Raw genomic sequence first — 57671 nt, 5'->3', positions numbered from 1 at the left:
GTCAACGGAGATGTGCCCGCGACCCTGACCGACCGCCGCGTCGTCGCCCTGGACGTGAGTTCGATGGTGGCGGGCAGCAAGTACCGTGGCGAATTCGAGGAGCGGCTCACCAAGGTGCTCGACGAGGTGCGCGCGCACTCCGACGAACTGGTGGTCTTCATCGACGAGCTGCACACCATCGTGGGCGCGGGCAGCGGTGGCGAGGGATCCATGGACGCGAGCAATATGCTCAAGCCCGCCCTGGCCCGCGGCGAACTGCACGCCATCGGCGCCACCACCATCGACGAGTACCGCAAGCACATCGAGAAGGACGCCGCCCTGGAGCGCCGCTTCCAGCCGGTCATGGTGTCCGAGCCGTCGGTGACCGACACCATCGAGATCCTGCGCGGGCTCTCGGACGTGTACGAGGAGCACCATCAGGTGCGCTATCTGGACGAGGCACTGATCGCGGCGGCCGAACTGTCCGACCGCTACATCACCGACCGCTTCATGCCGGACAAGGCCATCGACCTGGTGGACCAGGCGGGTGCGCGCGTTCGATTGCGCACGCGCACACCGGATCCCAAGGTGCGGGAGCTGGAAGAGAAACTGGCGCACCTTAATCGGGAGAAGGATGCCGCGGTGGCCGGCGAGGACTACGAGCGAGCCAACAAGATCAAGGCCGAGATCTCCAAGCTGGAGAAGAAGACCGCCTACGAGGTGGACCGCACCGAGATCCCGACCGTCGAGATCACCGATATCGCCGAGGTGGTCTCGCGCCAGACCGGCATCCCGGTCGCCGACCTCACCACCGAGGAGCGGGCGAAACTGCTGAAGCTGGAACATGATCTGCATCAGCGGGTGGTCGGCCAGGACGAGGCCATCGTCGCGGTGGCCGAGGCGGTGCGCCGAGCCCGGGCCGGGTTGAAGGACCCCAACCGGCCCATCGGCTCGTTCCTGTTCCTGGGACCCACCGGCGTCGGCAAGACCGAACTCGCGAAAGCCTTGGCGGAGGCCGTCTTCGGCGACGAGGACCGGCTCATCCGCTTCGACATGAGCGAGTTCCAGGAGAAGCACACGGTCTCTCGTCTGGTGGGCGCGCCGCCCGGATACGTGGGCTACGACGACGCCGCCCAGCTCACCGACAAGGTGCGCCGGCAGCCCTATTCGGTGATCCTGTTCGACGAGGTCGAGAAGGCGCACCCGGATGTGTTCAATGTGCTGCTGCAGCTGCTCGACGACGGCCGGGTCACCGACTCCAAGGGCCGCACGGTGGATTTCAAGAACACTATCGTCATCTTGACCAGCAATATCGGTTCCGACCTGATCCTGTCCGCCAAGGACGGCGACCTGGACTCCATCACGCCGCAGCTGGAAGAGCGGCTGCGCAGGCAGTTCCGGCCGGAGTTCCTCAACCGGCTCGACGAGCAGATCATCTTCCACCGGCTCGACAAGTCGCAGCTGCGTAATATCGTCGGCCTGGTGCTCGACGGCACCCGGCGGCGGCTGCACGCCCAGGACATCGCCCTGGATGTTTCGGACAAGGCGATGGATTGGCTGGCGGACAACGGCTATCAGCCCGAGTTCGGCGCCCGGCCGCTGCGCCGGACCGTGCAGAAGCAACTGGACAACGCGCTGTCGAAGAAGCTGCTCGAGGGTGCGCTGGCACCCGGGGACACGGTGCGCATCGATGCCGACGACAGCGGTCTGCAGATCGAGGGCGTCCACCACAGCGGCGGCAAGAAGACCGACGCCAAGACCACCGAGGAATCGGTCCTGACCGTCGGCAAGGGCGGTAAGGCCAAGGCGGCCGGCGGGAACGGCCGCAGCAAGAGCGGCGCCAAGGCGGCGAGTGGCAAGGCGTCTCCGGCAGAGGACTGAGCACCGTGGCACCGGAGAGCGCCGCGGCGGGTGGGTTGCGCGACAAATTTGAATCTGCGTTAATTTTCAGGCATGGAGCCTGATCGCGACGCCGTGCCACTGCCCCTGGGTGACCTGCTCGCCGAGGGGCCCTTCCCGCCGCATCACCCCGGCTGTTTCGGGTGCGGCCCGGCCAACCCGGCCTCGCCCCGAATCGCCTTCGAACGCCGAGGTGACACAGTGCGCGGCACCTTCACCATGGACGAACGGCACCAGGGCGCGCCCGGTGTGGCACACGGCGGCATCGTCGCCGCGGCGCTGGACGAGGCGTCGGGCTCGGTCCTGATGCCCCTGCGGCTGCCCGCCGTCACCGTAAAACTCGACGTAGATTTCGCGGCTCCTGCGCGGCTGAATCGCGAATTGGTGGTCACCTCGGTGCTCACCGGCCGCAAGGGCCGCAAGCTCTACATCGACACCACGCTCACCGATGGCGACACCGTCCTCGCCACCGGCCGTGCGATCTTCGTCGAGGTGACCGCCGAGCACTTCACCCGCCTGGGCGCGACGCCGGGCGAATTGTCCAGCGTCGGAGCCTGATCCGGTCCATCGCCGCGCGGTGATCCACTCGCGCGGCGTCGGACCGCCATGGGGTGATGCTCAGCCGACGGCGATCATGCGGGCCGCATTGGCCGACTCGTCGTCCTTCTCCTCGTTGGCCGCCAGCTCCGCGTGCACCCGGTCGAAATAGCGGTTGATCTCCGCATTGGTGCGTTCGTCGTCCCAGCCCAGGTGGGGGGCGATGAGGCGGGCGATCTCCGGCGCGGCCCGCAGGCCGCGGTCGGGCACCTCGATGGAGATGCGGGTGCGGCGGGTGAGCAGATCGTCCAGGTGCAGCGCGCCCTCGTGGGTGGCGGCGTAGACGGCCTCGGCGGCCAAGTACTCCGCGGCGCCCGGAATCGGTTCGCCCAGTGCGGGAACCGCGGCGACGAGGTCGAAGATCTCCGCGGCCAGCGAGCCGTAGCGGCCCAGCAGATGCGCCACGGTGTCGACCGGCAGCCCGGCCCGATCCGCGACCGCGGCGATGTCGTCGAGCATGTCCTGGTAGCCGACCGCGCCCAGGATGGGCAGGTTGGCGGTGACCGACGGCGCGACGTCGCTGCCCAGGCGCTCCGCGGCGGCGTCCACCACGTCGGCGGCCATCACCCGGTAGGTGGTGTACTTGCCGCCCGCGATGACGAACAGGCCGGGGGCCGGTTCGGCGACCGCGTGCTCGCGCGAGAGCTTGGAGGTCTCCTTGGACGCGCCGGTCATGAGCGGCCGCAGACCGGCGTAGGTGCCGACGATGTCGGCGCGCGTGAGCGGTTCGCGCAGTAGCGAATTGACGTGGTCGAGGATGTACTGCACATCCGCGGCGGTGGCGGTCGGGTGGTTCTTGTCCAGCGACCAATCGGTGTCGGTGGTGCCGATGATCCAGTGCTCGGCCCACGGGATGACGAACAGCACGGACTTTTCGGTCTTCATGGCGATGCCGGTGTCCATGTCCAGCTTCTCGCGCGGGACCATGATGTGCACGCCCTTGGACATGCGCACGTGGAACGGGAAGTCCACGCCGGTCATCTTGATCATGTCATCGGTCCACACGCCGGTCGCCGAGATCACGGTCCGGGCCCGGATGCTGTGCTCCAGACCGGTTTCCAGATCCACGACCTTCGCGCCCACGACCTTCTCGCCGTCGCGCAACAGCCCGGTGACCTTCGTGCGGGTCAGCACGGTCGCGCCGTGCTGGGCGGCGGTGCGGGCGATCGTCATGGTGTGGCGGGCATCGTCGACCTGGGCGTCGTAGTAGCGGATGGCGCCGGTCATGGCGTCCGCGCGCAGCGCCGGCGCCAATTCCAGTGCGCTGGAACGGCTCAGGTGCTTGTGCATGGGCACCGAGCGTGCGCCGCCCATGGTGTCGTAGAGGGCGATGCCGGCGCCGATGTAGAAGCGCTCGTAGTGCTTCTGCAGCGGGAACAGGAACGAGACCGGGTGCACCAGGTGCGGGGCCAGCTTGTTCAGCAGCAGACCCCGTTCCTTCAAAGCCTCACGGACCAGGGCGAAGTCGTACTGTTCCAGGTAGCGCAGGCCGCCGTGGATGAGTTTGGAGGACCGGCTCGAGGTGCCGGCGGCGAAATCGCGCGCCTCGACCAGGGTGACGGACAGGCCACGCGACGCGGCGTCCAGTGCGGCACCCGCTCCCGTCACTCCACCACCGATCACGAGAACGTCGATTTCGGTGTCGCCGAGCGAATCAATCGCCCGGTCGCGGTAGGCGGGATCCAGTTGTGCGGACACGAAATACTCCTTGTTATCGGTGTTTTCAGGCTTGTGGGGCAGTGCGCTCACCGGTGGTCAGTCCTCGTCCTCGAGGTCGACCCAGTCGAGGGTGCGGGAGACCGCTTTGCGCCAGCGGGTGTAGCCGCGCCGCCGCTGCTCCTCGGTCATGGCGGGCTGCCAGTTCCGGTCCTCGCGCCAATTGGCGACGAGTTCGTCTGTGCTGCGCCAGAATCCGACCGCGAGACCGGCGGCGTAGGCGGCGCCGAGCGCGGTGGTCTCCGCGACCACCGGCCGGGAGACCGGCACGCCGAGGAAGTCGGCCTGGATCTGCATGGCGAGTTCATTGGCGGTGACGCCGCCGTCGACGCGCAGGGTGCCGAGCCGCACCCCGGAGTCCTGCTGCATGGCCTCGACCACGTCGCGGGTCTGGTAGCAGATGGATTCCAGTGTGGCCCGGGCGATATGGGCATTGTTGCTGAAGCGGGACAGGCCCACGATCACGCCGCGGGCGTCCGCGCGCCAGTAGGGCGCGAACAGGCCGGAGAAGGCGGGCACGAAGTAGATGCCGCCATTGTCGGGGACCTGCCGGGCCAGGGTCTCGACCCCTGCCGCACCCGAGATGATGCCGAGCTGGTCGCGCAGCCACTGCACGGCCGAGCCGGTCACGGCGATCGAGCCCTCGAGCGCGTACACCGGCTTCTCGTCGCCGAACTGGTAGGCGACGGTGGTCAGCAGGCCGTGCTCGGAGCGCACGATCTCGGTGCCGGTGTTCAGCATCAGGAAATTGCCTGTGCCGTAAGTGTTCTTGGCCTCGCCCGGCTGGAAGCAGACCTGGCCGACCGTGGCGGCCTGCTGGTCGCCGAGCACGCCCGCGAGCGGTACCGAGCCCTTGAACGGGCCGCCCGGATAGGTGGTGCCGAAGCCCGCGGGATTCGACGAGGGCGCAATGCGCGGCAGCATGGCGCGCGGCACCCCGAACACGGCGAGCAATTCGTCGTCCCAGTCCAGGGTTTCGAGATCCATGAGCATGGTGCGCGAGGCATTGGTCGGGTCGGTCACGTGCACGCCGCCGTGGACGCCGCCGGTGATGTTCCAGATGATCCAGCTGTCGGGGGTGCCGAAGAGGGCGTCGCCGCGCTCCGCGTCCGCCCGCACGCCGGGGACATTGTCGAGGATCCACTTCAGCTTGCCGCCCGAGAAATACGGTGCGGGCGGCAGTCCGGCGCGTTCGCGAATGAGATCGCCGCGGCCGGCCTTCTCCACCTCGGCCACGATGCGGTCGGTGCGGGTGTCCTGCCAGACGATGGCGTTGTAGTAGGGGCGTCCGGTGCGGCGGTTCCACACGATGGTGGTCTCGCGCTGATTGGTGACGCCGACGGCGGCCAGATCGCTCGCCGTGAGTCCGGCTCCGGCCAGGGCGCTCTTGATGACGGTGCGGGTGCGCTCCCAGATCTCGTCCGGGTTGTGTTCCACCCAGCCGGCCTGCGGGAGGATCTGCTCGTGTTCGAGTTGATGGCGGGCAACCACGTTGCCGCCATGGTCGAACACCATGAATCGCGTGGAGGTCGTGCCTTGATCGATGGCTCCGACGTACTGCGTCATCGCGGTCCTTCCGGGAAGCTCGTCATTGAGTCCGTCTGCCTGGGTCCCCGGAGAGGCGGCGGGAGGTGAGGCTGCTGCCGGCCGGGCCCGAGGTCAACGTTACGAAGTGGAGCGTGGCCATGGCAGAGGGTGCGTTCGACAATGCCGAACGATTTGCTGGTAGATTACGAACGTGCCGGGTCCGATTCAGTCGATCGAGCGCGCTGCGGCGATGCTGCGGCTGCTCGCGCGCGGGTCCGGCCGCATGGCGGTGGGGGAGATCGCCTCGGCGCTCGGGCTGGCCAAACCGACCGCGCACGGCATTCTGCGAACGCTGCAGGGCGTCGGGTTCGTCGATCAGGATCCGGTGAGCGGCAGATATCACCTGAGCCCCGCGCTGCACGATCTCGGTTCGGGCCACCTGGACGCCAACGAATTACGGTCGCGGGCCATCAACCGGGCCGACGCACTGGCCGCGCGCAGCGGGGAATCGGTGCGGATCGCCGCGCCGGTGGACGGCGCGGTGGTGGTGATCCACCATGTCTTCCGGCCCGACAACACCGAGCAGGCGCTGGCGGTCGGCGAGGAACTGCCGCCGCACGCAACGGCTCTGGGCAAGGTACTGCTCGCTTACGACGGCCATCTCGCCGAGTCGATGCGCGACGGCGCGCTGCCCGCGCTCACCCATCGCACCCTCACCGATCCGGCGGCGCTGCGGCGGGCGATCTCCGAGGTGCGGCGCACCGGCTGGGCCGGGGATGTCGGCGAATACCGGTCCGGTGAGGCGAGCCTCGCCGCGCCGATACGCTCCCGGGGTGGTTTGGTGGTCGGTGCCATCGGCATCACCGGCCCGGTCGACCGGCTCTGCGACGGGCAGTTGAGGTTCCGGCCCGCGCCCATCACCCAGGTGTGCGACGCGGCCGCCGCCGTGTCCCGGGATCTCGGTGGCGCGCAATGACTTTCCCGGAGGGGAGCAGGTTCGGATGACGCAACGCTACGTGCTCGCCATCGACCAGGGCACCACCTCCACCCGGGCCATCCTGTTCGATCAGCGGGCCCGGCTCACCGGGGTGGCGCAGCGCGAGCACAAGCAGCACTACCCGCGGCCGGGCTGGATGGAGCAGGACGCGCTGGAGATCTGGCGCAATGTCGAGCGCGTCGTGCCCGCGGCACTGCGAGATTCGGGAATCACCCTGGACCAGGTCGCCGCGGTGGGGATCGCCAATCAGCGCGAGACCACGGTGGTGTGGGATCGGAACACCGGGACGCCGATCGGGCGAGCCATCGTGTGGCAGGACGTGCGTACCGAGCAGCTCGTCGAGCGCCTGCGGGAATCGGCTGGGGCGGAACGGATCCGGGAGCTGTGCGGCCTGCCGCTGGCCACCTACTTCGCCGCGCCCAGGCTGCGGTGGCTGCTGGATCGCACGCCGGGACTGCGGGAGCGGGCCGCACGCGGCGAGGTGCTGTTCGGGACCATGGAGACCTGGCTGGTCTGGAACCTCACCGGCGGAGCCGATCACGGCGGGCACGTCACCGACGTCACCAATGCAGGCCGGACGCTGCTGATGAACCTGTCCACGCTGGAATGGGACGAAGAACTGTTGCGGTTCTTCGATATTCCGCGGGCCATGCTGCCGGAGATCCAGCCCTCGACCGGTGAATTCGGCACCGCGCGCCGGGTGCTGCCGGGGGTGCGGATCGCGGCGGCGCTCGGTGATCAGCACGCGGCGTTGTTCGGGCAGACGTGTTTCGCGCCCGGTGAGACCGAATGCACTTACGGCACAGGCGGATTCCTGCTCATGAACACCGGGCGGGAACTGGTGCGGTCCGAGCACGGGCTGCTCACCACCATTGGCTACCAGGTCGGGCCGGAGCCGGTGTACGCGCTGGAGGGGCCGATCGCGGTGACCGGTTCGCTGGTGCAGTGGCTGCGGGACAACATCGGGCTCATCACGAGTGCGCCGGAGATCGAAACCCTCGCGGGCACAGTCGGAGACAATGGCGGCTGCTACCTGGTGCCCGCCTTCTCGGGGCTGTACGCCCCGCACTGGCGCAGTGACGCGCGCGGGCTGCTCATCGGGCTCACCTCGTATATCACCAAGGGGCACATCGCCCGAGCGGTGCTCGAGGCCACGGCTTGGCAGACCCGCGATGTGGTGGAGGCCATGAACGCCGACTCCGGACTCCAGGCCGGGGCACTACGGGTCGCCGGCGGGATGACCTCGGACAACCTGCTCATGCAGATCATCGCCGATGTGCTCGACATACCGGTCATGCGTCCGATCGTGGCGGAGACGGTATCGCTGGGCGCGGCCTACGCGGCGGGCCTGGCGGTCGGTTATTGGCCGGATCTCGAGGGCCTGCGCCACAATTGGCGCGTCGCGGCGCAGTGGCTGCCGCGCATGGACCCGGACCTGCGCGCCGAGGAGTACGACAACTGGAAGCGAGCGGTGGAGCTCACCTTCGGTTGGCTGCGCCCCGGCAAGTCGGTGACCTAACGTGGCAGGTATGCGGCTCTATGTCGGTTGCGCAATGTGGACACATCCGGATTGGCAGGAGAAGCCGCTACCGCCGGCCGAACGCCTGCGCACCTACTCCTCCTGGTGCAATGCGGTGGAGGGCAACACCACCTTCTACGCGGTCCCGCAGCGGCGCACCGTCGAATCCTGGGCCCGCCAAACCGATCCCGACTTCCGCTTCGTGATCAAGCTGCCCCGTACCGTCACCCACGACCGCCGCCTCACCGGCATCGACGACGAGATGGCGGCGTTCCTGGACGCCGTCGAACCGCTGGGCCGCCGCCTGCACTCGCTGTGGGTGCAGCTGCCGGGCTCCTTCACCGATCTGCGCGCCCTCGCCAACCTGCTCGACGGCCTGCCGTCCCACTACCGCTGCGCCGTCGAGGTGCGCCATCCCGCCTTCTTCGAAAACCCCCGCGCCACGGCGCAACTCGAACAGGTGTTGAGCGCCGCGGGCGCGGAGTGGATCCCGTTCGACACCACCGTCCTGTTCGAGGGCCCGCCGGGCAGCCCGGCCGAGTTCGAGGCCCGGTCCAAAAAGCCCAGCAATCCGCGACGCACCCGGGCCCTCACCGAATTCCCCATCGTGCGGTATCACGGTCGCGACGATGTGGCGACGACGGTCGCGGGCTGGCAGCCCTGGATCGACACCACCGTCGCCTGGCTGCGCGAGGGCCGCTCCCCGACGGTGTTCATCCACACCCCCGACAATGCCTCGGCTCGGACCCTCGCCCGTCGCTTCCATGCCGAGGTCCGCGCCCGGCTCCCCGGCCTGGAACCCCTTCCGGACCCCATCACCACCGATCCCATGACCCTGTTCTGAATCTTTCCGCAGGCCGGGGCCTCCCGGCCGGACGCTTCGGCGCGGGCCGAAGCATGGCGGCGGGACACTGGACCCATGGAACCGATCAGAGACGGCGATGTGGACATCTCCGGAGCGGCCCGCCTGCTGGCCGACCCGGCCCGGGCCCGCATGCTCACCGTCCTGGCCGACGGCCGCGCCCAACCGGCCGGTGAGCTGGCCCGGGCGGCGGGCGTCACGGCCGCCACCGCCAGCGAGCACCTGGGAAAGCTGGTCGAGCATGGCTGGCTGGCCGTCGAGAAGACGGGCCGCCACCGCTACTACCGGATCGCTCTCCCCGAAGTGGTCCAGGTCCTGGAATCGATGGCCCTGCTCTCCCCGATCCAACCGGTCCGTTCGCTGCGCGGCGCCCGCGCCAACCGCGACCTGAAGATCGCCCGCACCTGCTACGACCACCTCGCCGGAGCCGTCGGCGTCGCGGTCTTCGACGCCCTCCACGACGCCGCCCTGCTGAACGTCATCGGCGGCCACTGGACCGCCGCCGACCGCACCCACCCCCTCCTCGACGAATTGGCCATCACCCCAACCGATCTCCGCCACTTCGTCCGCCGCCCACTCGTCAAGGTCTGCCTCGACTGGTCCGAACGCCGCCACCACCTGGCCGGCGGCCTCGGCGCCCTGATCCTCCGCCGCATGCGGGACCACCACTGGTGCGCCCCCGGAACCACCCCGCGCGCAATGATATTCACCCCCAGCGGCTGGCAAGCCCTCCACCGCACGATCGGCATCGACAAATCCGCGCTCACCGCCGAACTCGCCGCGACTACCCCGCGAACCCCCACCGCGGTCGCCCGGCGCGGCGCATGAAGAACGGGCCTCGCTCCTGAACGACGTGGCAATTTCGGCATGGCCTACTCCATGCCCGCGGCCACCAATGTCACCGACTCCGCCGCGGGCGCCGCGAATGCCGGTCTGGCTGCCGCCGCGTTCAATGCCGCCCGGCAGCTGGATTCGGCGCTCGGCGTGGCAGTGCTGGGCGCGCTGATTCCGATCGCCCCGGGATCACTTGCCCTTCCCCTGGCGACCGCCGCCGCCGTCTATCTGCTCGCCGCTGTCCCGGCCCGGTCGTTCCTGCCGGCGCCGGGTCGTCTCTGAATCGGGTACTCGAAGGCGAATGGCACACGGTGGAGGCGGGACTCGCCCCGTCTCACCGTGTGCCACAGGCTGATTCAGCTGATCAGGACGGGAGGCTCGCCCGTGCGCTCGGCCTCGCGGGCGAGGGAGCGATCGCGCTGTTCCTCGAAACGCACCACATCCTTGCGGAGCTTGTCGAGGAATTCGCCGACCTCGTTGCGGCGCCGGTCGCCCGCGGGCCCGAAGTCGGTGCGCTCGAAGATGTTCCACTTCTTGAGGTTCGGAACCAGGACCTCGTCCAGGTGCTGGCGCAGGTCGTAGATGCCGTGCTTGGCCATCAGCACGCCGTTGCGGCGGAAATTGGGCATGCCCAGGCCGGGCATCTGGAAGGCGAGCACGACATTGGCGATGGCGTCCATGGCCTGGTCGGGCGAGAGGTCCAGGGCCGCAGCGCACATGTTGCGGTAGAAGATCATGTGCAGGTTCTCGTCGGCGGCGATGCGCTGCAGCATGCGGTCCGCGACAGGGTCGTCGCACACTTTGCCGGTATTGCGGTGGGACACCCGGGTCGCCAATTCCTGGAACGTCACATAGGCGACCGAATGCATGAATCCGGCATCGGCAGGGACGAACTCGGTGTCCGAGTGCTCCTTGATCAGCTTCGCGGGATTGTACCCGTTGGTCATGTGAATCATCCGCGCCTGCTCCAGCGCCACCGGATCCACACCCCGGGTGACCACCAGATAGTCGCGAATCACGATGCCGTGCCGGTTCTCCTCGGCCGTCCAGCGGCCCACCCAGGTGCCCCAGGGGCCGTCCTGGGAGAAATTCTCGGCGATCTCCCGGTGATAGCTGGGCAGATTGTCCTCAGTGAGAAGATTGGTGACCATGGCCGCTTTGGCGACCTCACTGAGTGCCGACTGTGCCGGGTCCCAGTCCACGCCGTCCATTGCTGCGAAGTTGCGACCGAGATTCCAAGGCACGTAGTCATGCGGGTGCCAGTCCTTGGCCATCGACAGATGGCGGTTCACGTTCTGCTCGGCAACGGGCTCCAGCTCGATGAGCAGTTCCAACTGCGTGAGACTCCTGACCACGATCCTGTGCCCTCCCTAGAAATCGCTCGGCGCTGGGGAAATGATGTAGGACAGAACGCTGGTGATCCGGCGATCGCCGCGGCGGCGAGGATTGTCCCGGAGATTGAACCGGGTTGCCCGCGTGTCACCTATTGAGCGTGGTCGGCTTCGCCTCGGATAATCTAGCCCAGTTCGCCGAAGATTGGCTTCATCCCCCGCCGATGCGTTGATGGCCGGGCTCGCTCGCTGGTTCCACCTCAGTCCCTGTCAGCCCACGCGGATCGCACGTGATTCGCCGAAGCATTGCTACGGAGCGTGAACATGCAGACGCCCAACCGGCGGCAGTACCCCAGTGTCGTTGTCACCGCCCTCGCGGCGACCACCTCGATCGCGGGAGACGTCGACTCGACGTGGAAGGGACTACTCAACGGGGAGAGCGGGATCGACGTCCTCGAGGACAGCTTCCTCGACGACTTCGGCCTGCCGGTCCGCATCGGCGGGCACCTGAAGGTCTCGCCCGCCACGCATCTCGGCAAGGCCGAGGCGCGCCGCCTGTCCTACATCGAGCAGATGGCGTTGGTGCTGGGTCGCGAGGTCTGGGCCAATGCCGGTAGCCCGAAGGTGGATCAGGATCGCCTCGGCGTCTCCATCGGCACCGGACTCGGTGGCGCGGAAATGCTGATGTCCGCGCGCGACAAGCTGGTCAACGGCGGTTACCGCAAGGTGGTCCCGCACACCGTGCAGGCCGTGATGCCCAATGGCGCGGCCGCCTGCGTCGGTGTCGAATTGGGCGCGAGGGCCGGTGTGTCGACGCCTGTTTCGGCTTGTTCGTCCGGTTCCGAGGCGATCGCCAATGCCTGGCGCATGGTCGTCATGGGTGATGCCGACATGGTGGTCACCGGCGGCGTGGAGGGGTCCATCCAGGCGCTGCCCATCGCCGGGTTCTCCATGATGCGCGCCATGAGCACGCGCAACCACGACCCCAAGGGCGCCTCCCGGCCCTTCGACATGGACCGTGACGGTTTCGTTTTCGGTGAGGCGGGCGCGCTCATGGTCATCGAGACCGAGGAGCACGCCAGGGCCCGCGGCGCCACCATCCACGCCCGCATCATGGGCGCGGGCGTCACCTCCGACGGCTTCCACCTGGTCGCCCCCGATCCGGAGGGCACCGGCGCGGCCCGCGCCATGTCCCGCGCCATGGAGCACGCGGGCCTGGCCAAATCCGATATCTCGCATATCAATGCGCACGCCACCGCCACGCCGATCGGCGACACCGCGGAGGCGAACGCCATCGAGCAAGCTGTCGGCAATCACGCCGCGGTGTACGCGCCGAAGTCCGCCCTCGGGCATTCCATCGGTGCGGTCGGTGCGCTGGAGTCGGTCATCACCGTCCTCAGCGTGCGGGACGGAATCGTGCCGCCCACACTGAATTTGGAGAACCAGGATCCCGAGATCGACCTCGACGTGGTGAAAGGCCAGGCCAGGCCCGGCAACTACGAATACGCCCTGAACAACTCCTTCGGCTTCGGCGGGCACAACGTGGCCATCGCCTTCGGCCGCTACTGATCGCTTCGCCTTACGCAGTACATCCATCGGTCGTGGGCAGTGACGCGGTATTCCGGCACCTGCTAGAGTTCCCCAGCCCCCAGCTACATTCGGGCTTTCGTGTCGATCTTTGTTCGGTGTCACTGCACGGTTCTGGCGACTGTGAGTTGAAAAAGGATAGGGAATGATCGGCGAGACCTTCGATGACTATCTGGACGAGCACGGCAACATCACGATCCCTGACAACCAGACCATGGTCGACCTGGTCGACAAGCACGCGGCGGCCAACGGGGACGAGCTCGCCTACCGCTTTATCGACTATTCACGGGAACGTGACGGCGAGTACCACGACATCACGTGGAATCGCTTCGGCGTCCGCCTGCGCGCGGTAGCCGCTCGGCTGCAGCAGGTCACGCAGCCGGGCGACCGCGTCGCCATCCTCGCCCCGCAGGGCCTCGAGTACATCGTGGCGATGTACGCCTCGGTGTACGCGGGCAATATCGCGGTGCCGCTGTTCGATCCGGACGAGCAGGGCCACACCGACCGGCTCTACGCCGTGCTCGAGGACTGCAAGCCTGCGGCCGTCCTGACCGTCGGCTCGGCCGCCTCCGGGGTGCGCGAGATCTTCAAGCACCTACCCGCGACGCAGCGTCCGCGCATCATCGCGGTCGAGGCGATCCCGGACGGTGTGGGGGAGAGCTGGGTGCGGCCGAACCTGCGGATGGACGATGTCGCCTACCTGCAGTACACCTCCGGTTCCACCCGCACCCCGGCGGGTGTGGAGATCACGCACCGGGCCGTCGGCACCAACCTGCTGCAGATGATCGATGCCATCGGCATCACCGAGAAGGCCCGCGGCGTCACGTGGCTGCCGCTGTTCCACGACATGGGCCTGCTCACGGTCATCCTGCCCACCATCGGCGGCAAGTACATCACCATCATGTCGCCGAGCGCCTTCGTGCGCCGGCCCTACCGCTGGATCAAGGAGCTGGCCGCCCAGGAGGACGGCGCCGAGATCTTCGCGGCCGCACCGAATTTCGCCTTCGAGCACGCGGCGGCGCGCGGATTGCCCAAGCCCGGTGAGGAATTGGACCTGTCCAATGTCATCGGCCTGATCAACGGCAGCGAGCCGGTGTCGGTGACCTCGATGCAGAAGTTCAACGACGCCTTCTCCCCGTACGGCCTGCCCAAGACCGCCATCAAGCCCTGCTACGGCATGGCCGAGGCCACGCTGTTCGTCTCCGCCACCAAGCGCGAGGACGAGGCCCGTACGGTCTGGGTGGATCGCACCCAGCTCAATGCCGGCCGCATGGTCGAGGTGGACGAGCACGCGGAAAACGCCGTGGCCCAGGTGTCCTGCGGCTACGTCGCACTGTCCCAGTGGGCGGCCATCGTGGACCCCGAGACCGGCGCGGAACGCGCCGAAGGCGAGGTCGGTGAGATCTGGCTGCACGGGGCGAACATCGGCCGCGGCTACTGGGGCCACCCGGAGGAGAGCCTCGCCACCTTCCACAATCGCATCACCGCCCGGCAGCCCGCGAGCCGCGCGGACGGCACCCCGGAGGACGCGAAGTGGATGCGCACCGGTGATTACGGCGCGTACTACGACGGCGAACTGTTCATCACCGGCCGCGTCAAGGACCTGGTGATCGTGGACGGCCGCAACCACTACCCGCAGGATCTCGAGTACTCCGCCCAGGAGTCCAGCACCGCCCTGCGCCCGGGTTTCGTTGCGGCCTTCTCGGTCGCGGGAGATCAGCTCCCGGCCGAGCTGGACACGGTCACCGCCACCGAGCCCGCCTCCGGCGCGGAGCAGTTGGTGATCGTGGCCGAACGCGGTACCGGCGCGGCCAAACTCGACCCGGAGCCGATCGCCGAGACCGTGCGGGCGGCCATCGCCAAGCGCCACGGTGTCACCGTGCGGGATCTGCTGCTGGTTCCGGCCGGGTCGATTCCGCGCACGTCCAGCGGCAAGATCGCCCGCCGCGCCTGCAAGGCGGCCTATCTGGAGGGCACCCTCCGCGGTGGCCACCGCCAGCAGGCGTTCCCGGACGAGACGGACTGACCGGGTCTCTCGAACCGATCCGGTTCATCGAGTGGCACATCATCGAGGCTGCCTCGGAGATGTGCCACTCGGCGTTTCCGGACCGGCGGCGATGCGGGGAGGGACAGCGCGCTGGGCCCCGCCGATGCGTCAGTTGTCGAGCCTCACCGAGGTGAGGGGCTCCACGGGGTGGGCGGCATGCGCGGCCAGGGCGCGCGCGGCGGCGCTCAAGCGCGCGCGGGCATCCGTGTCGGCGACCAGGCCATCCGGTCCGATACCGCTCTGGAGCACGGTGATCCGCTCGCAGGCCGGCTCCACGATCTCGGCGCCGACATATCCGAGCACGGTGCGCAGGGTGGCGACCGCGGCCTCGCCGCGACCCTCGTAGGCGACGTTCACATATGCGACCGGTTTGTCGCTGAGATCGGCATTGCCGACCGTCCACTCGAGAAGGTTCTTGAGGCTGCCGGGGATCATGCCCGCGTATTCGGGGGTGCAGAACAGTACGGCGTCGGCCTCGGCGAGCTGCCGGTGCAGGGCCTCGACCACGGGCGGCTCGGGGTCGGTGCCCGGGACGAAGGCGGGCAGGTCGAGCAGGCCCTGGTAGCGAACGGCCTCGAACTCCGGCCCGGCGTCGGCGGCGATGGAGCGCAGCGCGGCGGTGTTCGTAGAGCCCTCACGGGTGCTGCCCGAAATCAGCAGGATGCGGGGAATGGTCACAACTGCGCCAACCGGGCTGGGCCCGGGAGTATTTCGAGGTCCCGGGGCCGTTGTCTCGTATGCGCCGTCCCACCGAGTGGGAGTTGTCGTGACAAGAGGTGTCTCCAACTTCCATAGTGGGTATGGTTTCGTTCAGCCGGACTGTCCGGGACAGCTGACGCCCGCCCCTGCGGATCCGGTTGCGTGACAACTGCATAACGCGAGTATGTGCAAGAAGGGCAGGCAACGATGACTGCGAACACCAACCGCTTCGACGAGGCGGCGGTCGGTGCCGGACATCCCGGTGTGTTCGAACCCGGCAGGCTGCTGGCCGCCGAACCGATGACCGCGCGCATGCTGCCCGGGGTGCGACTGCCTGCTCGCGCCTGGCGCGTCAAATACACCTCGACCACCGCCACCGGGGCTCCGACGCACGTCACCGGCACCGTGCTGGTGCCGAACACGCCGTGGCGCGGACCCGGTTCGCGGCCGCTGGTCGGCTACGCGGTCGGCACCCAGGGCCTGGCGGGCACGGTCGCCGCCGCGTCCTGGCAGCTGCGGTTCGGACTGGAATACGAATCGATCTTCCTCCACGCCGCCCTGCGCCGCGGCTGGGCGCTCGCGATCACCGACTATCCGGGGCTCGGCAATCCGGGCCTGCACCCCTACGTCATGGGGCGCGCCCTGGGCCCGGCTGTCCTGGACAGTATGCGGGCCGCGCGCCGGCTGCCCGGCGCGGAGCTGGATCCCGATGGCCCGCTGGGTATCTACGGCTACTCCGAGGGCGGCAATGCCGCGGGCTGGGCTCTGCAGTCGCAGCCCACCTACGCGCCCGACCTGCCGCTGACGGGTGGCGTGGTCGGGTCGGCCCCGGCCGACATGGTCGACATGGTGAAGTTCCTGGACGGCACGCCGTGGGCGTTCCTGCTCTTCTACGGTGTGCTGGGCATCGAGGCCGCCTACCCGGAACTGAATGTGCTGCAACACCTCAAGCCGCACGGCCGCGCCCTGGCCGCCATGTTCCGCCGCACCCACATCGCCGCCGCGGCGGTGCTCGGGATCGGTGCGGGCCTGGTCGTGCCCACCAAGGTCTCGACCTTCTGCCGCCGGCCGCCGTTCGAGGTGCCCGAGGTGAAAGCGCGGCTGCTGGAGAACCGGCTGGGCGGGATCGCGCCCGCCGCGCCGGTTCTGGTCGCGGGCGGCACCAGTGAGCAGGTCATCCCGTATCCGCAGGCCGTGCGCCTCGCGGAGGACTGGCAGGCCCTCGGCACCGACGTCACCATGCGCACCCTGCACGGGCGCGAACACATCGGCGGCGCCATGGCCTTCGCGGGACCGGCCATGCGGTTCCTTGGCGAGCGCTTCACCGAGCAGGCCGACGCCCCCATGCTGCGCCGCGGCGCGTAATCCGCGCCGGCTGATTCCAGTCCGGCCGTGCCGATTCCGGTTCAGACGCGGCGGTGTGCCCGCCGATGGGCCGCCGGTGTGGTGCCGGTCCAGCGTTTGAACGCGTGGATGAACGGGGTGGCCTCGGCGTAACCGAGCCGAATGGCGATGTCGTCCACCGACAGCGGCGTGGCGGTCAGCATCTCCTCGGCCAGGGTGCGGCGCACCTCGTCGAGCAGGGCGCGGTAGGAGGTGCCGGCGGCTTCGAGGTGGCGGCGCAGCGTGCGGGCGCTGACATTGAGATCGCGTGCGACCCCGTCGAGGGTGGGCGGGGCGGCGAAACCCGTTGTGCCGGAACCGGGCAGCAGCCGGTCGCGGACCTCGGCGGCGATACCGGTGCGGGCGCTGCGGTGGTGCAGGAGGTCGCGGCACTGTGCCACGCAGATGGCCCAGGTGGGCTGATTGGCCTGGGGGAGCGGCCGGGCCAGCAGATCGGGGTCGATGCCGAAGACGGTGTGCGGGCGATCGAACTGCGGCCGGACGCCGAACAGCCGTTCCAGGTGCTGCCCGGTATCGGTTGCCGGATAGCCGAATTCGGCGCGGGTGAAGTCGACGCGCGCGCCCAGCAGGTCGCTCATCACCCGGTGCATGGCCACGATGTCCCGCTCTACCAGGAAGCCCTGCACGTCGGCGGGCACGGTGTCGTGGTGGATCCAGGTCACCACCTCGTGCGCGTGCGACTCCACGATCGGTGTGCAGAAGGCGAATCCGAGCCGGTAGTAGCGCAGCGCCAGCGAAATGGCCTCGCGCAGTGTGGGACTGGTGACACAGGCGTAGCCGAAGATGCCGAAGGTGCTGATCCGGTAGCGGCGGCCCACCTCGACGCCGAGGGCGGGGATGTCACCGAGCTCGCGGACGAGAGTGCGCACCACGGCCAGTTCGGTCTCGGCGGGGATCTGGGTCTCGGCATCGGTGAGCTGCCGCTCGGTGAGGCCGGTGCCCGCCAGCACGCGCGCGGCCGGGACGCCGCGCTCACCGGCGAACTCGGTCATGACCGCGACGCTGGCCGTGCCGCGTGGGAAGTTCCAGGTCCGGACTTCCGGCTCCTCGACCGTGCTCATGCACCGATTATGGCCGAAAGTATGGATTTTGTGGCCGTCGCTCTTTCATGACCGGATATGCGCAGGTCGTAGCGTCGAGGACAGCACAACGAGGTGGAAGAGAGGGACGCATGACCACCAGCCCGTCGATCGTCATCATCGGCACCGGCTTCGGCGGCATCGGCATGGCGCTGGAGCTGACCCGCGCCGGGATCGACGATTTCATCCTCCTCGAGCGCGGCGGCGACGTCGGCGGGGTGTGGCGCGAGAACACCTATCCGGGCGCCGAGTGCGATGTGCCGTCCCCGCTGTACTCGTACTCCTTCGAGCCGAATCCGTCCTGGTCCAAGCGGTGCGCGCCGCAGGCGGAGATCCAGCGGTACCTGCGCGGGCTGGCCGGGAAGTACGGGCTGCTCGGCCGGATCCGGTTCGAATCCGAGGTGACCGCGGCCGAATTCGACGATGCGACCGGGACCTGGACGGTGCGGCTGGCCGACGGCGACGTGCTGCGTGCCGGCATCGTGGTCTCGGCGGTCGGCCAGCTCTCCCGCCCTGCCCTGCCCGAGCTGCCCGGCCTCGAGACCTTCACCGGCGCCGCCTTCCACTCCGCGGAGTGGGACCACGCCGTCGACCTGCGCGGCAAGAAGGTGGCCGTCATCGGAACCGGCGCCAGCGCAGTCCAATTCGTGCCCGCCATCCAGCCCGACGTGGCGGCGCTGACCGTGTTCCAGCGCTCGGCCACCTGGATCCTGCCCAAGCCCGACACCGACTACGGCCCGGTGCGCCGGGCCCTGTTCGAGCGGGTGCCGCCGGTGCTGCTCGCGGAGCGGCTGGCCTGGTGGACGCTGTGCGAGACGGTGTCGCTGAGCATCGTCGACATTCCGGCCATCCGCCCGATCGTCAGCCGGATCAGCACCCGGCATCTGGAGCGGCAGGTCGCCGATCCGGTGCTGCGCGCCAAGCTGACTCCCGACGCGCCGCCCGGGTGCAAGCGCGGCCTGTTCTCCAACGACTACTTCCCGGCGCTCGCCCGGCCCAATGTGCACCTGGAGACCACCGGCATCGCCGAGATCACCCCGACCGGCGTGCGCACCGCCGACGGCACGCTGCACGAGGCGGACGTGATCATCTACGGCACGGGGTTCAAGGGCACCGAATTCCTGTGGCCGATGAGCGTCACCGGCAGCGGCGGCCGCAAACTGCACGACGAATGGGCCGGTGGCGCCCGGGCTTTCAAGGGCATCACGGTCCCGGGCTTCCCGAATCTGTTTCTGTTGTACGGCCCCAACACCAATCTGGGCGCGGGGTCGATCGTGCACATCATCGAGTCGCAGACCCGTTACATCCGCCAGGCCGTCGAACTGCTGCGGCGCTGCCCCGGCCACGTGCTCGACGCCCGTCCCGAGGTCGAAGCCGCCTACGACGCGGAAATCCAAGGGCGCCTGGATCGTTCGGTGTGGAACTTCTGCACCAGCTGGTACCGCAATGCCGCCGGGCGCATCACCAACAACTGGCCGGGCACCGTCACCGGATACCGCCGGGTGACCCGCCGCCTGAACCTCGCCGACTACCGGCTCGCCCCCGCCGCCCGCGCAGAATCCCAGGAGTAGCAATGCGATTCGACTACGACGTCCTCGTCATCGGTTCCGGTTTCGGCGGCAGCGTGAGCGCCCTGCGACTGACCGAGAAGGGATACCGCGTCGGCGTGCTGGAGGCGGGCCGCCGCTTCGAGGACCACGAGTTCGCGAAGACCTCATGGCGGTTGCGCCAGTACCTGTGGGCACCGGCCCTGGGCTGCTTCGGCATTCAGCGGCTGGCACTGCTCAATGACACCTTCGTGATGGCGGGCGCAGGGGTCGGCGGCGGCTCGCTCGTCTACGCCAACACTCTTTACGAGCCGCCGGACAAGTTCTACGCCGATCGCCAGTGGGGTCACATCACGGACTGGAAGGACGAACTCGCCCCGCACTACGACCAGGCCAAGCGCATGCTGGGTGTGACGTCCAACCCGGCCACGACCCCCGCGGACCGCGTGCTGCGAACGGTAGCCGACACCATGGGAATCGGCGACACCTACCGGCCGACCCCGGTCGGCGTGTTCTTCGGCGGGCCCGGCCGCCGCCCGGGCGAGGACGTGCCGGACCCGTTCTTCGGCGGCGCCGGCCCGGATCGCCGCACCTGCACCCACTGCGGTGAATGCATGACCGGCTGCCGTCACAATGCCAAGAACACCCTGGTCAAGAACTACCTGTACCTGGCCGAGAAGGCCGGTGCCGCAGTGCATCCGCTCACCACGGTCACCGATGTGCGACCGCTCAGCGGCGGCGGCTACGCGGTGGAGACGGTCCGCACCGGGCGCGTGCTCCGGAAGCAGCGTCGCGAATTCACCGCTGAGCAGGTCATTTTCGCCGCCGCCTCGCTCGGGACCCAGCGCCTGCTGCACCGGCTGCGGGACCGGGGCTCGCTCACCGGGATCTCCGACCGCCTCGGCTATCTGTCCCGCACCAATTCCGAGGAGCTGCTCGGCGTCCGCAGCCGTGACGAGCACGCGGACTACACCAAGGGCGTGGCGATCACGTCGTCGATCCACCCCGATCACGACACCCATGTCGAGCCGGTCCGGTACGGCAAGGGCAGCAACGCGTTCGGCGTGATGAGCACGCTCATGGTCGACGACGAGGGCGACACCCCGCGCTGGCGGCTCTGGGCTCGAACGGCCCGCCGCCGGCCCCGTGACGCCGTCCGGGTGCACAATGCGCGGCACTGGTCCGAGCGCACCATCGGCCTGCTGGTCATGCAGTCGGTGGACAACTCCATCACCACCTACACCAAACGCGGACTGTTCGGCCGCCGCATGACCACCAAACAGGGTGAGGGCCAACCCAATCCGACCTGGGTGCCCGCCGGGCACGAGGTCGCCCGCCGGGTCGCCGACGCCGTCGACGGCATCCCGATCGGAGCCTCTTCCAGCATCTTGAAGATCCCCATGACCGGCCATTTCCTGGGCGGCTGCGCCATCGGGGACTCACCCGCGACGGGTGTGGTCGACGCCTACCACCGCCTCTACGGTCACCCCGGCCTGCACGTCATCGACGGCTCGACCATCTCCGCCAACCTCGGCGTCAACCCGTCGCTCACCATCACCGCCCAGGCCGAACGCGCGGTCTCGTTGTGGCCGAACAAGGGTGAGCCCGACCCGCGTCCGGAGCTGGGCGCGGCATACCGGCGCATCCAGCCCATCGCCCCCGGCAATCCGGTCGTGCCCGCCACCGCCCCCGCGGCCCTGCGGCTGCCGATCGTCGGCATCAACGAATCCCGCACCGAACCCGCGGGCAGGTAGCTCCGGATCGCGAGAGGATCCGGAAACTCGCAGGGCGGCGGCCACCCCGCCGCCCTGCGAGCGCATCAGAGCGCCAGCAGGCGCGCCTTGGCCTCGTCGTATTCGCGGATCAGGCGTTCGACGACATCACCGGCCGGGCGGATGGCGTCGATGGCGCCGATGCCCTGGCCCGAGCCCCAGATGTCCTTCCACGGCTTGGCACCGGGCGTATCCGATTCGCCGGTGCCGAAATCCATGGCGGACGGGTCGGATTCGGCCAGGTTGTCGGGGTCCATACCGGCGGCGGTGATGCTGCCGCGCAGGTAGTTGCCGTGCACGCCGGTGAAGAGGTTGGAGTAGACGATGTCGCCCGCGCCGGAGTCGACGATCATCTGCTTGTAGCCGGGCACCGCGTTGGCCTCGTCGGTGGCGATGAAGGCCGAGCCGATGTAGGCCAGGTCCGCGCCCGCGGCCTGCGCGGCCAGGATGGAGCGGCCGTGCGCGATCGAGCCCGACAGCAGCAGCGGGCCGTCGAACCAGGTCCGGATCTCCTGGACGAGAGCGAACGGGGACTGGGGTCCGGCGTGACCGCCCGCGCCCGCCGCCACCGCGATCAGACCGTCCGCGCCGCGCTCGACGGCCTTGTGCGCGAACACATTGTTGATGATGTCGTGCAGCACGATGCCACCGTAGGAGTGCACGGCCTCGTTCACGTCCGGCCGCGCGCCCAGCGAGGTGATGACGATCGGCACCCGGTGCTCGACGACCGTGGCCAGGTCCTCCTCGAGCCGGTCATTGCTCTTGTGCACGATCAGGTTCACGGCGTACGGCGCGGACAGCTGGTCCGGATTGTCGGCGTCGTGCTTGGCCAGCTCCTCGTTGATCCGCACCAGCCACTCTTTGAACAGCGACTGCGGCCGCGCGTTCAGCGACGGGAAGGAGCCCACGACGCCCGCCTTGGACTGGGCGATCACCAGCTCGGGCCCGGACACGATGAACATGGGGGAGGCGACCACGGGCAGGCGCAGGCGCTCGGACAGGATGGGCGGCAGGCTCATTGACGCAATTCCTTCATGCAGGGGTTACGCGGCGCGCGTTACTCATCGGTAAGAGTCTCAGGCCGCGCGGGTTCCGGCCAATCGATCGTGGCGTGCGTAACTCCGGTCCGGACTGTTCACCAGGGCCGCCCGGCGCATCATGCGCACGGTGGCCCGGCGGCCCAGCCGCTCGCTCAGCCCGGTCGCGCCCGGTATGAACCGCCGCGGCACCTCGAGCACGCCGTTGACGGCCGCGGTGGCCAGCACCGCCGCCAGGAAGACGCGGCTGCGGGGCATCTCCAGGAAGTCGGAGTTGCTCTTGCCCAGCAGGATTCGGCTGTAGGAGACCGAGTACATGGTGAAGGCCCAGCGTAGGGCGCGGTCGCGCGGGCCGGGTCCGTCGAAGCCGTAGATCGGGCCCAGCGCGGACACCAGCGCCTTGGACAGCCGCCGCGAGTCCTCGTCGGGCAGGAACTCGTAGTCCGCCTGCAGCCACAGCAGCCGCCAGGTGTCGGTCTCGTCGGCGGGCAGGATCTCGGGATCGAGTCCGATCAGGTGACCGACATACCGCCACAGGTGATAGACCGCCGCTTTCTCCTTGCGGGAGAACCGCAGCCCGACGGCATTGCACCCGGCAATCGTGGCCAGCGAGAACAACATCAGCGTGCCCGCGGTCAGGGACTGGTTGACCGGATGATCCCACTGCTCGTAGTCCCAGTCCGGCCGCCGGTTCATGCCCGCCCGCACCTGCGCGTGCATGATCCGCACCCGGACGGTGTTCTTGAATCCCGCGGCGAATCGCTCCATACCGCCCGGCGCGGTCACGTCGATCCACCAGGTCGCGGTTTCGACGACTCGGCGCGGCGCCATGCTCTCGGCCGACAGCCCGCCGGTGCCGACCAGCACCTTGCCCGCCCGCGAGGCCAGGTAGCCGCCATTGAGCGCGAACATGGACAGGGCCAGATTGGTCGCCCACGGCCCGACCCGGCCGCTGACCCGCGCGGCCCGGTCCATCTTGTCCCGGTCGAGCCAGAACGGCACCGAATCGAGATGCGCGAAAAAGGCTTTCAGCTCGGCCGGCGCGTCGGGCACGGCGTCGATGCCGTGTTCCAGGGCCGTCTCGAACAGGGCCCGGCCCTGCCCGGTGGGCAGGCGCCGGAACATCTCGACCACGGCGTCGGCCAGTGGGTCGCCCATCTCGGTGAACTTGCGGTAGGCCGCCTGCTGTTCGCGGGTCGGGCGGATATCGCCGGGGGCGAGGATCTTGACCCCGATATTGAAGGGGAACTCCCGGAAGATCACCGGATCGGACAGCTCGGAACGCGTCATTGCGTGCCTCCTGGATGCGCTCAGCTTCTGGTGAAGGACGTCACCAGAACTTTGGTGATAGTCTTCACCAAACCTTGCGGCATGGCAACAGACAGGGCGGAACCGTGGAATCACCCCGTGGCCGGTACGCCGGACTCAGCGCCGACGAGCGCCGCGCCCAGCGCCGCCAACGGCTGCGCGAGGTCGCGCTCGAAGTGATCGCCGAGGAGGGTGTCGCCGGGCTGAAAGTGCGCGCGCTGTGCGCCCGTGCCGGGCTCAACGACCGCTACTTCTACGAGGCCTACAGCCACACCGACCGGCTGCTGTACGAACTGGTCGACGAGCAGCTGGCCGCGGTCGTCGCCGCGGTCATGGGCGTCATCGCCGCCGAGCCCGCCGACACCCGGGTCCGGCTGCGGGCCGTGATCGAGGCCGGTGTCACCGTCATCGCCGATCACCCCGCCCGCCGCCGGCTGGCCATCGAAATGCAGACCACCGACGAATTGCGCCGCCGCCGAAAGGCACTCGTCGACGTGGTCGCCCAGGTCATGCTCGATCAGGGTCGCGAACTGCTCGGCGACGCGGCTGTCACCGGCGTGCACGCCGAGCTCGCCGCCCGCACGGTCGCCCACGGCGGGCTGGAGATCCTCATCGAATGGCTGCGCGGCGAGCTGGACATCGACCGGGCTCAGCTCGTCGACTTCCTGGTGGCGATGATCCTGACCGCGTCGCAGATCACCACCACCGTGCAGCGCGAAATGGCCGCTGGCTGAGGCCCCGCTCGGCTGCCTGGATCTTGCGATAGACGCGCCGGTCGTAGCGCAGCCGCCGGGGTACCAGCGGCCAGGTGGTGCGGATCGCGCCGGCGAGGATCCGGAAACCGATCTCGTCTCGGTGTTTCCAGTCGATGCCGAGGATCTCTCGTCCGCGCTCGGGCATCATCGCCGAGAGCAGCCAGACATTGAATTCCATGAACGGCCGCCGGATCACCGCCCACGCCCACGCGGGAACCCCGGGCACCGGCGGAATCGGGATGCCGGCCGACCGCAGCGCGAAGTCGGTGGTCGCGTTGGCCTCCAGCTCTTCGGCGAGCATGCGCGCCCAATACACCTGGAACTCTTCGTAAGTCCCGAACACCGGCTGCATGGACAGCCCGTAGCGCTCCCACCAGGTGACGCCCTCGGCCCACAGCTGCTGCTTCTGGGCCTCGGTGAGCGGCGTGCCGAAGTGCTCGTTCATGGTCATGACGGCTTCGACGAAGGTGACGTGCGTCCACCAGAAGATGTCGGGATTCAGCGCGTGATAGCGCTGTCCGTGGTGGTCGACGCCCTTGATGTCGCGGTGGTAGTCCCGTACCCGCACGGCCGCGGTCGATTCGGGCGGGTCGTAGACCGAGTCCTCGATCCGCGGCACCGAGCGCAGGAGGCGATCCCACGGATCGTCGAAGAAGTTCGAATGCTGTTGCAGCGCCGCGGAAACGGCCGGGTGCATGTTCTGCAGGGTGCCCGAACGCCCGAAGAACAGTTTGAGCCGGCGGTCGCCGAAGTACTCCCACAGCAGTGAGCCGGGGCCCAGGGGCGCGCCCTTCGGATCGGTCGTCGGCTGTTCGGTCTCTGCTGCGCTGGTCATGGCACGGCCTCCACGTCATTGGGAACTCCTGCCGTTGAGTGCAACACATGATCTCTCTTTGTCGCAAGACGGTGCGACAAATTTTGTCGTCCTGTCGCATTCGGCTAGACTCCCGGTCAGGAGGTGCGCCCGGTGGAATCACCCTTGTCGCTGCAGGCCCTGCTCACGGCCGTCGAACCCGACGACGCCGTGGACACGCGCATCAAAGAGGCCGCGCTGGAACAGTTCTCGCTGGTCGGCATTCGCCGGACCAGTGCCGACGACATCGCCAAGCGGGCGGGGGTGAACCGGGCCACGCTCTATCGCCGGATGGGCGGGCGCGAGGAGATCACCCGCGCCGCGCTGTCCCACGAGGTGCGCCGGACGCTGGCCGAGATCGAGCGGGGCATCGGGGATATCGCCGATCCGCTCGAACGGCACACCCGCGGCTTCATCATCACCGTCACGACATTGCGCGATCATCCGCTGCTGCGCCGGCTCTTCGCGGTGGACCGCGACGAGGTGCTGGGCTGGCTCACCCTGGAGGCCGGGGAGATCCTGCGCATCGCGACCGCGTTCGTGACCGCGCAGGTGAACGAGGGGCGCGCCCAGCTCGGGCTGGCCGGGAACGAGCAGGCGGAGTTCTACGCCACCACGGTCGTGCGGCTGATCCACTCCCTGGTGCTGACGCCGGACGCGCCGCCGCTGCTGGAATCCGAAGCGCAGCTGCGTGATTACGCGATCCGGTATCTCCAGCCCCTGATGACGGCGCCCTGACGAACCGTCATGGCTCGGCCAATTGCTTTCGCCGCCAGATGATCACCACACTGACGACCAGGGACCAGCTCGGCAGGATCCAGGCGATATGGATCGACACCGTCACCGCGAACAGCATGAAGAGCGCCGCCGCCGTGGACAGGATCGTCAGCCACTTGGGGAACGCTCCGGTGACCCGGGCCAGATTCGCCAGCGAGAGCATGAACACCGCCGAGACACGCGGCGCGATGACGGTCACCAGGTTCATCCCCAGGCCATAGCTGACCGGGTACACGTCGGCCGCGGCCTGCGGGCCCACCTGCTGCGCGAGGGTGGCCGGGATCGCGAAGGCGGCGATCGAGGTCAGCAGCACGGTGATGAGAACCAGTCCGCTGCCGAGGAATACGGTGGCGAACAGCTTGTCCTCGCTACTGCCGATACGGCGGCGGATGGTGCCGATGAACCACAGCAGCGCGATCGAGGCCACGATCATGATCAGGACGACGACCGCCATCCGATTGCGGTTGCCGGACACCCCGAACCACTGTGCCACGAGCTGGTGATCGGCACGCCAGCCCGGCAGTTCGCGCAGCATCTCCACCGCGATGAAGGCGAGCAGCGCGAAAACGATGCCGGTCAGGCCCATGGCCTCGATGGAGGTCGCAGGGCCCGGCCCGGGCGTTCTCTTCATGGTGAAGTTCATGCTCTCGCTCCCTCGTTCGGCTGTGGTGGATTCGGCTGTGATCGAGAGATGTCCGCCGGACCGCCCCGGTGTGCATCGAGGCGACGCGGCGAGATAGCGAGCGTCAGGGGGTGACGATCGTGAAGTTCGGGTCGGCCTTGTCGAGCAGACCGGTGAGCCGCCTCCAGACCTCGGTGTCGCCCTTGGTCCGCAGGCCGTCGAACGAGCCGGTGGCCATCAGTTGCAGCAGGCCGACTTTGGTGAGGGTGATATCGAGATCGGCGTCCCGCTTGCGAATGGCCGGGTGGTGGATGAGCGCGCCGTGACTCAGCTCCATGTGATAGGTCTCGTCGCTGTCGGTGAAATGCCAAGCGATGCTGAGCTTCTCCGACCAAGCCCGGGCGCCGACGATATTCAGCGACAGGGTGTCGAAGAGCTGGGTGATGCTCATTGCCATGGCCACCGCCGGGCTCGCCGACATCGGCGTCGGCTTCACGTCGTTCTGCAGCTCGTGGGCGCCGGTGAGGAAGCAGTTGCGCCAGGTCGCGTTCTCGGAGCCGAAGCCGAGCTGTTCCAGCACGGCTGCGAGGGCCTGCTTGGCCCCGGTGTGCGACGGGTCGGCGAAGACCGCGTGGCTGCCCAGTTCGGCGGCGAACCGCAGATCACCCTTGTCGGCGAACTCCTGCACCTTGGCGACCGTCGCGTCAACGCCGCCGAGCAGCTCGACGTAGCGGGTGGCCTGCGCCTGCGGCGGATGCTGCCACAGGTGCGAGGGATTGGCGTCGTACCAGCCGAGATAGCGCTGGTAGACGGCCTTCACGTCGTGGCTGATCGAGCCGTAGTAGCCGCGGTTGTTCCACTGTGTCGCCAATTCCGGTGCCAGCGGGAAGTTCTCGGCGATCTCGCTGCCGATCTCGCCCTGGTTCATCCGCCGCACGGTCTGATCGTGCAGGTAAGCGTAGGTGTCGCGCTGCTGCGTGAGGAACTCGAGGATATTGTCCCGGCCCCAGGTGGGCCAGTGGTGCGAGGCGAACACGACATCGGTTTCGTCGATGAACAATTCGATCGCCTCGGCGATGTAGCGCGACCACATGCGGGCGTCGCGGACCTGGGCGCCGCGCAGGGTGAGGATGTTGTGCAGTGTGTGGCAGGCGTTCTCGGCCATGCACAGCGCCTTGTGGTCGGGCAGTAGGAAGTTCATCTCGGCGGGCGCCTCGGTACCGGGCGTCATCTGGAAGATGAACCGCACGCCGTCGATCATTTCCTCCTGACCGGTGGCGGTGATCTCGTGGGTCGGTGCCAGCAGTCCGAATTCACCGGTGGAGGCGTTGGGACCCAGGCCGATTCCGGTCACGCCGCGCGGGTTGCGCGGCAGGTTGGCGCCGGCGTAGTAGCCGCCGCGCCGCAACATGGCGGTGCCCGCGTACACGTTCTCGGAGATGGCGTGTTCCATGAAGTGCTCGGGCGCGATGATCGGCACGGTGGTGTCCTGGGCGACCACGCCGAGGACACCGCCGAAGTGGTCGGCGTGCGGGTGGGTGTAGATCACCGCGGTGACCGCGCGGTCACCGCGCTGCCCGCGGTAGAGGGCCAGCCCGGCGGCCGCGACTTCCGCGCTCATCAGCGGGTCCACCGCGATCACGCCGTTGTCGGATTCGATCAGCGTCATGTTCGAGATGTCCATACCGCGAATCTGATACACGCCTTCGCAGACCTCGAAGAGACCGTTGATCCGGCACAGCTGGGATTGCCGCCACAGGCTCGGGTCGACGGTGTCCGCGCCCTCGGCTTCGAGGAACTTGAAGTCTTCGGCGCTGAAGACCTCACGGCCGTCCTGCGCCTTGATGACGCAGGGGTCGAGCCGGGCGACCAGACCCCGCTCGGCATTGTCGAAATCGGTGCGATCCACGGGCGCTGCTGTCATGACCACCTCACTGTTGGGTTTCCGACTCTCGATCCAGTTGGTTCCGAGATCGACGGCCTTCGCGACCGGCCCGAAGATTTCCGGCTCGGTCCCGACGATGTCGACGCCGAACTCGCCGGTGAGCCCGGTGTGCTTCATGACTCTGCGCCGGCTCGGGTTGCACGCCCGCCGGCACGAGTCGTCCTCCGGCGGTGAGCCGAGGGTGGACGGCGCCACGCGCGCGTAGAGGCCGCCGACCGGGTTGAATCCGGCGATCGAGGCGTAGACCATGTCCTCGAGCACACTGTCCAATCCGCGGTCTTCCGCCAGCCTCACACAGAACAGGTGAACTTCCAGCAATTTGAGACAGGTCTGTTGCAGACGGGTATCCAACGTTGTCCTGGGTGTTTGCGCGGATGCGGCTATCTGATGGATACCTCGACCTGGCCTGGCGCGGCCGCATCGACCCTGGACGAATCCCGGCTCACATCTCAGGATGAGACCTGATCTTCAGCGACGAGGAGTGGGATGGTGACCGAGCAGCGGGTGGACTGGCTGGCGGGTGGCGTGCGGCGGTCGGTCGCCGCGGAGCGGATTGTCGGGGTCGCGTCGGAGTTGTTCCAGGCCCGCGGGTTCGACCGTGTGGGGATGGACGAGGTGGCCAACACGGTCGGGTGTTCGCGGGCCACGCTGTACCGGCACTTTCCCGGCAAGGCCGCGCTTTTCGACGCGGTGATGGCCAAATCGGCGCTGGGAGTGGCCGAACGGGTGACCGCGGCGGTACGGCGCTACGAGGGCTCGCGGCGAATCGTGGAGGCGATCCTGGCGTCGGTGGCGGCGGTGCGTGCGGATCCGGTGCTGGCCAAGGGATTCGCGGGCAGCCGGGCGGGCGGTAGCGACCGGGCCTTCGCCGGCTCCCCGGAGCTGGGGCGGATCGCCACCCTGCTCGTCGGGATCGCGCCGGATGACGAAGCGGCGCAATGGATCGTCCGCATGGTGCTCTCGCTGCTGACCTGGCCGCTGGCCGATGCCGCCAGTGAGCGGCGGATGGTGGAACGCTTCATTCGCTGAGCTGCGGCAACCTGCGCCCGGCCGGGGGCAGCAGCGGCGCGTCGGGGTCGAGGGTGAGGCCGCGGGCGGCGGCGGTGGCCGCGAGCGCGCCCCAGGCGAAGGCGGTCAGTTCCTCCGCGAGTTCCTTTGCGGTGATGGATGGTTCGTTGAGCCAGCGCAGCACCCCCAGGCCGATCGCGCCGAGCAGGGCGTCCACCGCGAACTGGGTGTGATCGCCGTTGGCGCCGCGCAGGCGCAGCACGCCGGAGAAGAAGGCCGCGACTGTATCGGACAGTGGGCGTCCGTCCTCGACCAGCCGAGTCGCGCCGAAGGCCGCGACCACCTGTGAGCTGACAATGAAGCGAAACAGATTGGGGCGCTCGGACACCAGGTCGATATAGGCGGTCAGGGCGGTGCGCAGGGCGTCGCGGACCGGGCCGGCGGGGTTCAGATGCGGAGTGACCCGCTCGACGATGAGCTGCTGGACGCGCCCGCTCACCGCGGCCAGCAGTTCCACCTTGTCGCCGAAGAAGCGATACAGCTTGGGGCGCGGTATACCAGCGGTTTTCACCACATTGTCGATGGACAGGTCGGGTCCGTGGGCGTCGATCGCGCGGATGGTGGCCTCGATGAGCTCGGCCCGGACCGTGGTGCGATGCGAGTGCCAGCGGTCGTAGCGCGCGTCGCCCTTCCGCTCGCCCGGGCGGTCGCGAGGCGGGTGGGAGACCATGCGGCAGATTGTAATTCGATCCGTTACGACGCACCCCTTGTGCACTGTCTGGGACAATTCTACACTGGGCATCACATCGAACACGCGGTACTAGGTACTTCGTGTTGCATCAAGGATGGTCCAGATGGCGAATGCCCTTCCGGCGCAGCCCTATCCCAAGGCCCGCCGCATCAGGTTCCGATTCGATCAGCGCGTTGCCGATGACAAGTACTTCGTCGAAAACGACATGGTCTACAGCCATTTCGTCGCCGGGATGTCCGGTGGCTTCCCGGCGGGGGAGGAGTCCTTCATCCGCTCGGTGCGCCGGGTGGCCGACCGCGTCACCGATCCCCTGCTGAAGAAGCGGGTGACCGGTTTCGTCGGACAGGAGGCCATGCACGGACAGGAGCACCGCAAACTCAATGAAAAGCTGGTCGAGCTGGGCTATCCCATCACCTGGCTGGATTCCGACCGGGCCAAGGAGCGCATGCTCTGGATCGAGGAGCGGGTGCCGCCCGAGATCCACCTGGCCATGACCGCGGCGGCCGAGCACTACACCGCGGTCCTCGCGCAGCGGGTGCTCTCCAGCGACGAGATCCAGGCCATTCCCGGTGATCCGGAAGTGTGGAATCTGCTGAATTGGCATGCGCTGGAAGAACTCGAGCACAAGTCGGTGGCCTTCGACGTGTTCCGCGCGGTCGGCGGCACCGAACGCACCCGCATCGGGGTCATGCTCGCCATGTACTCGCTGACGCTGCCGCTGACCTATCTGAGCCTCGCGCTCGCCGTCGGGCGCGACCCGGCCGCGCGGCGGCAGCCGATCCGGGTGGCGCGCGAGGCGTACCGGCTGTTCACCGGACCGGTCTTCCGCGGGCTCATGCCGGAGCTCGGCAAGTACCTGCGGCCCGGCTTCCATCCCGACCACATCGACACCACGGCGCTGCTGTCCCGTTGGCAGCAGGAGCTTTTCGGGAACGACGGCCAGCTCGTCGACCACTTGAAGTAGTCACCACTCCATTGCCAGAAAGGACCGGCCAATGTCGATCGGTCGGCAGGACAGCACGTCCCTCATGCCCTATCCGAAGGTGCGGCGCCTGCGATTCCGGTTCGGTGAGCCCGAACCGATGGCGCACCAATTCGTCCGGGGCGACATCCCTTTGACGCATTTGATCGCCGTGCTCTCGGGCGCCTTTCCGCCGGGCGAGGAATCGTTCATCCGCTCGGTGCGCAAGTTCTCCGGCGAGGTCACCGATCCAGTGCTCAAGAAGCGGGTGGCCGGATTCATCGGGCAGGAGGCGGTGCACGGGCAACAGCATCGGCGATTGAACGAGCTGCTCATCGAGAACGGCTTCCCCATCGTCCGGCTCTTCACCTTCGCCCCCGGCGCGCTGCGGGAGCGGGGTGTCATCGCGATCGAGAACGCGGTGACGCCCCAGGTGCACCTGGCGTTCACCGCGGCGGCCGAGCACTACACGGCCACCCTGGCCAAACGCATTCTGAGCAGCCAGGAGATCCAGGACATTCCGGGAGACCCGGAGGTGTGGCAGCTGCTGAACTGGCACGCCTTCGAGGAACTCGAGCACAAGTCCGTGGCCTTCGACGTCTTCCGGGCCACCGGGGGGACCGAGGCCGCCCGCATCGGAGTGATGGCGGGGCTGTACGTGGTCACCATTCCGCTGGTCTCGCTCGGCGTATTCGCCTCGATCCTCAGTGATCCGCGCAGCTGGCGGCCGTTCGAGGTGGTGCGACAGACGGTCCGGCTGGCTCGGGGGCCCATTGTCAAGGGGCTGCTGAAGGAGATGCGGCCCTACATGCGCCCCGGTTTCCACCCCGACCACATCGACACCGACGGACTGCTCGCGCAGTGGCAGCGGGAGCTGTTCGGCGCGGACGGCGAACTGTCCGACCGTGTCGGCTGAGCCGGAGGAGACGGACATGGCAACACAACGTGGTGGCAGGGGTGCGCCGGCCGCGATCCGGCCCGATCACGAGGTCATCGTGGTCGGGGCCGGGTTCGGTGGCATCGGCACCGGTATCGCATTGCAGCGCAAAGGTATCCATGATTTCGTCATCGTGGACAAGTGGGATCGGGTGGGCGGGACCTGGCACGCCAATACCTATCCCGGGGTGGCAGTGGACATTCCGTCGTTCATCTACAGCTTCTCCTGTGAGCAGCGCGGGGACTGGTCGCGAATCTTCGCCCCTGGAAACGAGCTGCGGGACTACGCCGAGAGCATGGTCGACAAGTACGGGCTGCGGGACAAGCTGCGGCTGAACACGACCATCGTGGCGGCCGAGTTCGACGACCGGAACAGTCTGTGGCGCTTGACCGCCGACGGTGGAGCACAACTCACCGCGCGGTACATGGTGCTGGCCATCGGCGGGCTGGAGCGGCCGAAGATGCCCGATATCGAGGGGTTGGACACCTTCGGCGGGACGCTCGTGCACACGGCCCTGTGGGATCACGACGTCTCGTTGGCCGGCAAGCGGGTGGCGGTGATCGGCACGGGAGCCACCGCGCTGCAGCTGATTCCGGCGATCGTCGACCAGACCGCGCATCTGACGGTGTTCCAGCGGACGCCCATCTGGGTATTCCCGAAGAACGACGCCGCGATGGGCCGGCTCGGACGCGCCATGCTCGGCGACCCGCGGCTGCGTTCGGTCCTGCGGCTGGCCGGCAACCTCGGCACCGAGGTGGCCATGAGCGGCATGGTGGCCGGGCCGGCCTGGCTCACCGGCGCCGGGCGGCGAATCGCGGAGGCGCCGATCCGGCGGTGGATGCGGTCGCAGGTCCGAGATCCCGAGCTGCGCGAAAAGCTCACGCCGCGTTACGGATTGGGCTGCAAGCGGCCGTCCATGTCGAACGACTACCTGAAGACGTTCAACCGGTCCGACGTCAGCCTGGTCACCGAATCCATCGAGCGGGTCAACGAACACGGTGTGGTCACCGCGGACGGGAGCGAGCACGAGATCGACGTGCTCGTGTGCGCCACCGGCTTCAAGCTCTGGGACAAGGGCGCGATCCCGCCCTTCCCGGTGCGCGGGCGCGGCGGCCGGGATCTCGAACAGTTCTGGGACGAGCAGCGATACCAGTCCTACCAGGGAGTTTCGGTACCGCGATTCCCGAACTCGTTCACCATCACCGGGCCTTACGGGTTCGTGCTGGGCTCCGATATCTGGATGATCGAGGCCACCTCGGCGCATCTGGCGCGGGTTATCGCGGAGGCGAAGGCGCGCGGCGCCAACGAGGTGGAGATCCGGCAGGACGTGCACGACGAGTACTTCCAGCGTTGTCTGCGCCGGCAGGAGAAGAACTTCCTGTTCACCTCGGTCTGCGCGGGCTCCAACACCTACTACATCGACAATCACGGCGATTCGCCGTTCCGTCCGTCCACGCACGGCGAGATGTATTGGCAGAACCGTCATTTCGATCTCGACGTGTACCGCTACAGCCTGGGCGCTCGGGCGGCGTCCGCGGCGGTGGCGCTCGCCGAGGAGGTCTCGTGAAACTCAGTGCCGTCGATCCGCAACTGGTGGTCGTCACCGGGGCGGGCAGCGGGATCGGGCGGGCCACGGCCCTGCGATTCGCGCGCATGGGCTCCGAGGTGATCGTGTCCGACATCGACAAGGACGCGGCGCTGTCCACGGTGGCGCTCGTCCACTCCCGGGGGCAGCGGGCGGTCGCGGCACAGCTCGATGTCTCCGATCCGCACGCCTGGGCCGCCTTCGCGCGGGACGTGCACGCCGATCACGGCGTGCCGGACGTCCTGGTCAACAATGCCGGAATCCTGGTCAGCGGAGCGTTTCTGGATCTCGAACCCGAGGACTGGGAGCGGCAGCTGAGCGTCAATCTGCTCGGGGTGGTGCACGGCTGCCGGGCGTTCGGGCGGCTCATGATCGACGAGGGCAAGCGCGGGCACATCGTGAACATCGCCTCCGCGGCCGCGTTCACGCCGACGCCGGTCATGTCGGCGTACTCGGTGTCCAAGGCCGGGTTGAAGATGCTCACCGAATGCCTGCGGCTGGAACTCGCGCCCAAAGGTGTCGGGGTGAGCGCGATCTGCCCCGGCGTGATCAATACGAATATCGCGCGGCACGCGGTGGCGGTCGGCGTCGATCCGCGGCTGGTAAAGCGCGGGCAGCGGCTCACCGAGCAGATCCAGGAACTGGCCGAACGGCTGCCGTTCTCGCCGATGAGCCCGGATCTGGTGGCGCGGGCCGTGGTGCGGGCCATGCGCTATGACCTGGCGGTGGTGCCGGTGCGCACCGAGGCGTGGCTGGGCTACTTCATGCTGCGGATCGCTCCGGGCGTGAATCGCCGGATGACGCAGCCGCTTTCGATGGATCGCATCCAGTCTTCGGGGGAGCTGGCGTTCGGCAGGGGAGGGCTCCGTTGAACGCACGCGCCCACCAGTTGAAGGTGCGCGAAGTCATCAGCGAGACCGCCGACGCGGTCTCGCTGATCTTCGATATCCCCACCGACCTGACCGACCGCTTCACCTACGCGCCGGGCCAGTACCTCACCGTGCGCGTCCCCAGCGACCGCTCCGGCTCGGTGGCCCGCTGCTACTCGCTGTCCAGCAGCCCGCACTGCGACGATCGGCCCGCCGTCACCGTCAAACGCACGCCGGGCGGCTATGGCTCCAACTGGTTGTGCGACAACGTCTCCGCAGGCGACATCCTCACCGTCCTCGAACCGGCGGGCAACTTCGCGCCCCGCACCTGGGACCGGGATCTGCTGCTGTGCGCAGCGGGCAGCGGGATCACGCCGGTGATCTCCATCCTCAAATCGGCGCTCGTGCTCGGGCGCGGCAATGTCACGCTCTTCTTTGCCAACCGGGACCGGGAATCGATCATCTTCGCGAGCCGGCTGCAGCAGCTCGTCCGCAGGTACCCGCGCCGCCTGACGGTGACCCACTGGCTCGAATCCGAACGTGGTCTGCCGACCGCGCGCGTGCTGGCGCTCTGGGCGCGGCCGTACCGGAGCTATGACGTATACCTCTGTGGCCCGGCGGGTTTCGCTTCCTCGGTCGAGCAGGGGCTCGGTCAGCTCCGCGTCTCGGGCCGGGCCATTCACAAGGAGAACTACCGCTCGCTCGCCGACAACCCGTTCGACCACCACATCCCGGTGGCCTCCGAACCGGGGGCGGTAGTGGAAGCCACGCCGGGTACGACTGCGGATGCGGCGACCGTTCGGGTCGACATCGACGGGGAAACCCACACCCTGCCGTGGCCCAGATCCAAGAAGCTGCTGGACGTGTTGCTGGACCACGGCATCGACGCCCCCTACGTCTGCCGCGAATCGGCCTGCGCCACTTGCGTCTGCAGCGTCAAACAGGGTCGCACCCGGATGCTCATGAACGAGTCGCTGATCGAAGAGGAACTGGCGCAAGGCCTGACCCTGGCGTGCCAGACCCTGCCGGAATCGAACGAACTCCACATCGCCTTCGACCAGTAAAGGGTTCGGTCAGTGGTGGATGACCTCGCCGAGGCGGGGGAGGAGCCGGCGTTTCCAGGTGCGTTCCACGGCGTTGCGGGTCATTCTCTGGCGGCGGTCCTCGATGTCGAAACCTGTTTGGGTGAACAGGAGCCGGGTGCCGTGGCCTTGCGGATGGAGGGTCCAGTCGACGATCCAGCGGGCGGGGTGTTCGGCTCGGGGGTAGAGCCAGGTGTAGGTGAGTCGCTCGCGGGGGCGGGCGGCCAGGACCTCGCAGCGGATTTCGTCCATCGAGGAGTCCGGGGTGGTGAATCGGAAGCAGGTTCCGACCGCGGGGGCGAAACCGGTTGGCCGGAGCAGCCATCGCTCCAGGAGATCCGGGTCCGTCAAGGCCCGCCACACGGCGTCCGGGCGCTGCGGGAAGAAGCGACCGAGTTCGATCGCGGCGGGATTCAACCGGGTATCAGCGATCATTCGCCTGGCCTTCCTTGTACTTCGCCTCCATTTCCGCGGCGAGTTGCGGCTTTTCGGCCTCCATCTTCTGGACGTAGGTGACCGCGTCGCCGATGGTTCGCAGGCTCGCCAGGTCCTCGTCGGGAACCTTCACGCTGTATTTGTCCTCGAGCTGCACGGCGATTTCCACCAGCGACAGCGAATCGATGTCCAGGTCGTCGAAGAAGGACTTCTCGAACGTCACCTCGACCGCATCGATACCCGTCACCTCCTCGACGATCTCCGCGATGCCGGCGACGATTTCTTCCTGCGTGGTAGCCACGAATCACCCTTTCCTCGGTGCGTTCTGATGTCGCAGTACGCTAAAAGCTCCACCGGGGTGGAGGTTCAAGAGGTTGTGACGGACGACACACGCTCCGATGCGCTGGTGAGCATCGGAGAATTGGCGCGCAGCACCGGACTCGCGGTGCGCACGATCCGGTTCTACTGCGACGAAGGCATTCTCGAATCCCGCCGCAGCCCGGGCGGCCACCGCATGTTCGACGCCGCCCGCGCCACCGAACGACTGCTGCTGGTCCGGCGCTTGCGCGCACTCGGCCTCGGGCTGGACGCGATTACCGAGGTGCTGCGTGAAGAACGGTCGATGGCAGACGCCATCGCGGCCGAAAGCGCTCGTCTCGATATCGAATTCAGATCACTGGCCTGGCGTCGGGCCTCACTGCGGGCCCTCGAGGCGGGTGCCCCGGCGCAACGAGCCGAGCGCCTCGCCTTGCTGGCCGCCGCGCAGGACGCCGACGCGGTCCACGATTGCCTCACGCGGTTCTGGCGACGCATTCTCACGACGATTCCCCGGCGCGACACCGATGCGTGGGTCTGCTGGAATGTCCCGGAACCACCCGCCGACCCGTCCGTAGACGAGGTCGTCGCCTACGCCGAATTGGCCGCTCTCGCCACCGACGCCACCATGAAAACCGCTGTCCGACAGCAATTCTGGCGAACCAGTCCCGACCTGATCCGCAACCCTCGCGACCTGTACGCAGCCGTCGGCGACGTAATGGCCGACGTCGCAAACCTGGTCTCGAATGGCGCGCACCCCCAGCCCGGCAACGAACTGGACCGCTTCGTCACCGCCCACGCCACCGCCCGCGGCACCCAAGATTCCTCACGCTTCCGCGAACAACTGCTGATGAACGCCACCGACACCGACCCCAGAATCCAGCGCTACTGGTCGCTGACCGGACGCTTCCTCGGACCCCGCATCACCATCGGCCGAGCCCACAACTGGGTGTACGAGGCGCTGATCCACTCGACACGCTCATAGCAGGCGGGACACTCAGATTGCGTGCCGCGATGCGGCCGTTCGAATCTCGTATCCGTGCGGGCAGAGCTGTCGCAGCAGTGCGGGATACGCTCCGTCGCCCCCAAACCACAGCCCGATTCTCTGAATGCGAAGGGCAGAAGCTGATTTCGTTGCCCATTCGGTGACAGATCCAGAGCCGGGCGGACCGCCCTCATGCTCCGTATGCTGCCCAAAAGTGTTTCTGGCACAAGGAATGAGGACGACGCGAGCATGCGCAAGATCGGGGTAGCGGCGCTGGCGGCCGTGGCAGCAGCCGGTGTGGCAGGAACGGCAGGACCCGCTGCGGCCCGGAGCTCAAATGAGCTGGCTACCGCCGACTGCGTCACCCAGTGGACCGGCACGGTGATCTCCGGCGCCGAACCGGGTGCGACGGACAGCGGCCCGAATGTCATCTTCGCCTTCGAATACGCCTACTACGTCCAACGGTCCGGCGCCGCCGCCCGCGCCGTGGTATCTCCCGATGCCACCAATATCGGCAGTATCGAGATGATTCAGAATGGCATCGACGCCCAGCCCGTGGGCAGCCGCTACTGCGTATTGATCGTCCCCGACGGAAGTTCCGGTGGGGACGACGCCTGGGATGTTCATGTGACTCAGCAATACCCGGACGGGCAACGGACTCGGTATGAGGAAGAAGTCACCACCCGGGCCACCGCCACCGGCAGCCTGATCTCCGGGATCTACGCCAGATAGCCAACGCCCGGAGCATCAGTCACCCAATACCGAAGGGCCGACGCTCAATTAGCGTCGGCCCTTCGGCGCAGATGCCTCAGTTGATTTGTCAGTCAGTGCATTTGGTGACGATGATCCGGTCCTGGCCCGGGGATCCGCCGGTGCTGCCGGAGGGCAGGGGGGACTGGGCGGAACGGGCGTAGAGGGCGTTCAGTGCGTTCTGTTCGGCAGCCTGGCGGCTCTCGCCGCCGGCCCAGGCTCGCCACCCGCTGCTGGGGTTCTCGGCGATGGAGCCGCAGCCGCCATCCGAGAATTCCACGGCCACAATGCATCCGGCACCGCACTGGGCGACGGCGGCACGGTCCGCAGCTGCCTGGCTCGGATAGTTTACCGCTGAGCCCCAATACATCTGGCTGTTGACCGGTGCGATCGCCAGCGCGCCGTAGAGCGAGCCGTCGGGCCCGCGTTCGGCATGCGCTGCCGTCGTACCGAACGACGACACCAGTGCGGCCGACACGATCGACGTCACCGCGGCCTTGGCCACAACAGATTTCACGAGAACCTCCCCTGCACTATCAGCTTCCCCTCGAAGCCCTCATGATCTTGGACAACCAGCGGTCCGATTGTCCAATCGCTGAGCGGCCGCGGTGGCTCGGCCCGCACTGGTTCAGGGCTGCCCCGGAACGACTCTCAGACGCGGGCGAGTTCGGCTCGGGTGGCGGTGAGCAGGGTGGTGATGGCGGCGGGGAGGGCTTGGGCGGGGTCGGGGGCGAAGCGGGGGGAGTGGTTGGAGGGGAAGCGGGGTGGAAGTGCGCCTTCGGTGAGCATGTAGGTCTGGTCTTCCTCGGTGAAGCGGGCGGGGTCGATGCCGCCGATGTGCCAGAAGACGGAGGGGGCGTGGGCGGCGGTGCCGAAGGCGCCGAAGTCCTCGCTGCCGGTGATGGGGTTGTTCATGGGCAGGACGGGGAGGCCGGCGGCGGTCAGGCTGGCCAGGACGCGTTCGGTGTCGCCGGGGGTGTTCTCGGTGACGGGGAAGTGGTCGTAGAACTCGACTTTCGGTTCCTGGGGTGCGCCCGCGGCGGCCGCCTCGGCCTCGGCCATGCGCTGGATGCCCTCGATCATGTGGTCACGCGAGCTGTCGGTGAAGGTACGCAGGCTGAGCAGGACCTCGGAGGTGTCGGCGATGATATTGGGGCGGGTGCCCGCGTGCAGGGCGCCGGCGGTGAGGACCGGGGTGGCGGCGGTGGCGGTCTGGCGGGCGGTCAGCGACTGCAGGCGCACCACCAGGGAAGCCGCCATGAGCAGCGGGTCGATGGCGGTGTGCGGCTGGGAGGCGTGACCGCCCTTGCCCAGGAAGGTGATCCGGACCGAGTCGGAGGCCGCCATCAGGGTTCCGGGCCGGCTCAGGACGATGCCGGCGGGCAGTGGGCTCACATGCTGGCCGAACACGATGCGCGGTTGCGGAAAGCGTTCCAGCAGGCCGTCGTTGATCATCCCCTGTGCGCCCGAACCGGTCTCCTCGGCGGGCTGGAACAGCGCGACCACGGTGCCGGGCAACGGATTCGCCGACAGCTCCGCGCAGGTGCCGAGCAGCGCGGTGACGTGCACGTCGTGCCCGCAGGCGTGCATGACGCCGGCGACCGTGGAGGCGTAGTCGAGGCCCGTCTCCTCCTGCACCGGCAGCGCGTCCATATCCGCGCGCAGCCACACCACCGGCCCGGGACCGTTCCGCAGCACGCCGACAACGCCTGTGCCACCGACCTCTTCGGTCACCTCCCAGCCGGGCAGGGCGCGCAGCTCATCGGCGACCAGGCGGGCGGTGTCGTGCTCCAGGCCCGACAGCTCCGGGTGGGCGTGCAGATGGCGGTAGACCTGCTGCCAGTGCTCGGTCATGTGCGACTCTCCTTCGTCGGGACGGTCGCCGAGGTGCGCCGGGCCAGCGCGGCCCGGAACGCGTCGGCGGTTTGCGGGACCACGGCCGCCGCCAGCAGCGCCAGCAGCGGTCCGACGGCCATGGCTTCGAAAGCCGTTGTGTACGAGACATGATCGGTGATGATCCCGAAAGCGAGGGGGCTCGCCACGCCCGCCAGCTGACCGCCGAAGATGATCACCCCGGTGGCCGCGCCGATGTACACGCTCGGCAGCGACCGCAACGGCACCGAGAACGCCGGCATGTACGCCATTCCGGCGACCAGGCTCATCATGGTGCCCAGCAGCACGAACAGCGGGAAGGACGCGGCCCGTGGCAGCGCGAACAGCATGGCGGCGGTGAACGCCATGGCCGGGACCACGATCACCCGCGGCCGCCCGCCGATCCGGTCCGAGAGCCGCGCGCCCAGCACCACTCCGGCGGCCGCGGCCAGCGTCGTCGGCACCGCGGCGATGGCGATGCCGCCCATGGAGATTCCGCGCTGCTCGTGCAGGAAGGTCGGCGTCCACGCGGTGACACCCCACACCAGCACGTCGTAACCGAAGAAGATGACCGCGAAACCGAGCAGCGCCGGCGAGAACAGCACGGCCCGGCGTTCGGCCGCCGGACCGGCCTGCGCGATCGGAATCTCGTCCTGCACCAGCGGTTCCGGCATCCACCGCCGCCACGCCAGAATGACCGCCACCCCCAGCACCGAGATGACTCCGAACATCACCCGCCACCCCACCGTGGGCAGCATGACCCCCGCGATCGCCGCCGCCAGCAGCAGACCGGCCGCGTTCGAGGAGTTCGTCCAGCCCGCCGCGGTCGTCCGCTGGTCGGGCCGACTGCGTTCGGCCAGCGCCTTGATGGCGGCCGCCGGGAACACGCCCTGCACCAGACCGAACAGGAAGCGGATGGCCAGCAGCACCGCGAAAGACCAGGCGACCGCGGTCAATCCGGTGAAGATCGACCAGGCCGTGAGACCCACGATGCCGACCTTCAAGGCCCCGAATCGATCCGACAGCAAACCTCCGGGAACCTGGATGAGCGCGTATGCGACGAAGAACACCGACACCAGCAGACCCTGTTGCGTGTGATCGAGACCCAGGTCGTCACGGATCGAGGGGAGCGCGAAATTGATCACCGTCCGATCGATGTAGTCGACAACCCATGCCGCGAACAGCAGCATGACGGTTATCCGGGTGGTGCGTGGCATCCAAGTCCCTTAACAACGGCGGGAGTGGCCGATTGCCACACTGGGCCCCATGCCCGAGGATACGGCCGAATCGCCGGATGCCGCCATGTGAAGCGCCGGGGTGCCGGAATCTGGTGAACGCTCCGCAAATCACTCCGCAGGACTCCGGAACGATCGTTTCGTCAGAGGCGCTGACGGTTCCGGACCTGGGCATGGCCGAGGATTTCGTGCGCCCCGAGATCATGGGCTCGGTTTCGCCGATCCGGAAACCGGGCTTTCGTTCGCCTGTGTTCCCAACGGCCGCGGGCTCACCGCCAACGGCGATCGCCGGTGCCTCTGCTCGGCGCGCGCGGTCTTCGGAGAGTCGACACGCCGATCGGGCGCTCGCGCTGAACCGCGGCAGGCCGCCGATCGTTGATCTGGGTAGACCGGCCCCACGCCGGTTGCCGTCCAGATGCGGTCCGGTACCCCCCTACGTCCGGACCGGGCCTCGCCGAGGCATCCCCGGCGGGGTCTTCGCGTGGCTAATTGTGCTGCGTAACAAGGGTTTCCGTACTTCGGTGTGATTTGAGACACGTTGATCAAGCCCGATTCGGATGGATACCTTGTGTGCGATGTATCGCGGACAAGGCAATGTGAAACGGGGGATCGTGTCCCAGAGCGAGCCCGAATTCCGAACCGTGGCCGACCTCATCGCCGAGCGGATCGCGGTCCACACCGACCACGTCTTCGGCGTGGGCGGCGCCAATATCGAGGACCTCTACGACGCCCTCCACCGCCGCCCCGCCCTCACCGGCATCATCGCCAAACACGAATTCGGCGCGGCCACCATGGCGGACGGCTACGCCCGCGCCACCACCCGCCTCGGCGTGGTCGCGGCCACCTCCGGCGGCGGCGCCATGAACCTGCTCGCCGCCCTCACCGAATCCTTCGACTCCCGGGTCCCCGTCCTGGCCCTGGTCGGTCAACCCCCGACCACCCTCGAAGGCCGCGGCGCCTTCCAGGACACCAGCGGCCACCCCGGCCGCCTCGACGCCGAACGGCTCTTCACCGCGGTCTCCCGTCACTGCGTCAAAGTCACTCGCCCCGAGGACATCTCTGCGGCCCTCGACAGCGCCATCGAGGCGGCACTGTCCGGCGGCCCCGCAGTCCTGTTGCTCCCCAAGGACGTTCAAGCAGCCTCGGTACCGAGCCCTGCCACCCCGGCAGCGAGTCCGCGATTCGAACCGGCCGCTGAGCCGGCGTTGCCGGCGGAGATGGCGGCGTTGATCGCCGGTACTCCCGCCCGGAGTCGGGTGGTTGTCATCGCCGGACCCGAGGTCGGCGCGGCCGATGCGCGTGCCGAACTGGCGGAGGTGGTGCGGGCGCTGGATGCCACCGTGCTGGTGACGCCGGATGCCAAGGACGCCTTCCCGAATCGGGAGGCCCGCTTCGCCGGAGTCGTCGGGGTGATGGGGCATCCGCACGCGCCCCGGCTCGTCGCGGAGGCGGAGCTGTGCGTGCTGGTGGGCGCGCCGCTGTCCATGACCGCGCGGTCGGGATTGGATGCGGCCCTCGCCGCCTGCCCACGCGTGGCGTACCTCGGCGCGGAGCAGCCGTTCGTGCCGGTCCATGCCGAGGCGCGTGGGCCACTGTCCGCTGCCCTGCGGGGTCTGGCCGCCCTTGCGATCGGCGCGAAATACACAGGCGCGCAACTGAATCCTGGTGCAATCGCGGAGCTGGTCGTGCCGGTCGCGTCCGGGCCGGGAGTCCGGTACCGGCCGGCGGTCGCTGCCCTCGAGGCGGCGTTGGAGCCGGGCACCGATGTGATCGCGGACGCCGGGAACACCGGGGCCGCGGTCGTGCACCATCTGCGCGTCCCCGAGGACGGGCGGTTTCTCATCGCGCTCGGCATGGGCGGGATGGGGTATTCGTTCGGGGCGGGGATCGGGTGCGCGCTGGGACGGGGGCGACGAACCGTCGTGATCGCCGGGGACGGCGCGTATTTCATGCACGGCCACGAGGTGCACACGGCTGTCGAGTACTCGGTGCCGGTGACCTTCGTGGTGTTCAACAACAACGCGCACGCCATGTGCGTGACGCGGGAGCAGGTCTTCTACTCCGGCGAGTACAGCTTCAATCGGTTCCGGGCGGCGGAGATCGGGGCCGGCGTCGCGGCCATGTTCCCGGAGCTGCCGGCCTGGACGGCCCGCACGCTATCGGAATTCGAGAACGCCCTGGACAAGTCGCGGGCGATAGCGGGGCCCGCGTTCATCGAACTGCATTGCGACCCAGACGAAATCCCACCCTTCGCCCCCTTCCTGAAGGAGTCCCTCGCATGACCGAGACCGTCCACGACGAGCCGATCGAAGTCCCGGATCTGGATATCCCGGGCGTGTACCGCATCGAGACCATGGCCCTCAAGGAGGGCATGCCACTGGTGCTCGACATGACCCGTGCCGTGTACCCGCACGACGAGATCTATGGCGACTACTGCACCGTCACCGAATTCATCGCAGCCCCACCGGACGAGGTGTACGGCTATCTGGCCGACACCCGCAGCCTGTGCGAATGGACCTACAGCATGCGGGGTTTCGAGCGCACCGAGGATCCCGAGGTCTGGGTGTCGGACGACCGCATCGGCTCGCACACCCGCATCTACACCCGCACGGTCGCCAACCCAGACGCCCGCACCGTGGACTACCACTGCGCCTGGGACCAGGCCGACCACCTGTGGATGATCTACCTGATGCGGGTCGTGGACGCGCAACTGGTGCTGAACAAGCCGGGTTCCGTTGTCACCTGGACCAATTGCCGTCACCCGTTCTACGAGGACAACGGCTACCCCGAGACCGAGCCGCCCGGCCGCCCGGTCTGGGTGGGCGACTTCTGGCACCTCTTCGCCGCCGGGCACCTGCTGGAACTGCGCAATCTCAAAGCGATCTGCGAACATCGGCACGCCGCCGGGCAGCCGATCAAGCCGGAATGGATGGCCTGAGCATGAGCACCGTCAGCCTGATCGACGTCGCCGGATACCTGCCCGAGAACATCGTCCCCGCAGATTATTTCGCGCAATACGCGGATCCGGACGAGGTCACCTCGAACTTCATGTTCAAGGCCCCCAAGTTCCGTCATCACATCGCTCCCGGTGAAACGCCCGCCGATATGGCCGAGCGGGCCGTGGCCCCGATCCTGGCCCGGCAGGGCCGGGATGCGTTGCGCGACATCGATGTTCTCATCGTGCACACCCAGCTCCCCGACATCGGCATCGTCGGCAGCGGCGGCGATGTGGCCGCCCGCCTGGGCATCGCGCCCGAGTGGCTGATCGACCTGCACAACGGCGGCTGCGCGTCCTTCGTCTACGGCATGAAACTGGCCCGCCAGATCCTGCTCTCCTCCGACGCCCGCTCCGCGCTGGTGGTGACCATCCAGAATGTCGCCGGCCAGGTCTTCACCCAGGAGCAGGTCCGCGGCAAGGCACAGGCCGCCATCCCGGGCGACGGCGCGGGCGCGGGACTGCTGGTGAAGTCCGGTGATTCGCCGATCCTCGATATCGAGACCCGGCATCTGCCCGAGTTCTCCGGGCAGATGACCGTCATCGCCGACCCCCCGCGCCGCTACTGGGAGGCCGGATCCGGCCAGATGCACGTGGGTTTCACCGAATCCAAGATCGCCAAGGTGCTGCAGCGCGGCAACCGCCTGGTGCCCGAGGTCGCGAACGCGGTGTGCGGGCGCCTCGGCGTGTCCTCCCGGGAGCTGGATCTGCTGGTCACCAATCAGCCCAACCGCGCCTTCCTGCGCAACTGGCGCGACGCCCTGCAACTGCCCGCCGAACGCCACCCGGACACCTTCGACGACTGCGGAAACCTTTTCGGTGCGGGCATTCCCGTCACCTTCGACCGGGCGGTGGACGAGGGCCGGGTGCCGGCCGGTTCGCTGGTGATGCTCGCGGGCTTCGCGCACGCGGGCGATTTCGCCGGGGCCGCCGCCGTCCGCTGGGGCGGGCGTTGAGGGGCCGGCCGCGATGAGTCCGCTGATCACGGCCGGACATCGGCTGCAGCTCAACGAGATTCCGTACGGGCCACCCCCCTCGGTGCAACGGGCGCTCAGTGCCGCCCTGGCCTCGGCCAATCGCTATCCGGAATTCCTGCCGCAGCGACTGCCGCGGCTGATCGCCGCCCGACTCGGCTGCGAGCCCGATCGCATCGTGGTGGGCGCGGGCGCGACCGGCGTGATCATGCACATCGTCCAGGAATTCGGTTCCGGCGCTGCCGAAGTCGTGATGGCGACGCCCACCTTCGACGGATTCCCGATCCTGACGAGCATGGCGGGCGGGCTGCCGGTCACCGTGCCGCTCACCGGCGCGGGCCGTCAGGATCTGGCGGCGCTGGCCGCCGCGGTGACCGAACGGACCCGGCTCCTGGTGGTGTGCAGCCCGCACAATCCCACCGGAACCCTGGTTCCCGCCAATGATTTCGAGGCATTCCTGCATGAGATCCCGGCGGAGATCACCGTCGTCCTGGACGAGGCGTATGTGGATTTCGTCGCCGCGACGGACCGCATCGATGTCTTCGCCCTGCTGGACCGGCACCCGAATCTGCTCGTCCTGCGCACCTTTTCGAAGGCGTACGGCCTGGCGGCGCTGCGCGTCGGCTACGCGCTGGGCGCACCGGAACTCATCGACCGCATTGCCCGCTGGCAGTTGCCGTTCGGCATGACCACGCTGGCCGAGGTGGCCGTGCGGGCCTGCTACGAGGCGGAGGCCGAGATCGAGGCGCGGGTGGCGGCGCTGGGCGAGCAGCGCGACCATCTCACCGCCGGACTGCGCGAACTCGGCCTGTGCGTGCCCGACAGCTACGCCAATTTCTCCTATCTCACGCTGTCCGGCGGCGAGGCCGATCGGGTGGCAACCGCGCTGGCGGGCGCGGACATCCACGTCAAGGCATATCCCACCGGTATCCGCATCACGGTCGGCGATCGCGCGGCCACCGACGCCGTGCTGGACACGGTCCGCAGTACAGTGCAGTAATGCAAGAACATCCGCCTTCCGCACCCGATGGGCAACGGGCCGGAGCGGACGAGGAGATCGACTACGCACTGCTGTCGCTCAACGCCCAGTTGTGCTTCGCGCTGTACTCCACGTCGCGATCCATGACCGCCGCCTACCGGCCGTTCCTGGACGACATGAACCTGACCTACCCGCAGTACCTGGTGCTGCTGGCGCTGTGGGAACGGCCCGGCATCACCATGAAGGACCTCGGTGAACAGGTGCATCTCGACTACGGCACGCTCTCCCCTCTGGTTCAGCGATTACAGTCGCGCGGCCTGGTCGAGAGTGTCCGCAGCGCCACCGACGGCCGCGCGGTGGTGCTGCACGCCACCGACGCCAGTCGCCAACTCCAACACGGCGCACAGGAGATGATCCGCACCGTGGTGGATCTCGTCGGGGTCCCGATCGAGGACATCGAGACACTGCGCGACCAGGTCAAGGCCCTGGGCGCGCGCCTCGATGCCGCCGCGGCGGCCGCCCGCGCGCGCTAGGCCCGCAGCGGACCGCCGCCCGCGCGCGTATGGCGTTCGACGCTGAAGTACGTCCTGTCGTAGGGCGGCAGCCGGTCCGGGCCGACGAAGAACTGCTTCGCGGCCGGGCGGGCTCGATGGCCGGCACACCCGCGACATGCAGGGCGGGATCGATCAGTCCCGCGACCGGGGGCAGCACCGAGCCGATCTGCTGCGCGGCGGCTCCGCTCGCGGAGTGCCCGGCGAAGATGGTGCGGACAGATCGACCTTGCCGAAGAGCGGCGAGTTCACATTCGGGTTCTGCCAGCTCGCCAGGGCCGGGCCGGCGCGGCCGGCACGCAGGCCGGTGAGTTGAACCACTCCGAGGGGATCGTCACCGCGAAGCCCTGACCGGCCCGCTGCGCGAGCCGGTTGTACATGCCGGGATTGGCGTCGATGCCGCTGGTCAGCGGGGTTTCTCCGTTCCCGACACCGGGCAGCTCGTGAGACTGGCTGGTCACAGTGAGTGTGATGAGAGTCGCGCAGCACACGATCGGCGCGCCGAATCAGGCGAATTTGGCCAATGCGTCCGCGACGATGGCGTCCAGCCGGGCATGATGCGCGCCCTTCCAGTAGGTCTGGCCACAGTCGACGCACTGGGCGAAGGAGTCGTAGCTCTCACCCGTGTTGTCCGGCAGGCGGTCGCGGATCGCCTCGCGATCGGCGGGGCGCAGCGCGCCGTTGCAGGAGGTGCAGCGGGTCCACGGCGCCAGGCGCGGGGCGAAGCGGGACAGTACGTCGTCCAGCTGCTCGGCCGGATGATGGCTGTAAACGTAGGCGCCGGAGTAGATTTCGCGACGGCGCAGCAGGCCGCGATCGCGGGACAGCAGGACCCGGCGTTCGGCGGCGGAACGGGCCGCGAGCGCGGCGTCGCCGATATCCGGGTTCTCGTATGCCGCGTCGATGCCCAGCAGGCGCAGGCGCCGGGCCAGCGTGCCGAGATGGATGTCCAGCAGGAAGCGCAGCGGTTCGGGGCTGGGCTGGGGGCGGGTCACGGCGGCTACGGTGACCGTCTCGCCGTCGCGTGGAATGTGTCCGGCCGCAACCGGTTCCGCGTTGACCAGCAGCGTGCCCACCTCGGTGAGCGGCACGCCCAACGACTCCACCACATGCCCCAGCGTCGACGTGCCGTCCACCCGGACCGGCGCGCCGTTGCGCTGACCGACGAACACCCGCAGCTCCGGCGCGAACTCGACGGTGATTTCCCCAGCGTTCACCAGCTCAGGATCTCAGAAACCGGGCACCCGCGAGCAACTCGTTTTCGATCCCGCCGGCCCCGTGGCCTCCGGGAAAAGTGAAGTGGAGGCCAATTTCAGTGGTGTAGTGGCCTGAAGCACAGTCGAATGGTGTGAGAACAGTTCGTTAACCAATTGTTTGCACTTAGGCATGTTGCGCAATCAGAATGTTGATGTTTTTCTTGTTACGCAGGTCGTATCGACCACCGATGGATGAAGAGGGATTCGCCCCCGTCGGGTGCCGTTCTCGGCAGTGTCGCCGCCGCACCGTCGGCCTGCCCACAAGTCGCCGTTCTCGGCGCTTGCCTTGATGAAGGTGAAAGGAATCAGGCAATTGAACGCACTCCGATCGGCTCGTGCGGCCACCGGGCTCGTCCTCGTGGACATCGCCGTGCCGCTTCTCGCGCCTGCCCTGGCTACCGCCGCACCGGCGGGCGGCGATTCTCCCGCCCCCGCCGGTGCTACCGGACCGGCCCCTGAGACCTCGATATTGCCGCAGCTGGGCGCCGGTAGCGCCGCCGCTGGAACCGGCAGTTCCGCCGCCGCCGGACTGGCCGGGGCGCTCGGCACCGGCAGCTCCGCCGTGGGCGGCCTGGCCGGATTGCCTCCCGGACCCGGTTCGGAGCTGGGACTGCTCGGCACCGGATCCGGTGCGGCCAGTGGTTCGGCGCAGGCGGGCGGAACCGCCGCGCAGGCACTGGGATCCGGCAGCGCCGCGGCCGGGGCGGGATCCTCCGGCAAGTAATGCCCGCTCGCACAGCGGGCGGGGTCTTGCGCGTGCTGCACTGCCGAACGGGGGCAGCGTGCGCTTCAGAACAATAGCTTCCAATTCGCCGGTCGGCCTATAAACCGTTTAGAGCGTGATGTTTTCGCGCACCGTGAGTTATTTACGGAAATCTGACGGCCGTACCGATACCGGCGGAATTCGATGAGGGAGACGGTCATGGATTACACCCACCTGTCCGAATTCGCCGTGCGCCCCGGCGCACTCACGCTGTGGCGGGCCGAACTGGTCGCCGGGTCCGAGTGGGCCGCCGACCAGCGGCCCCTGGCCAGCGTGCACGTCCAGCACTGCCGCGACACCGACTCCGCCGACCCGCGCCCGGGCCGGGGCCGCTGGATCGGAACCATTTTCGAAATGGACGCGCCCTTCGACGCCGGGCACTGGCGCGAGACCGCGCGGCAGTGGCACGCCCGCCACGAGGGCCTGCGCACCACCCTGGCGGGTCACGACGCGCCCGAGCCGGAGCGCCTGATCATCGCCGCCGCCGATATCGCCGTCACCGGCGAGCCGGTGCCCGGGATCACCGGATCGCGGGAGATCAACGAATACCTAACCAGCGCACTGGAATTCCAGCTCTCGCCGCTGCAGTGGCCGCACTGCCTGCTGGCCACCGTGGAGCACGCCGACACCGGCGACTTCACCGTGCTGGTCGCCGCCGACCACTCCGTGATGGACGCCTACTCGCAGGCCATCGTCATCCTGGAACTGCGCACTCTGTACCGCGCGGTCGCCGGAGGCGAGCCGGTACGCGAATCGCCTACCTTCGGCAGCTCCGCGGACTTCGCGCAGTGGGAGCGCAGCACCGCGGCCGCGCTCACCACCGAGTGCGAGCCGGTGCGTTACTGGCGGCGGTTCCTGGACGGCTCCGGCGGCCTGCTGCCGCGCTTCGAGCCCGCCATCACCGCGGGCGGCGACGCGGATGGTGACCGGGTGCAGACCAGCGTGTCACGAAAACTGATGTCGCTCAGCGATCTCGAACACGTCGAGCGGGCCGTCACCGAGCGCGGGCACCGGCTTTCGGTCGCCGTCTTCACCGCGCTGGCCATCGCCTACCGCCGAACCTTCGGCTACATCTCGCTGCGCGCCATCATGCCCATCGCCACCCGGACCGACCTGCGTTGGCTGGAATCCATGGGCTGGTTCGTGAACGTCGTCCCCATCGACATCACCCTCGCCCCCGACCTGGACCCCGACAGCGCCCTGGAATCCACCCGCACCGTCCTGCGCCGCTCGCGAATCGCCAATGACGCCACCTGGACCCGCGTCCTGGAACTCCTCGACTGCACCGACCGCCCCCGCTTCGGCATCTCCTTCCTCGACATCCGCGTCCTGCCCGACTACGAACTCGTCCAATCCCTGCGCGGCCACACCCTCCGCGCCGAGTCCTATTCCGCCGACGAAGTCTTCTTCTGGATCGTCCGAGCCGCCGACGGCCTCCGCCTCTCCACCCGCTTCCCCGCCTCCTTCCCCGCCGTGGAGATGGACCGCTTCCTCGCCGAATTCACCCGCGCCATGCGTGAATTCGCTGTGGAAACAACGGCGACGCCCGCACCGGACCCCGCCACGACGCATCCGGCTGTCCCCTCGGCGTCGGCGGTGCTGCACGGCGGGATCAGACCCGGCCGGACCGCCGGTGGAGGTCCGTGCCGAACCGCCACCGCACGAGAGCCTTTCGCCCTCCCCTCGGCATCCGGACCTGCCGCTACCGACCCGGTTCGGGCACCCCGCATCCCGGCCCCGGCCCCGGCGCAGGTGTGAGTCATGCGTTCGCTGGGCGTTTCGGACGTACGGATCGGAGATAGGCGATGAAGGTACTGCTCGCCTTCGCGGGTAGCCGTGGTGACGCGCAGCCCGGGGTGCTGCTCGGCCGGGAGCTGACCGGCCGGGGGCACGCCGTGACGCTCGCCGTGTCGCCGAATCTTGTCGGATTCGCTGAGCGGCACGGTGTTTCGGCCGTTCCGTGCGGGCTCGACAGTGACGAGTCGTTGCGGGCTCAGCGGGATGATCGGCGGTTTCGGCATCCGAATCCGGTGCAGCGGGTTCGGGCGGTGCTGGACCTGCAGCGCCGGGGATTCGCCGAGGCCGCGCGTGATCTGCTGGCTCTGGCCGGAGACAACGAGGTGCTGGTCACCGGAATGGCCTGCGAGGAGGTCGCCGCTGAAGCCGCGGGGCGGCATGGTCTTCCGCTCGCGGCGATGCACTTCTTCCCGATCCGGCCGAATCGGTCGGTCGCGGTGCTTCCGACCGCCCAGGGCGGTCGCCTGCCCGGTCCGGTCAACCGTCTCGGATGGAAGGCTCTGACGGCGGCCCGCGCCTGGGCGCTCGCGCCCCAGATCGCGGCCTTGCGTGCCGAGTTCGCAGGACCGGCTACCCCGCGGTTGCCGGGGGTCCCTGCGTATACCGCCATTCAGGCCTACGATCCGGCGCTCTTTCCCGGTCTGGCCGAGGACCTCGGGGCCGTACCCTTCACCGGCTTTCCGGTCGTGACCGAGCGCGGTGCCGGGATCAGTGAGGAACTGGGGGAGTGGCTGATCTCGGGGGCCGCGCCGGTGTATGCCGGATTCGGCTCCATGCCGGTGACCGATCCCGTCGCCACGGAGGCGATGGTGCGGGAGGCGTGCCGACGGCTCGGGCTGCGAATGCTGTTGGTGGGGCCGCAGTTCCGGGGCCGGATCGCGGGCGAGCTCGCGGTGGTCGACCAGGTCGATCATCGGGCGGTGTTGCCGCTGTGCGCCGCGGCCGTGCATCACGGTGGGGCGGGTACCACCGCCGCCGTGTTGCGGGCGGGCGTGCCGTCGGTGATCTGTTCGGTGCAGGCGGATCAGCCGTACTGGGGCCGGCAGGTCGAGTCGCTCGGGCTGGGTGCTACCGCGCCGTTCACGGGGTTGAACGCGAATCGACTGGAACGGTTGCTGATTCGGGCAACCGAGCCGTCGGTCGTGTTGCGTGCGGCCGCCCATGGGGCGCGGTTCCGGGACAACGGTGTCCAGAGCGCCGCAGATGTCATCGAATCCCTTGCACCGGAGCCGGAATCATTTCCCGCCGGTGCCCTGGACAGTGTTTCGACAATGATCGGAGGTGTGCGATGAGTTCGGAGATCGCCATCGAAACCCGGTGTCTGGGTAGGAGTTTCGGGTCGATGACCGCGGTGGACGCGGTCGACCTGAGCGTCACCGCGGGAACAGTGTTCGCGCTCCTCGGTCCCAACGGGGCGGGAAAGACGACCACCGTCCGCATGCTGGCCACCCTGCTGCGCCCGACACGCGGCACCGCAACGGTTTTCGGCCACGACGTGGTCGGCCAGGCCACGGCTGTGCGGTCGATGATCGGTCTCACCGGGCAGTACGCGGCCGTCGACGAGAACCTCACCGCCTGGGAGAACCTCCGGCTGTTCGGCCGGCTGCTCGGACTGAGCCGCCGCGCGGCCCAGGACCGGGCGGCGGAACTGCTCGAGGAGTTCGAACTGACCGAGGCCGCGCAGCGGCGGGTCGGCTCCTTCTCCGGCGGTATGCGGCGGCGGCTGGACCTGGCCGCGACGCTGATCACGGTGCCGCCCTTGATCTTCCTGGACGAGCCCACCACCGGACTCGATCCGCACACCCGCGAGCGCATGTGGTCGGTGGTGCGGGGCCTGGTCGGGCGGGGCGCGACGATCCTGCTCACCACCCAGTACCTGGAGGAAGCCGACGCCCTGGCCGACCGGATCGCCGTCATCGATCACGGCACCGTGGTCGCCGAGGGCACGACCGGCGAGCTGAAATCCTCCATCGGCGAGGAGATGTTGCGGCTCGACCTGGCCGATCCCGGGCAGCGCCCGCTGGCGGACGCGGCCGTCGAAAGACTCATCGGCGCCACACCCCTGCACGGCGACAATCCCGCCACCCTGACCGTGCCGCTCAGCGATATCGGCACCGCCGCCGACGTCATCACCGCCTGCCGCGACAGCGGAATCCGCCTGCGCGGCTTCGGGGTCGAGCGCCCCGACCTGAACTCGGTGTTCCTGGCACTCACCCAGCGCCCGGCCCGCCCCTCGCCTCCGGCCGAAAGGCAGACCGCATGACCGTCCTCTCCGATACTCCGGTGCTGCTGCACCCCACCGCGCGCATCGCCCGGCAGCCGCGCATCACCCATGTCGGGGTGCGGGCCGCGCTGGTCCAATCGCTGGTCATGGCGCAGCGCGGTCTGCTCACCTTCCGGCACAGCCCCCAGCTGCTCTACGACGCGGTGCTGCTGCCGATCGTCGGACCGCTGCTGTTCGGCAGCGTTTTCGGCAAGGCCATCGCGGGCAGCCTGGACGCCTACCTGCCCACGCTGATTCCCGGTGTGCTGGTGCAGATCGTGCTCACCTCCTCGGTGGCCATGGGCGTGCAGCTGTCCGAGGACATCCGTTCCGGCGTCTTCGACCGCTTCGTCTCCATGCCCATCGCTCGCTTCGCGCCGGTGGCCGGGGGACTGCTGGCGGGCGCGACCCGCTACGTGATCGCCGCGCTCATGGTGCTGCTGGTCGGCTTCGGCATGGGCTACCGGCCCGACCATCCGCTGGGCCTGATCCTGGGCGCGGTCCTGGTGGTGTTCGCGACCACCGCCATGAGCTGGCTGTTCGCCTTCATCGGCGTGACGGTGGCCAAACCGGCTGCGGTGCAGGGCATGTCGATGCTGGTGCTGACCTTCGCCAGCTTCGCCTCCAACGCCCTGGTTCCGGTGGCGGCCATGCCGGGCTGGCTGCGCCACGTCTCCGACTACAACCCCGTCTCGCATCTGGTGGCGGCCGTGCGCACCCTCGCCGACTCCGGCTCGGTCGGCTCCGATTTCGCCTGGTCGGTGGGCGCCGCGCTGGTCGTCGCGATCGTCTTCGCGCCCTTGACCGTTCGCACCCTGCGTGCCCGTTGATCCGGAGACTCGCCATGACCGCCGTCCTGAACCGGCTCACCGCCGACGACGACCTGTTCCTGAAACTGCACGACCTCTACGGCACCGCCCTGGTCAACCAGCTGGCGTGGCGCTTCGACGAGGCGCTGGATCCGGCTGTGCTGGAACGGTTGCACGCCCACCTCGCGCACGGGTTCCTGGCCCGGCGGGTGATGACCACCTCGGTGCCCTTCGCCCGGCCCTGGTGGGTGTCCGCGGCCACCGCGGAACCGCTGGCGGTGCAGGAGGATCGAGTTCACGAATCGGGCGTCCTGGACTGGTTCTTCGCACAGAGCCGGGTCGAGTTCGATCCGGCCGCCGGGCGGGTGTGGCGGCTGTCGGCCGCGCCCACGACCACCGGCGGCACCCTGCTGTCACTGGTCACCTCGCACGTGGGCGCGGACGGCGGCGCGGTGCTCTACGCGGTGGGCGACGCGCTCGCCCGGCTCGACGCCGCGGAGACACCGGATATCGCCACCAGTTCGGGGCGCTTGGTGGGATCGATCCCGTCGACCGGCCTGCTCCGCTCCCACCTCGCCGACGCGTTCGGTCAGCTGCGTGCGGCCGCCCACGGCATCCGCGCCGCCGTCAAGTCACGCGATGTCCTCGAGCCCGAACGCAATCCGCGTCCGGCCGAGCCGCTGCTCCCGCTGCCGGACCGCTACTGCGCCGCCGACCTGGTCGTGGAAGTCGATGCGGCCGAATGGGATTCCGTCGCCGCCGCCCACGACGGCACCGCCAACGGCCTGATGGTCGGGGTGGCGGTCGGCATTCTCGGCCGCAGCGGCAGGATCGCCGACGGCTCGGAGGTTCGCGTCGACATTCCGCACTCTCTGCGCGGCATCGACGATCCGCGCGGCAATGCCACCACCGGCCTTCCGATCGCGGTGCCCTACCGCAAGGGCGAGCGCACAGACCTGCGCGGCGTGCGGGCAGCCATCAAGCAGGCGGCTCGCGCCTACGCCGATCCGGCCACCACCCCCGCCCTGCAACACCTGCAACCGGTCCAGATGATGCTGCCGAGATTCCTCCTCGGTTACTTCTCCCGCACGGCCAAAGCCCCGGAATGCCTGTGCACCAATCTGGGGGAAACCGGTCAGGGCGTCGCGACCATCGCCGGAGTTCGCGCACGCTCGGTTCTGATGCGACCGGTCGTCTGCACGGCCGACACCGATCTCTTCCGCCGTGTCGAGGTGGGTCTCAATCTCGCCTGGTCCAGTGACGGCGACACCGTCACGCTCGCCATCACGGGCGCCGATCCGGACCGCTTCCCGACCCGGGAAGCCTTGCGCGACCTGGTTACCGACGAGTTCGAGAACTGGGGGCTGCGCCCGCGCTGGTGGTCGTAGACGATCTCTTGTTGAAGATCGCCATCGGGCTGTGGCGGCAGGCCAATATCGCCAAGGTGGGGCTGCAGTTCGAGACCCTGCTCATCGGCGGCATGGTGCAGCACACCTTCAAACTGCCCAATGGCTCACCGGAGTTCCGGTACTGCACCCACGAGGTCATCGAGGAGTGCAACCACACCCTGATGTTCCAGGAGATGGTGAACCGCATCGGGATCGACGTGCCGGGCATGAGCACGCTCCTCGAGCAGCTCACCTATCTGGTGCCGCCGCTGGCCTCGGTCTTCCCGAATCTGTTCTTCATGGCGGTGCTTTCCGGCGAGGAGCCGATCGACCACATCCAGAAGGCGATCCTGCGCGCGGACGAGGACATTCATCCGATCATGCGCGGTGTCATGGCGATTCACATCGCCGAGGAGGCCCGGCACATCTCCTTCGCCCATGAGTTCCTGGAACACCATGTGCCGCAGGCGAACCCGATCGACAAGTTCGTGCTGTCGCTGGCCTTCCCGATCGTCATGTGGATCGGCGGCCGGGCCATCCTGATTCCGCCGCGCACGTTCTTCCGGGAGGTCGGGATTCCGCGCTCGGTCCGCAAGGACGTCTTCTTCGGACTGCCCGAATCCAAGGAGGCGTTCGCGGGCTTCTTCGGTGACGTGCGGTCGCTGGCCAAGAGGATCGGGCTCATGAATCCGGTGTCCAAGCAGGTGTGGAAGGCGCTCGGCATCGCCGGGCCGACGACCCGCTACCGCTCGGAGCCGGATCGCCCGGGTCGGGTCCGCGCGGCCTGACCGGGCGTCGGGCCTGGACTGGGGACTTTGGTCCCCTGATCACAGCACATATAGACGTTACCGGAAATAACATGTAATACTCGATGCGTCCGGACGCCGGTGTCCGGGCGCGACGAGAAGCGAGAACCTCAATGACGCGGCATGTCGACGTACTGATCATCGGGGCCGGCCTGTCCGGAATCGGCATGGCCTGCCATCTCACCCGCGAGCAGACCGGGCGCAGCTACCTGATCCTGGAGCGCCGGACCGCCATCGGCGGCACCTGGGACCTGTTCAAATACCCCGGCATCCGCTCCGATTCCGACATGTACACCTTCGGCTACGGCTTCCGGCCCTGGCACGGCACCAAGGTGCTCGCCGACGGACCGCACATCCGCCAGTACATCGAGGACACCGCCGCCGAATACGGCGTCACCGACCACATTCGCTTCGGCCGCAAGGTCACCAAGGCCTCCTGGTCCACCGACAAAGGCATGTGGACCGTCGAGGTGCTCGACGAGCGCAGCGGCAAGACCGAGAGCTACACCAGCGACTTCCTGATCGGCTGCACCGGCTACTACGACTACGACAACGGCTACCGGCCGAAGTTCCCCGGCGAGGAGAACTTCGGCGGGCAGATCGTGCACCCGCAGCACTGGCCCGCGGACCTCGACTACCAGGGCAAGCGGGTCGTCGTGATCGGCAGTGGCGCGACCGCCATCACCCTCATCCCGGCCATGAGCAAGGACGCCGCGCACGTCACCATGCTGCAGCGCTCGCCCACCTACATCGCCGCGCTGCCCGCCGACGACCCGGTCGCGGTCGGCTTCAAGTTCGCCCGTGTCCCCGCGGCCATCGCCTACAAGGCGGGCCGGGCGCGCAATATCGCGCTGCAGCGGGCCAGCTACCAGCTCTCGCGCACCAACCCGAAGCTGTCGGCCAAGCTCATGCTGGCCGCGGTGCGCGCGCAGGTCGGGCCGGACATCGACATGAAGCACTTCACCCCCAGCTACAACCCGTGGGACCAGCGCCTGTGCGTGGTGCCCAACGGCGACCTGTTCAAGGTGCTGCGCAAGGGTGAGGCATCCATCGTCACCGACACCATCGAGACCTTCACCGAGAAGGGCATCCGCCTGTCCTCGGGCGAGGAGCTCGAGGCCGACATCATCGTCAGCGCAACGGGTCTCACCGTGCAGATGCTCGGCGGCGCGGAACTCGAGGTCGACGGGGAGACGCGCGCCACCCGGGACCTGGTGGCCTACAAGGGCGCACTGCTCGGCACCGTTCCCAACATGATGGTGATCCTCGGCTACACCAACGCCTCCTGGACCCTCAAGGCCGACGTGGCCGCCGAATACTTCTGCCGCCTGCTGAACCACATGCGCGACAACGGATTCACCGAGGTCGTCGCCATTCCCGAGGAAGGCGATCGCTCCGAGGCGTCCCTCATGGGCGGCGCGCTGACCTCCGGCTACATCCAGCGCGGCGACGGCGTCATGCCCCGCCAGGGCACCCGCGGCCCCTGGCTGGTCATCAACAACTACTTCCGCGACCGTGCCATGCTCCGCAAGGCCCCGCTGGAAGACGGTGTCCTGCGCTTCCGTCGCACCACCCGCAACGCCACCCCCGCCACCACCGAATCCCGCTCCGC

53 protein-coding genes (2 of these 53 running past the window's edge) are annotated in these 57671 nt (G+C 68.4%); 35 read left to right on the top strand and 18 right to left on the bottom strand.

Annotated features, from left to right (window positions below):
* Positions 1–1860, top strand: partial view of an ATP-dependent Clp protease ATP-binding subunit gene (locus ON33_RS20440; RefSeq protein WP_373281043.1) — the 3' portion only. The gene continues 705 nt to the left of window position 1, outside the view; the window shows 1860 of its 2565 coding nt (coding positions 706–2565); the start codon falls outside the window, past its left edge; it ends in the stop codon at positions 1858–1860.
* 72 nt (positions 1861–1932) lie between these two features.
* The gene (locus ON33_RS20435) at positions 1933–2436 is read left to right on the top strand and encodes a PaaI family thioesterase (RefSeq protein WP_051152504.1); all 504 of its coding nucleotides are present in this window, start codon (positions 1933–1935) and stop codon (positions 2434–2436) included.
* Between the two features lie 60 nt (positions 2437–2496).
* Here ON33_RS20435 and glpD read toward each other — a convergent pair whose 3' ends face one another.
* Together glpD and glpK (ON33_RS20425) are read right to left on the bottom strand one after the other, a co-directional pair.
* Positions 2497–4173 (bottom strand): glycerol-3-phosphate dehydrogenase, encoded by a 1677-nt coding sequence (gene glpD, locus ON33_RS20430; protein ID WP_040860687.1) that lies wholly within the window; start codon positions 4171–4173, stop codon positions 2497–2499.
* 57 nt (positions 4174–4230) lie between these two features.
* The gene (gene glpK, locus ON33_RS20425; RefSeq protein ID WP_040860438.1) at positions 4231–5757 is read right to left on the bottom strand and encodes a glycerol kinase GlpK; all 1527 of its coding nucleotides are present in this window, start codon (positions 5755–5757) and stop codon (positions 4231–4233) included.
* Between the two features lie 172 nt (positions 5758–5929).
* Here glpK (ON33_RS20425) and ON33_RS20420 point away from each other — a divergent pair, with 172 nt between their 5' ends.
* The 5 genes from ON33_RS20420 to ON33_RS20400 all read left to right on the top strand — a co-directional run bounded on the left by ON33_RS20420 (position 5930) and on the right by ON33_RS20400 (position 10212).
* Positions 5930–6694, top strand: a complete 765-nt coding sequence (locus ON33_RS20420) for an IclR family transcriptional regulator (RefSeq protein ID WP_040860437.1) — start codon at positions 5930–5932, stop codon at positions 6692–6694.
* Positions 6695–6719: 25 nt separating this feature from the next.
* Positions 6720–8234, top strand: coding sequence for a glycerol kinase GlpK (gene glpK / locus ON33_RS20415; protein ID WP_040860436.1), 1515 nt, complete (start codon positions 6720–6722; stop codon positions 8232–8234).
* 10 nt (positions 8235–8244) lie between these two features.
* A complete protein-coding gene (locus ON33_RS20410) occupies positions 8245–9078 on the top strand; it encodes a DUF72 domain-containing protein (protein WP_083869141.1) in 834 nt (277 codons plus the stop codon).
* Positions 9079–9153: 75 nt separating this feature from the next.
* Positions 9154–9924: an ArsR/SmtB family transcription factor gene (locus tag ON33_RS20405; RefSeq protein ID WP_051152503.1), complete on the top strand. Its 771-nt coding sequence runs from the start codon at positions 9154–9156 to the stop codon at positions 9922–9924.
* A 39-nt stretch (positions 9925–9963) separates the two neighbouring features.
* Positions 9964–10212 (top strand): hypothetical protein, encoded by a 249-nt coding sequence (locus ON33_RS20400; protein WP_040860434.1) that lies wholly within the window; start codon positions 9964–9966, stop codon positions 10210–10212.
* Between the two features lie 74 nt (positions 10213–10286).
* Here ON33_RS20400 and ON33_RS20395 read toward each other — a convergent pair whose 3' ends face one another.
* Positions 10287–11285 (bottom strand): acyl-ACP desaturase, encoded by a 999-nt coding sequence (locus ON33_RS20395; protein ID WP_040860433.1) that lies wholly within the window; start codon positions 11283–11285, stop codon positions 10287–10289.
* Positions 11286–11585: 300 nt separating this feature from the next.
* On the opposite strand from ON33_RS20395, the gene ON33_RS20390 reads away from it, so the two are divergent.
* Positions 11586–12830, top strand: a complete 1245-nt coding sequence (locus ON33_RS20390) for a KasA/KasB family beta-ketoacyl-ACP synthase (protein WP_040860685.1) — start codon at positions 11586–11588, stop codon at positions 12828–12830.
* Between the two features lie 163 nt (positions 12831–12993).
* Positions 12994–14874: a long-chain-fatty-acid--AMP ligase FadD32 gene (fadD32, locus tag ON33_RS20385; protein ID WP_040860432.1), complete on the top strand. Its 1881-nt coding sequence runs from the start codon at positions 12994–12996 to the stop codon at positions 14872–14874.
* 129 nt (positions 14875–15003) lie between these two features.
* On the opposite strand, the gene ON33_RS20380 is transcribed toward fadD32, so the two are convergent.
* A complete protein-coding gene (locus ON33_RS20380; protein ID WP_245550600.1) occupies positions 15004–15573 on the bottom strand; it encodes an NADPH-dependent FMN reductase in 570 nt (189 codons plus the stop codon).
* A gap of 228 nt (positions 15574–15801) precedes the next feature.
* Between ON33_RS20380 and ON33_RS20375 the strand changes: the two genes are divergently transcribed.
* Positions 15802–16959 (top strand): lipase family protein, encoded by a 1158-nt coding sequence (locus tag ON33_RS20375; protein ID WP_083869117.1) that lies wholly within the window; start codon positions 15802–15804, stop codon positions 16957–16959.
* A gap of 41 nt (positions 16960–17000) precedes the next feature.
* Here ON33_RS20375 and ON33_RS20370 read toward each other — a convergent pair whose 3' ends face one another.
* Positions 17001–18059 (bottom strand): AraC family transcriptional regulator, encoded by a 1059-nt coding sequence (locus ON33_RS20370; RefSeq protein WP_040860431.1) that lies wholly within the window; start codon positions 18057–18059, stop codon positions 17001–17003.
* Positions 18060–18169: 110 nt separating this feature from the next.
* Between ON33_RS20370 and ON33_RS20365 the strand changes: the two genes are divergently transcribed.
* Together ON33_RS20365 and ON33_RS20360 are read left to right on the top strand one after the other, a co-directional pair.
* The gene (locus tag ON33_RS20365) at positions 18170–19648 is read left to right on the top strand and encodes a flavin-containing monooxygenase (protein WP_040860430.1); all 1479 of its coding nucleotides are present in this window, start codon (positions 18170–18172) and stop codon (positions 19646–19648) included.
* A 2-nt stretch (positions 19649–19650) separates the two neighbouring features.
* A complete protein-coding gene (locus tag ON33_RS20360; protein WP_040860429.1) occupies positions 19651–21378 on the top strand; it encodes a GMC family oxidoreductase in 1728 nt (575 codons plus the stop codon).
* Between the two features lie 65 nt (positions 21379–21443).
* Here the strand turns inward: ON33_RS20360 and ON33_RS20355 are convergent, their stop codons facing one another.
* Positions 21444–22415 carry an NAD(P)H-dependent flavin oxidoreductase gene (locus ON33_RS20355; RefSeq protein WP_040860428.1) on the bottom strand — a complete coding sequence of 324 codons (972 nt, stop codon included), beginning with the start codon at positions 22413–22415 and terminating at the stop codon, positions 21444–21446.
* A gap of 57 nt (positions 22416–22472) precedes the next feature.
* Entirely contained in the window at positions 22473–23723 is a 1251-nt protein-coding gene (locus ON33_RS20350; protein WP_040860427.1) for an oxygenase MpaB family protein, read from the bottom strand.
* Between the two features lie 104 nt (positions 23724–23827).
* On the opposite strand from ON33_RS20350, the gene ON33_RS20345 reads away from it, so the two are divergent.
* The gene (locus ON33_RS20345; protein WP_040860426.1) at positions 23828–24475 is read left to right on the top strand and encodes a TetR/AcrR family transcriptional regulator; all 648 of its coding nucleotides are present in this window, start codon (positions 23828–23830) and stop codon (positions 24473–24475) included.
* Here ON33_RS20345 and ON33_RS20340 read toward each other — a convergent pair.
* A complete protein-coding gene (locus tag ON33_RS20340) occupies positions 24438–25331 on the bottom strand; it encodes an oxygenase MpaB family protein (RefSeq protein ID WP_051152502.1) in 894 nt (297 codons plus the stop codon). The two genes, ON33_RS20345 and ON33_RS20340, sit on opposite strands and share 38 nt — an antisense overlap.
* 132 nt (positions 25332–25463) lie before the next feature.
* Between ON33_RS20340 and ON33_RS20335 the strand changes: the two genes are divergently transcribed.
* Positions 25464–26087, top strand: coding sequence for a TetR/AcrR family transcriptional regulator (locus ON33_RS20335; RefSeq protein WP_051152551.1), 624 nt, complete (start codon positions 25464–25466; stop codon positions 26085–26087).
* 7 nt (positions 26088–26094) lie between these two features.
* Here the strand turns inward: ON33_RS20335 and ON33_RS20330 are convergent, their stop codons facing one another.
* Both ON33_RS20330 and ON33_RS20325 read right to left on the bottom strand, forming a co-directional pair.
* Positions 26095–26769: a hypothetical protein gene (locus ON33_RS20330; protein WP_157184624.1), complete on the bottom strand. Its 675-nt coding sequence runs from the start codon at positions 26767–26769 to the stop codon at positions 26095–26097.
* Between the two features lie 103 nt (positions 26770–26872).
* Positions 26873–28672, bottom strand: coding sequence for an alkyl/aryl-sulfatase (locus ON33_RS20325; protein WP_040860680.1), 1800 nt, complete (start codon positions 28670–28672; stop codon positions 26873–26875).
* Positions 28673–29182: 510 nt separating this feature from the next.
* Between ON33_RS20325 and ON33_RS20320 the strand changes: the two genes are divergently transcribed.
* Positions 29183–29722: a TetR/AcrR family transcriptional regulator gene (locus ON33_RS20320; protein WP_245550597.1), complete on the top strand. Its 540-nt coding sequence runs from the start codon at positions 29183–29185 to the stop codon at positions 29720–29722.
* Here ON33_RS20320 and ON33_RS20315 read toward each other — a convergent pair.
* A complete protein-coding gene (locus ON33_RS20315) occupies positions 29712–30431 on the bottom strand; it encodes a TetR/AcrR family transcriptional regulator (RefSeq protein ID WP_040860423.1) in 720 nt (239 codons plus the stop codon). The genes ON33_RS20320 and ON33_RS20315 overlap by 11 nt on opposite strands.
* Before the next feature lie 115 nt (positions 30432–30546).
* Between ON33_RS20315 and ON33_RS20310 the strand changes: the two genes are divergently transcribed.
* The 5 genes from ON33_RS20310 to ON33_RS20290 are packed head-to-tail and all read left to right on the top strand — an operon-like array spanning position 30547 to position 35868.
* Entirely contained in the window at positions 30547–31416 is an 870-nt protein-coding gene (locus ON33_RS20310; RefSeq protein ID WP_040860422.1) for a metal-dependent hydrolase, read from the top strand.
* A 31-nt stretch (positions 31417–31447) separates the two neighbouring features.
* Positions 31448–32329 (top strand): metal-dependent hydrolase, encoded by an 882-nt coding sequence (locus ON33_RS20305; RefSeq protein ID WP_051152501.1) that lies wholly within the window; start codon positions 31448–31450, stop codon positions 32327–32329.
* Positions 32330–32345: 16 nt separating this feature from the next.
* The gene (locus tag ON33_RS20300; protein WP_051152549.1) at positions 32346–33917 is read left to right on the top strand and encodes a flavin-containing monooxygenase; all 1572 of its coding nucleotides are present in this window, start codon (positions 32346–32348) and stop codon (positions 33915–33917) included.
* Positions 33914–34807 carry an SDR family NAD(P)-dependent oxidoreductase gene (locus ON33_RS20295; protein WP_051152500.1) on the top strand — a complete coding sequence of 298 codons (894 nt, stop codon included), beginning with the start codon at positions 33914–33916 and terminating at the stop codon, positions 34805–34807. The genes ON33_RS20300 and ON33_RS20295 overlap by 4 nt, the downstream gene beginning before the upstream one ends.
* Complete coding sequence (locus ON33_RS20290) at positions 34804–35868, top strand: ferredoxin--NADP reductase (protein ID WP_040860420.1); 1065 nt, start codon at positions 34804–34806, stop codon at positions 35866–35868. The genes ON33_RS20295 and ON33_RS20290 overlap by 4 nt, the downstream gene beginning before the upstream one ends.
* Before the next feature lie 9 nt (positions 35869–35877).
* Here the strand turns inward: ON33_RS20290 and ON33_RS20285 are convergent, their stop codons facing one another.
* Positions 35878–36321, bottom strand: coding sequence for an SRPBCC family protein (locus tag ON33_RS20285; protein ID WP_040860419.1), 444 nt, complete (start codon positions 36319–36321; stop codon positions 35878–35880).
* Complete coding sequence (gene acpM, locus ON33_RS20280) at positions 36311–36622, bottom strand: meromycolate extension acyl carrier protein AcpM (RefSeq protein WP_040860418.1); 312 nt, start codon at positions 36620–36622, stop codon at positions 36311–36313. The genes ON33_RS20285 and acpM overlap by 11 nt, the downstream gene beginning before the upstream one ends.
* A gap of 75 nt (positions 36623–36697) precedes the next feature.
* Here acpM and ON33_RS20275 point away from each other — a divergent pair, with 75 nt between their 5' ends.
* The gene (locus ON33_RS20275) at positions 36698–37621 is read left to right on the top strand and encodes a MerR family transcriptional regulator (protein WP_040860417.1); all 924 of its coding nucleotides are present in this window, start codon (positions 36698–36700) and stop codon (positions 37619–37621) included.
* A gap of 192 nt (positions 37622–37813) precedes the next feature.
* Positions 37814–38353 carry a DUF8176 domain-containing protein gene (locus tag ON33_RS20270; RefSeq protein WP_157184623.1) on the top strand — a complete coding sequence of 180 codons (540 nt, stop codon included), beginning with the start codon at positions 37814–37816 and terminating at the stop codon, positions 38351–38353.
* Between the two features lie 88 nt (positions 38354–38441).
* Here the strand turns inward: ON33_RS20270 and ON33_RS20265 are convergent, their stop codons facing one another.
* The 3 genes from ON33_RS20265 to ON33_RS20255 form a co-directional block, all read right to left on the bottom strand.
* Positions 38442–38876, bottom strand: a complete 435-nt coding sequence (locus ON33_RS20265) for a DUF4189 domain-containing protein (protein WP_157184622.1) — start codon at positions 38874–38876, stop codon at positions 38442–38444.
* Positions 38877–39022: 146 nt separating this feature from the next.
* Complete coding sequence (locus ON33_RS20260; RefSeq protein WP_040860415.1) at positions 39023–40225, bottom strand: amidohydrolase; 1203 nt, start codon at positions 40223–40225, stop codon at positions 39023–39025.
* Complete coding sequence (locus tag ON33_RS20255) at positions 40222–41460, bottom strand: MFS transporter (RefSeq protein WP_040860414.1); 1239 nt, start codon at positions 41458–41460, stop codon at positions 40222–40224. Before ON33_RS20255 ends, ON33_RS20260 begins: the two co-directional genes overlap by 4 nt.
* Positions 41461–42053: 593 nt before the next feature.
* Between ON33_RS20255 and ON33_RS20250 the strand changes: the two genes are divergently transcribed.
* The 5 genes from ON33_RS20250 to ON33_RS20230 all read left to right on the top strand — a co-directional run bounded on the left by ON33_RS20250 (position 42054) and on the right by ON33_RS20230 (position 46959).
* Positions 42054–43760 (top strand): thiamine pyrophosphate-binding protein, encoded by a 1707-nt coding sequence (locus tag ON33_RS20250; RefSeq protein ID WP_051152498.1) that lies wholly within the window; start codon positions 42054–42056, stop codon positions 43758–43760.
* Positions 43757–44416, top strand: coding sequence for an SRPBCC family protein (locus ON33_RS20245; RefSeq protein WP_085996792.1), 660 nt, complete (start codon positions 43757–43759; stop codon positions 44414–44416). Before ON33_RS20250 ends, ON33_RS20245 begins: the two co-directional genes overlap by 4 nt.
* Before the next feature lie 2 nt (positions 44417–44418).
* The gene (locus ON33_RS20240; RefSeq protein ID WP_040860674.1) at positions 44419–45429 is read left to right on the top strand and encodes a 3-oxoacyl-ACP synthase III family protein; all 1011 of its coding nucleotides are present in this window, start codon (positions 44419–44421) and stop codon (positions 45427–45429) included.
* Positions 45430–45442: 13 nt separating this feature from the next.
* The gene (locus tag ON33_RS20235) at positions 45443–46447 is read left to right on the top strand and encodes a pyridoxal phosphate-dependent aminotransferase (RefSeq protein WP_040860413.1); all 1005 of its coding nucleotides are present in this window, start codon (positions 45443–45445) and stop codon (positions 46445–46447) included.
* A 122-nt stretch (positions 46448–46569) separates the two neighbouring features.
* Positions 46570–46959 (top strand): MarR family winged helix-turn-helix transcriptional regulator, encoded by a 390-nt coding sequence (locus tag ON33_RS20230; RefSeq protein ID WP_051152546.1) that lies wholly within the window; start codon positions 46570–46572, stop codon positions 46957–46959.
* A gap of 266 nt (positions 46960–47225) precedes the next feature.
* On the opposite strand, the gene ON33_RS20225 is transcribed toward ON33_RS20230, so the two are convergent.
* Positions 47226–47438: a hypothetical protein gene (locus ON33_RS20225; RefSeq protein WP_040860412.1), complete on the bottom strand. Its 213-nt coding sequence runs from the start codon at positions 47436–47438 to the stop codon at positions 47226–47228.
* A gap of 45 nt (positions 47439–47483) precedes the next feature.
* Complete coding sequence (locus ON33_RS20220; RefSeq protein ID WP_040860411.1) at positions 47484–48194, bottom strand: Mut7-C RNAse domain-containing protein; 711 nt, start codon at positions 48192–48194, stop codon at positions 47484–47486.
* A gap of 352 nt (positions 48195–48546) precedes the next feature.
* Here ON33_RS20220 and ON33_RS41405 point away from each other — a divergent pair, with 352 nt between their 5' ends.
* From ON33_RS41405 to ON33_RS20180, 8 genes are all read left to right on the top strand, one after another.
* Positions 48547–48957, top strand: a complete 411-nt coding sequence (locus tag ON33_RS41405; protein ID WP_157184621.1) for a hypothetical protein — start codon at positions 48547–48549, stop codon at positions 48955–48957.
* A 198-nt stretch (positions 48958–49155) separates the two neighbouring features.
* Positions 49156–50754 carry a condensation domain-containing protein gene (locus ON33_RS20210; protein WP_040860410.1) on the top strand — a complete coding sequence of 533 codons (1599 nt, stop codon included), beginning with the start codon at positions 49156–49158 and terminating at the stop codon, positions 50752–50754.
* Between the two features lie 47 nt (positions 50755–50801).
* Positions 50802–52085 carry a glycosyltransferase gene (locus tag ON33_RS20205; RefSeq protein ID WP_051152496.1) on the top strand — a complete coding sequence of 428 codons (1284 nt, stop codon included), beginning with the start codon at positions 50802–50804 and terminating at the stop codon, positions 52083–52085.
* On the top strand, positions 52082–53056 hold the full coding sequence (locus ON33_RS20200) for a daunorubicin resistance protein DrrA family ABC transporter ATP-binding protein (RefSeq protein WP_040860409.1): 975 nt from the start codon (positions 52082–52084) through the stop codon (positions 53054–53056). Before ON33_RS20205 ends, ON33_RS20200 begins: the two co-directional genes overlap by 4 nt.
* Positions 53053–53886 carry an ABC transporter permease gene (locus tag ON33_RS20195; RefSeq protein WP_083869114.1) on the top strand — a complete coding sequence of 278 codons (834 nt, stop codon included), beginning with the start codon at positions 53053–53055 and terminating at the stop codon, positions 53884–53886. The genes ON33_RS20200 and ON33_RS20195 overlap by 4 nt, the downstream gene beginning before the upstream one ends.
* A 14-nt stretch (positions 53887–53900) precedes the next feature.
* Positions 53901–55253, top strand: coding sequence for a hypothetical protein (locus tag ON33_RS20190; RefSeq protein ID WP_040860408.1), 1353 nt, complete (start codon positions 53901–53903; stop codon positions 55251–55253).
* An 11-nt stretch (positions 55254–55264) separates the two neighbouring features.
* A complete protein-coding gene (locus tag ON33_RS20185; RefSeq protein ID WP_306307519.1) occupies positions 55265–56041 on the top strand; it encodes an AurF N-oxygenase family protein in 777 nt (258 codons plus the stop codon).
* Positions 56042–56172: 131 nt separating this feature from the next.
* Positions 56173–57671, top strand: the 5' portion of a protein-coding gene (locus ON33_RS20180) for a flavin-containing monooxygenase (protein WP_040860407.1). Its footprint extends 4 nt past the window's final position; only the first 1499 of its 1503 coding nucleotides appear in the window; its start codon is at positions 56173–56175; the stop codon falls past the right edge of the window.

This window comes from Nocardia niigatensis NBRC 100131, assembly GCF_000308655.1.
Taxonomy (GTDB): Bacteria; Actinomycetota; Actinomycetes; order Mycobacteriales; family Mycobacteriaceae; genus Nocardia; species Nocardia niigatensis.
The sequence above is the reverse complement of the archived record's forward strand: the minus strand, read 5'-3'. Positions and strand labels throughout refer to the sequence as shown.

Bases quoted from the DNA above. Each gene is read 5' to 3' on its own strand.
- ON33_RS20240 (WP_040860674.1), top strand. From the start codon at position 44,419: ATGAGCACCGTCAGCCTGATCGACGTCGCCGGATACCTGCCCGAGAAC.
- glpK (WP_040860436.1), top strand. From the start codon at position 6,720: ATGACGCAACGCTACGTGCTCGCCATCGACCAGGGCACCACCTCCACC.
- ON33_RS20365 (WP_040860430.1), top strand. From the start codon at position 18,170: ATGACCACCAGCCCGTCGATCGTCATCATCGGCACCGGCTTCGGCGGC.
- ON33_RS20300 (WP_051152549.1), top strand. From the start codon at position 32,346: ATGGCAACACAACGTGGTGGCAGGGGTGCGCCGGCCGCGATCCGGCCC.
- ON33_RS20355 (WP_040860428.1), bottom strand. From the start codon at position 22,415: ATGAGCCTGCCGCCCATCCTGTCCGAGCGCCTGCGCCTGCCCGTGGTC.
- ON33_RS20205 (WP_051152496.1), top strand. From the start codon at position 50,802: ATGAAGGTACTGCTCGCCTTCGCGGGTAGCCGTGGTGACGCGCAGCCC.
- ON33_RS20285 (WP_040860419.1), bottom strand. From the start codon at position 36,321: ATGATCGCTGATACCCGGTTGAATCCCGCCGCGATCGAACTCGGTCGC.
- ON33_RS20210 (WP_040860410.1), top strand. From the start codon at position 49,156: ATGGATTACACCCACCTGTCCGAATTCGCCGTGCGCCCCGGCGCACTC.
- ON33_RS20190 (WP_040860408.1), top strand. From the start codon at position 53,901: ATGACCGCCGTCCTGAACCGGCTCACCGCCGACGACGACCTGTTCCTG.
- ON33_RS20255 (WP_040860414.1), bottom strand. From the start codon at position 41,460: ATGCCACGCACCACCCGGATAACCGTCATGCTGCTGTTCGCGGCATGG.
- ON33_RS20230 (WP_051152546.1), top strand. From the start codon at position 46,570: ATGACCGCCGCCTACCGGCCGTTCCTGGACGACATGAACCTGACCTAC.
- ON33_RS20375 (WP_083869117.1), top strand. From the start codon at position 15,802: ATGACTGCGAACACCAACCGCTTCGACGAGGCGGCGGTCGGTGCCGGA.
- fadD32 (WP_040860432.1), top strand. From the start codon at position 12,994: ATGATCGGCGAGACCTTCGATGACTATCTGGACGAGCACGGCAACATC.
- ON33_RS20310 (WP_040860422.1), top strand. From the start codon at position 30,547: ATGGTCCAGATGGCGAATGCCCTTCCGGCGCAGCCCTATCCCAAGGCC.
- ON33_RS20435 (WP_051152504.1), top strand. From the start codon at position 1,933: ATGGAGCCTGATCGCGACGCCGTGCCACTGCCCCTGGGTGACCTGCTC.
- ON33_RS20350 (WP_040860427.1), bottom strand. From the start codon at position 23,723: ATGACGCGTTCCGAGCTGTCCGATCCGGTGATCTTCCGGGAGTTCCCC.
- ON33_RS20245 (WP_085996792.1), top strand. From the start codon at position 43,757: ATGACCGAGACCGTCCACGACGAGCCGATCGAAGTCCCGGATCTGGAT.
- ON33_RS20250 (WP_051152498.1), top strand. From the start codon at position 42,054: ATGTATCGCGGACAAGGCAATGTGAAACGGGGGATCGTGTCCCAGAGC.
- ON33_RS20370 (WP_040860431.1), bottom strand. From the start codon at position 18,059: ATGAGCACGGTCGAGGAGCCGGAAGTCCGGACCTGGAACTTCCCACGC.
- ON33_RS20400 (WP_040860434.1), top strand. From the start codon at position 9,964: ATGGCCTACTCCATGCCCGCGGCCACCAATGTCACCGACTCCGCCGCG.
- ON33_RS20410 (WP_083869141.1), top strand. From the start codon at position 8,245: ATGCGGCTCTATGTCGGTTGCGCAATGTGGACACATCCGGATTGGCAG.
- ON33_RS20405 (WP_051152503.1), top strand. From the start codon at position 9,154: ATGGAACCGATCAGAGACGGCGATGTGGACATCTCCGGAGCGGCCCGC.
- ON33_RS20390 (WP_040860685.1), top strand. From the start codon at position 11,586: ATGCAGACGCCCAACCGGCGGCAGTACCCCAGTGTCGTTGTCACCGCC.
- ON33_RS20195 (WP_083869114.1), top strand. From the start codon at position 53,053: ATGACCGTCCTCTCCGATACTCCGGTGCTGCTGCACCCCACCGCGCGC.
- ON33_RS20260 (WP_040860415.1), bottom strand. From the start codon at position 40,225: ATGACCGAGCACTGGCAGCAGGTCTACCGCCATCTGCACGCCCACCCG.
- ON33_RS20325 (WP_040860680.1), bottom strand. From the start codon at position 28,672: ATGACAGCAGCGCCCGTGGATCGCACCGATTTCGACAATGCCGAGCGG.
- ON33_RS20270 (WP_157184623.1), top strand. From the start codon at position 37,814: ATGCTCCGTATGCTGCCCAAAAGTGTTTCTGGCACAAGGAATGAGGAC.
- ON33_RS20360 (WP_040860429.1), top strand. From the start codon at position 19,651: ATGCGATTCGACTACGACGTCCTCGTCATCGGTTCCGGTTTCGGCGGC.
- ON33_RS20200 (WP_040860409.1), top strand. From the start codon at position 52,082: ATGAGTTCGGAGATCGCCATCGAAACCCGGTGTCTGGGTAGGAGTTTC.
- ON33_RS20305 (WP_051152501.1), top strand. From the start codon at position 31,448: ATGTCGATCGGTCGGCAGGACAGCACGTCCCTCATGCCCTATCCGAAG.
- ON33_RS20330 (WP_157184624.1), bottom strand. From the start codon at position 26,769: ATGAACTTCACCATGAAGAGAACGCCCGGGCCGGGCCCTGCGACCTCC.
- ON33_RS20315 (WP_040860423.1), bottom strand. From the start codon at position 30,431: ATGGTCTCCCACCCGCCTCGCGACCGCCCGGGCGAGCGGAAGGGCGAC.
- ON33_RS20340 (WP_051152502.1), bottom strand. From the start codon at position 25,331: ATGACCAGCGCAGCAGAGACCGAACAGCCGACGACCGATCCGAAGGGC.
- glpK (WP_040860438.1), bottom strand. From the start codon at position 5,757: ATGACGCAGTACGTCGGAGCCATCGATCAAGGCACGACCTCCACGCGA.
- ON33_RS20235 (WP_040860413.1), top strand. From the start codon at position 45,443: ATGAGTCCGCTGATCACGGCCGGACATCGGCTGCAGCTCAACGAGATT.